The sequence below is a fragment of the Paenibacillus lemnae genome (assembly GCF_012933385.1).
GTDB classification, from domain to species: Bacteria; Bacillota; Bacilli; order Paenibacillales; family Paenibacillaceae; genus Paenibacillus_AQ; species Paenibacillus_AQ lemnae.
The window spans coordinates 461,371-506,585 of record NZ_JABBPN010000003.1 but is presented as its reverse complement, the minus strand read 5'-3'; the positions used below and the strand labels follow the sequence as shown (position 1 = coordinate 506,585).

Annotated in this window: 42 protein-coding genes and 1 rRNA gene (1 of these 43 running past the window's edge); all 43 read right to left on the bottom strand. The window is 49.8% G+C overall.

Features of this window, described 5'->3' with window-relative positions; all coding sequences use genetic code 11:
* Nucleotides 1-362: ribosomal RNA gene (locus HII30_RS05950) — 16S ribosomal RNA — on the bottom strand; the annotation flags it as partial.
* Nucleotides 363-776: 414 nt separating this feature from the next.
* Nucleotides 777-2,354: a LysM peptidoglycan-binding domain-containing protein gene (locus HII30_RS05945; protein ID WP_169504064.1), complete on the bottom strand. Its 1,578-nt coding sequence runs from the start codon at nucleotides 2,352-2,354 to the stop codon at nucleotides 777-779.
* 148 nt (nucleotides 2,355-2,502) lie between these two features.
* Nucleotides 2,503-3,390 (bottom strand): prephenate dehydratase, encoded by an 888-nt coding sequence (gene pheA, locus HII30_RS05940; protein ID WP_169504063.1) that lies wholly within the window; start codon nucleotides 3,388-3,390, stop codon nucleotides 2,503-2,505.
* Nucleotides 3,387-4,355: a homoserine kinase gene (thrB, locus tag HII30_RS05935; protein WP_169504062.1), complete on the bottom strand. Its 969-nt coding sequence runs from the start codon at nucleotides 4,353-4,355 to the stop codon at nucleotides 3,387-3,389. Before thrB ends, pheA begins: the two co-directional genes overlap by 4 nt.
* Nucleotides 4,352-5,425 carry a threonine synthase gene (gene thrC, locus HII30_RS05930; protein WP_169504061.1) on the bottom strand — a complete coding sequence of 358 codons (1,074 nt, stop codon included), beginning with the start codon at nucleotides 5,423-5,425 and terminating at the stop codon, nucleotides 4,352-4,354. Before thrC ends, thrB begins: the two co-directional genes overlap by 4 nt.
* 55 nt (nucleotides 5,426-5,480) lie before the next feature.
* Complete coding sequence (locus HII30_RS05925) at nucleotides 5,481-6,767, bottom strand: homoserine dehydrogenase (protein WP_169504060.1); 1,287 nt, start codon at nucleotides 6,765-6,767, stop codon at nucleotides 5,481-5,483.
* Nucleotides 6,768-6,824: 57 nt separating this feature from the next.
* Nucleotides 6,825-7,262, bottom strand: coding sequence for an ACT domain-containing protein (locus HII30_RS05920; RefSeq protein ID WP_169504059.1), 438 nt, complete (start codon nucleotides 7,260-7,262; stop codon nucleotides 6,825-6,827).
* 179 nt (nucleotides 7,263-7,441) lie between these two features.
* Nucleotides 7,442-8,752 carry a GTPase ObgE gene (obgE, locus tag HII30_RS05915; RefSeq protein ID WP_169504058.1) on the bottom strand — a complete coding sequence of 437 codons (1,311 nt, stop codon included), beginning with the start codon at nucleotides 8,750-8,752 and terminating at the stop codon, nucleotides 7,442-7,444.
* A gap of 19 nt (nucleotides 8,753-8,771) precedes the next feature.
* Complete coding sequence (locus tag HII30_RS05910) at nucleotides 8,772-9,527, bottom strand: Spo0B domain-containing protein (RefSeq protein ID WP_169504057.1); 756 nt, start codon at nucleotides 9,525-9,527, stop codon at nucleotides 8,772-8,774.
* Nucleotides 9,528-9,693: 166 nt separating this feature from the next.
* Nucleotides 9,694-10,005 carry a 50S ribosomal protein L27 gene (rpmA, locus tag HII30_RS05905; protein ID WP_169504056.1) on the bottom strand — a complete coding sequence of 104 codons (312 nt, stop codon included), beginning with the start codon at nucleotides 10,003-10,005 and terminating at the stop codon, nucleotides 9,694-9,696.
* Nucleotides 10,006-10,011: 6 nt separating this feature from the next.
* Nucleotides 10,012-10,356: a ribosomal-processing cysteine protease Prp gene (locus HII30_RS05900; protein ID WP_169504055.1), complete on the bottom strand. Its 345-nt coding sequence runs from the start codon at nucleotides 10,354-10,356 to the stop codon at nucleotides 10,012-10,014.
* 13 nt (nucleotides 10,357-10,369) lie between these two features.
* On the bottom strand, nucleotides 10,370-10,681 hold the full coding sequence (rplU, locus tag HII30_RS05895) for a 50S ribosomal protein L21 (protein WP_169504054.1): 312 nt from the start codon (nucleotides 10,679-10,681) through the stop codon (nucleotides 10,370-10,372).
* Between the two features lie 181 nt (nucleotides 10,682-10,862).
* Nucleotides 10,863-12,089, bottom strand: coding sequence for an Rne/Rng family ribonuclease (locus HII30_RS05890; protein ID WP_169504053.1), 1,227 nt, complete (start codon nucleotides 12,087-12,089; stop codon nucleotides 10,863-10,865).
* A 64-nt stretch (nucleotides 12,090-12,153) separates the two neighbouring features.
* Nucleotides 12,154-13,017: a M50 family metallopeptidase gene (locus HII30_RS05885; RefSeq protein ID WP_169504052.1), complete on the bottom strand. Its 864-nt coding sequence runs from the start codon at nucleotides 13,015-13,017 to the stop codon at nucleotides 12,154-12,156.
* Nucleotides 13,014-13,898 carry a M23 family metallopeptidase gene (locus tag HII30_RS05880; protein WP_169504051.1) on the bottom strand — a complete coding sequence of 295 codons (885 nt, stop codon included), beginning with the start codon at nucleotides 13,896-13,898 and terminating at the stop codon, nucleotides 13,014-13,016. The genes HII30_RS05885 and HII30_RS05880 overlap by 4 nt, the downstream gene beginning before the upstream one ends.
* A 192-nt stretch (nucleotides 13,899-14,090) precedes the next feature.
* Complete coding sequence (gene minD, locus HII30_RS05875; RefSeq protein ID WP_169504050.1) at nucleotides 14,091-14,885, bottom strand: septum site-determining protein MinD; 795 nt, start codon at nucleotides 14,883-14,885, stop codon at nucleotides 14,091-14,093.
* 3 nt (nucleotides 14,886-14,888) lie between these two features.
* Complete coding sequence (minC, locus tag HII30_RS05870) at nucleotides 14,889-15,551, bottom strand: septum site-determining protein MinC (protein WP_169504049.1); 663 nt, start codon at nucleotides 15,549-15,551, stop codon at nucleotides 14,889-14,891.
* Between the two features lie 84 nt (nucleotides 15,552-15,635).
* On the bottom strand, nucleotides 15,636-16,163 hold the full coding sequence (mreD, locus tag HII30_RS05865) for a rod shape-determining protein MreD (protein ID WP_169504048.1): 528 nt from the start codon (nucleotides 16,161-16,163) through the stop codon (nucleotides 15,636-15,638).
* Complete coding sequence (mreC, locus tag HII30_RS05860) at nucleotides 16,160-16,987, bottom strand: rod shape-determining protein MreC (protein ID WP_169504047.1); 828 nt, start codon at nucleotides 16,985-16,987, stop codon at nucleotides 16,160-16,162. Before mreC ends, mreD begins: the two co-directional genes overlap by 4 nt.
* Before the next feature lie 102 nt (nucleotides 16,988-17,089).
* Entirely contained in the window at nucleotides 17,090-18,124 is a 1,035-nt protein-coding gene (locus HII30_RS05855; RefSeq protein ID WP_169504046.1) for a rod shape-determining protein, read from the bottom strand.
* 39 nt (nucleotides 18,125-18,163) lie between these two features.
* Nucleotides 18,164-18,853 carry a RadC family protein gene (gene radC / locus HII30_RS05850; protein ID WP_169504045.1) on the bottom strand — a complete coding sequence of 230 codons (690 nt, stop codon included), beginning with the start codon at nucleotides 18,851-18,853 and terminating at the stop codon, nucleotides 18,164-18,166.
* Nucleotides 18,854-18,913: 60 nt separating this feature from the next.
* Nucleotides 18,914-19,528 (bottom strand): Maf family nucleotide pyrophosphatase, encoded by a 615-nt coding sequence (locus tag HII30_RS05845; protein ID WP_169504044.1) that lies wholly within the window; start codon nucleotides 19,526-19,528, stop codon nucleotides 18,914-18,916.
* A gap of 17 nt (nucleotides 19,529-19,545) precedes the next feature.
* Nucleotides 19,546-19,788 (bottom strand): DUF4321 domain-containing protein, encoded by a 243-nt coding sequence (locus HII30_RS05840; protein ID WP_169504043.1) that lies wholly within the window; start codon nucleotides 19,786-19,788, stop codon nucleotides 19,546-19,548.
* Nucleotides 19,789-19,926: 138 nt separating this feature from the next.
* Entirely contained in the window at nucleotides 19,927-21,030 is a 1,104-nt protein-coding gene (locus HII30_RS21915) for an SPOR domain-containing protein (RefSeq protein WP_169504042.1), read from the bottom strand.
* Between the two features lie 160 nt (nucleotides 21,031-21,190).
* Nucleotides 21,191-22,561: a UDP-N-acetylmuramate--L-alanine ligase gene (gene murC, locus HII30_RS05830; protein ID WP_169504041.1), complete on the bottom strand. Its 1,371-nt coding sequence runs from the start codon at nucleotides 22,559-22,561 to the stop codon at nucleotides 21,191-21,193.
* 6 nt (nucleotides 22,562-22,567) lie between these two features.
* On the bottom strand, nucleotides 22,568-23,944 hold the full coding sequence (locus HII30_RS05825; protein ID WP_246246125.1) for a bifunctional folylpolyglutamate synthase/dihydrofolate synthase: 1,377 nt from the start codon (nucleotides 23,942-23,944) through the stop codon (nucleotides 22,568-22,570).
* A 4-nt stretch (nucleotides 23,945-23,948) separates the two neighbouring features.
* Nucleotides 23,949-26,615 carry a valine--tRNA ligase gene (locus HII30_RS05820; protein ID WP_169504118.1) on the bottom strand — a complete coding sequence of 889 codons (2,667 nt, stop codon included), beginning with the start codon at nucleotides 26,613-26,615 and terminating at the stop codon, nucleotides 23,949-23,951.
* A gap of 554 nt (nucleotides 26,616-27,169) precedes the next feature.
* Nucleotides 27,170-28,408, bottom strand: a complete 1,239-nt coding sequence (locus tag HII30_RS05815) for a LysM peptidoglycan-binding domain-containing protein (protein WP_169504039.1) — start codon at nucleotides 28,406-28,408, stop codon at nucleotides 27,170-27,172.
* Nucleotides 28,409-28,587: 179 nt separating this feature from the next.
* Nucleotides 28,588-29,502, bottom strand: coding sequence for an RluA family pseudouridine synthase (locus tag HII30_RS05810; RefSeq protein ID WP_169504038.1), 915 nt, complete (start codon nucleotides 29,500-29,502; stop codon nucleotides 28,588-28,590).
* Nucleotides 29,499-30,794 (bottom strand): glutamate-1-semialdehyde 2,1-aminomutase, encoded by a 1,296-nt coding sequence (gene hemL, locus HII30_RS05805; protein ID WP_169504037.1) that lies wholly within the window; start codon nucleotides 30,792-30,794, stop codon nucleotides 29,499-29,501. Before hemL ends, HII30_RS05810 begins: the two co-directional genes overlap by 4 nt.
* Before the next feature lie 36 nt (nucleotides 30,795-30,830).
* Nucleotides 30,831-31,832, bottom strand: coding sequence for a porphobilinogen synthase (gene hemB, locus HII30_RS05800; RefSeq protein ID WP_169504036.1), 1,002 nt, complete (start codon nucleotides 31,830-31,832; stop codon nucleotides 30,831-30,833).
* A gap of 36 nt (nucleotides 31,833-31,868) precedes the next feature.
* The gene (gene cobA / locus HII30_RS05795; protein ID WP_169504035.1) at nucleotides 31,869-33,425 is read right to left on the bottom strand and encodes a uroporphyrinogen-III C-methyltransferase; all 1,557 of its coding nucleotides are present in this window, start codon (nucleotides 33,423-33,425) and stop codon (nucleotides 31,869-31,871) included.
* 4 nt (nucleotides 33,426-33,429) lie between these two features.
* Nucleotides 33,430-34,386, bottom strand: a complete 957-nt coding sequence (gene hemC, locus HII30_RS05790) for a hydroxymethylbilane synthase (RefSeq protein ID WP_169504034.1) — start codon at nucleotides 34,384-34,386, stop codon at nucleotides 33,430-33,432.
* Between the two features lie 2 nt (nucleotides 34,387-34,388).
* Nucleotides 34,389-35,036 carry a precorrin-2 dehydrogenase/sirohydrochlorin ferrochelatase family protein gene (locus HII30_RS05785; RefSeq protein WP_169504033.1) on the bottom strand — a complete coding sequence of 216 codons (648 nt, stop codon included), beginning with the start codon at nucleotides 35,034-35,036 and terminating at the stop codon, nucleotides 34,389-34,391.
* A gap of 6 nt (nucleotides 35,037-35,042) precedes the next feature.
* Nucleotides 35,043-35,876: a cytochrome c biogenesis protein CcsA gene (ccsA, locus tag HII30_RS05780; RefSeq protein ID WP_169504032.1), complete on the bottom strand. Its 834-nt coding sequence runs from the start codon at nucleotides 35,874-35,876 to the stop codon at nucleotides 35,043-35,045.
* Between the two features lie 14 nt (nucleotides 35,877-35,890).
* Entirely contained in the window at nucleotides 35,891-37,300 is a 1,410-nt protein-coding gene (gene hemA, locus HII30_RS05775; protein WP_169504031.1) for a glutamyl-tRNA reductase, read from the bottom strand.
* A gap of 279 nt (nucleotides 37,301-37,579) precedes the next feature.
* Nucleotides 37,580-37,978, bottom strand: coding sequence for an adenosylmethionine decarboxylase (speD, locus tag HII30_RS05770; protein WP_169504030.1), 399 nt, complete (start codon nucleotides 37,976-37,978; stop codon nucleotides 37,580-37,582).
* 312 nt (nucleotides 37,979-38,290) lie between these two features.
* Nucleotides 38,291-38,878, bottom strand: a complete 588-nt coding sequence (locus HII30_RS05765) for a non-ribosomal peptide synthetase module (protein ID WP_169504029.1) — start codon at nucleotides 38,876-38,878, stop codon at nucleotides 38,291-38,293.
* 199 nt (nucleotides 38,879-39,077) lie between these two features.
* Entirely contained in the window at nucleotides 39,078-39,668 is a 591-nt protein-coding gene (gene yihA / locus HII30_RS05760; RefSeq protein ID WP_169504028.1) for a ribosome biogenesis GTP-binding protein YihA/YsxC, read from the bottom strand.
* An 18-nt stretch (nucleotides 39,669-39,686) separates the two neighbouring features.
* A complete protein-coding gene (lon, locus tag HII30_RS05755; RefSeq protein WP_169504027.1) occupies nucleotides 39,687-42,023 on the bottom strand; it encodes an endopeptidase La in 2,337 nt (778 codons plus the stop codon).
* Between the two features lie 84 nt (nucleotides 42,024-42,107).
* Nucleotides 42,108-43,835, bottom strand: coding sequence for an ATP-dependent protease LonB (gene lonB, locus HII30_RS05750; RefSeq protein WP_169504026.1), 1,728 nt, complete (start codon nucleotides 43,833-43,835; stop codon nucleotides 42,108-42,110).
* Nucleotides 43,836-43,988: 153 nt separating this feature from the next.
* On the bottom strand, nucleotides 43,989-45,098 hold the full coding sequence (gene ispG / locus HII30_RS05745; RefSeq protein WP_169504025.1) for a flavodoxin-dependent (E)-4-hydroxy-3-methylbut-2-enyl-diphosphate synthase: 1,110 nt from the start codon (nucleotides 45,096-45,098) through the stop codon (nucleotides 43,989-43,991).
* 114 nt (nucleotides 45,099-45,212) lie between these two features.
* Nucleotides 45,213-45,215: the 3' portion of an ATP-dependent protease ATP-binding subunit ClpX gene (gene clpX, locus HII30_RS05740; RefSeq protein WP_169504024.1), read on the bottom strand. It continues 1,263 nt past the right edge of the window; 3 of the gene's 1,266 nt are visible here — the last part of the coding sequence; its start codon lies off the right edge, out of view; the stop codon is at nucleotides 45,213-45,215.

The window sequence follows — 45,215 nt, the reverse complement described above, 5'->3', positions numbered from 1 at the left end:
GCCTCCCGTAGGAGTCTGGGCCGTGTCTCAGTCCCAGTGTGGCCGTTCACCCTCTCAGGTCGGCTACGCATCGTCGCCTTGGTGAGCCGTTACCTCACCAACTAGCTAATGCGCCGCAGGCCCATCCTCAAATGACAGATTGCTCCGCCTTTCATAATCCCCTCAGGTGAAGGAATCAATTATCCGGTATTAGCTACCGTTTCCGGTAGTTATCCCAGTCTTGAGGGCAGGTTGCCTACGTGTTACTCACCCGTCCGCCGCTAAGCATCAGGAGTGCAAGCACTCCGTCAGCTCCGCTCGACTTGCATGTATTAGGCACGCCGCCAGCGTTCGTCCTGAGCCAGGATCAAACTCTCCATATAGGATTTATCGAGCGAACACTTTCCCAAATGACTCCGAGAAAATATCCGACCGATGAGTTTAAAAGCTCATTTCAAAACTGACGAGATTATATAATCTCATGTTTGATCTTGCTAAAAGCAAGATCGGTTTAACTCACTCGTTGTTCAGTTTTCAAAGATCAACTTCTTTAATGTCGCCTCGCGTTCTCTCGCTTCAGCAACTTTTATATCTTATCATGTTCCATCTTCATTTGCAAGCTTTTTATTTCATAAGTTTTAATCCTTGCAAACTTTACGATCGATTATTGATAATACTGCTTATCTCGACCGGATTTATAATATATCACAGGCTTCCAACTTGTTTCAACACATAAAATATACCAATTCAAAAAGGCAGGCGATAGCCGCCTGCCTTTCCTGTCTATCTTTCTGCTTCTAGTTTTTAATCCATGGGTTTTTGCGCTGACGTACGCCGGAAGGCTTACTATTACGAGTAGGTTTCGATTTATTACGTCCCGCACTCTGTCTCGAAACTTTGGCTGTAGATTTAACCGCTTTTGATTCCTGTATGGATTGCTCTTCATCGTCAGCATTCACTTCCGGGCTGATCTGAAACTCAGGGAATGTACTTACTGATTGATTGAACTGGACGTTTTCATCCTGACGACCATGGCATCCACAGTTTTTTTGAGGATATACGCCAGCTTCTCCGCTTGATGCATACTGGCCGCTTGCATGAATCCCTGAAGACATTCCTGCCCCAGAACTCTGCATCATTGGCATCCCGTACGGTGACCAAGACTGAACAGGTTGTGAAGCAGTCCCCATCACCATACCTTGCTGTGGTGCGTACATTTGATGAAAGTGAGCCGGATTGGATTGGGTGATCGGTTGGTTTCCGAACTGCGGTCCATAAGGAACGGCCATCGGCATGATCCCATGACATCCGCAAGGGACAGGCTGCATGGCATCATATACCGGATATTGGCCAGTTCCTGCATAGACACCGTGGGAATATTCTCCCGAAGAGTGATGATCCGTCAGCCCAGGATAATATGATCCTGGTGAACTCTGAGCTTCCATTGGCAGCCCATAAGTATGCGGCATATGATTCATTTGCATGGAAGCCTGCCCTGGGCCCCATCCTTGATGATATGACAATGGTGAACTTTCATGACAGCCGCATGGTGCACCAGACATAGCAAACTGATGAGACATTTGTTCATACATTGGATGGACGTAATGATGCATAGGTGTAGCGTACAATTCCGGACACTCCGGGATCGGTTCACAGAACTGTGGATGCATCATTGGTTGTGTTTCAGTGCACGGCGGTTCCGCTACATAATGAACGATAGGCTCACATTCTTTTTCGATGACGATCGTTTTCTCAATCACTTCCGGTTTAGATGGCATCATAATAACTTCCGGGGTCACATTGATCTCAGGTTTTACTACAATCTCGGGAACCACAGTAATCTCAGGCGAAAATTCAATTTCCATTTCCTGTTCTTCCATTTTCGAAGCCTCGGGCATTTTCGGCGGGGTTGGGAGCACTGGAGCTGTCATCACTTCTTTAGGACCTGTATATGTTTTACTCCCCGGAGTCGTTTTGCCTGCTGCTCCCGTACTCGTTCCTGGGCTGGATGCCTCTGTTGTACCTGACGAGTTGGAGGAATTGGAAGAAGGAATGTTAACAACCTCCCCTACCAAAAGCGCATTGGGATTTTTAAGCTGAGGGTTAGCATCAATCATCTGCTTTAAAGATACTCCCCACGCTTTGGACAGCTTCCAGAGGGAGTCCCCCTGCTTGACTGTATGCTTGTGGATGATTGGAGCCGTCTCGCCGGGAACAGGTATTGGCTCTGTCGGGACCTTGATCTTGGCACCCACTTCAAGCTGATTGGGATCTACCAACTGAGGATTGGCGTCAATGATCTTTTCTAACGAAACGCCGTACTTTTTTGACAATTCATATAGGGTGTCGCCCTGTTTGACGATGTGTATCTTCACGCTGTTAAAACCTCCTACACTCTCTTCTAGGCCACCGTTAGGTTATCGCCCGCATTCGATACTACATCCTATGCAGAATATGGGCGATTGACATCTAAAAGACAAAAAAAATCCCTCCACCTAAAGCGAAGGGATTATATCAGAGGTTTTATTTGACCTGTGATTTCTCTTTTTCATAAGCAAACCCCGGATAAGAGCCCAGGATTCGAACCTGACAGCCAAGCGCCTCAATCTCTCCTACAGCGGCTGTCAACAGAACCGAATCTGCAGATTCCAGCACATCAATATAGAAGTAGTAGTTCCCCAGCTTCTTTTTCGTAGGCCTGGATTCAATGCGGGACAGATTCAGTCTGCGCCACGCAAAAGCGGACAGTACCTGGTGCAGCGCTCCAGGTACATCCTCCGGCAGTGTAACCAGTACGCTGGTTTTTGTATGCTCCGGCGTACGCGGCAGCGCCAGGGGTTCTCTGCCAATCAGTACAAACCTCGTGTAGTTATTGTCATGGTCTGTAATGGAAGAAGACAATATATCCAGCCCATGGGTGGTCGACCCCAAGGTTGTTCCTATAGCTGCCCAGCCTTTACCGGGATTGTCTTTGACAATCTTGACGCCCTCCGAGGTACTGCCTACGGGCTCCAATTCCGCCACTGGAACATACCGGGCGAGGAATTGCCGGCATTGAGCGGTGGCAACAGCGTGAGAGTATATCCGGGTAATTTTATCAAAGGCAAAGCTGCCGTCCGGCTTCAGAAATTCCGACCGATTTCCAATTAAATTCTGGATGGAGGGGTAGACCCATTCCACCTGCATCGGAACATCAATTTCATTCACCAGCCAATCCATATGAAGACTGACAGATCCTTCGATGGTATTCTCAATCGGGATGACACCATAATCACTGTTTCCATCCACCGTTGACATGAACACATCGGAAATCAACTTATGGTGTACAAGTTCAACCGTTTCTCCATTTAGCAGATACAGAAGCGCTTCATGGGATACCGATCCTGAAGGCAGCAGTGATATCCGTTTCATATTCTGACTTCACCTCTAATCATGTCCATAAGGGAGGTGCTCCGGTCATAGTCCAGGACACATACACCTTCTTGATCCGGGCTCAACAGCATCACCGATGCTGTAATCCCGTGCTGGCCCATCGTATCTAAAAGGTACGTTTTCAAATGTTCTGTCTGTTGTTCTCCCCGTTTCACAAAAGCAATGAGCGTAGGACCCGCTCCGCTTAATGCGATTCCAAGGGCTCCCCGATCAGGAGCTTCCTTCAGTATTTGCGTCATCCCTGGTACAAGCTCCGCCCGGTAAGGCTGATGAATCCGGTCGTTCATGGCCGAACGAATCAGATCCAGACGCCCTGTAGATAATGCGGCCGTCAGAAGAGAAGAACGGCTAATATTAAACACCGCATCCGATAAGGGAACTTGTGCAGGAAGAGCTCCTCTTGCTTTGGATGTGGAAAGCTGAAAATCAGGGATTAAAACAAGGGTTTCCAGTTCCGCAGGCGGGTCAATACGTACATAATCCGCATGTTTTCCGTCCCAGGCTGCAGCAATGAAGCCGCCAAACAAGGAAGCACCAACATTATCAGGGTGTTTCTCAAGGCCCGCAGCCATGTCGAACAGCTTGCTGGAAGGCAGTGGAGAACCGATCAGCGCATTAGCTGCTGCAAGAGCGCCGACTATAGCAGAAGCACTGCTACCAAGTCCACGTGTCAGAGGAATTTCCGAATACATACCAACATGCAGTTCCGGTACCGAAACGCCAGCCTCCTCGAACACCATCTGGGCCACCTTATAGATCAGATTCTCCTTATTCCGGGGAATCCCGTCCATCTCACTTCCATGCAGTTCAAAAACACTTTGGTCACTTTGACGCAGCTCGATCCAGGCGTACAGTGAGAGTGCCATGCCCAAGGTGTCAAAGCCGGGTCCCAAATTTGCTGTACTGGCCGGGACCCTGATTCGTACGCCTTCCTTCAAGCTCATACTTGTGCAGCTCCTTCAAGCTGTGCGATGGCATCCATGACAGCAGATTCACTGTCAGATACCACCAGCGGCTCTGCGTTTACCGTTTTGATCGCAATGTTAGGATCCTTTAAACCATGACCAGTCAGTACGCAAACAACCGATTCTCCGCCTTTAAAGTAACCTTCCCGCTTCATTTTATACACACCGGCAATCGATGCTGCGGATCCAGGCTCGGCAAAAATCCCTTCCCGTGATGCGATCGTACGATAAGCTTCTAAAATCTCATCATCGGTCACATAATTAATTTGTCCCTTGGATTCTTCAGCCGCCGCAACCGCCGTCTTCCAGCTGGCCGGATTACCGATACGAATAGCCGTAGCCACCGTTTCCGGATTAGCAATTGGCTCGCCTTTAACGATCGCCATGGCCCCCTCTGCCTCGAAACCGAGCATGGTCGGCAATGAGCTGGATTTACCGGCTGCATGATATTCTTTAAAGCCTTTCCAGTACGCAGTGATGTTGCCTGCATTACCTACAGGAATCGCCAATACGTCCGGAGCTTTACCCAATTGATCAACCACTTCAAACGCGGCTGTCTTTTGACCTTCAATCCGGTAAGGGTTCACGGAGTTGACCAATGTGATCGGATGCTTGGCGGTAATTTCACGGACGATTTCCAGAGCACGGTCAAAGTTACCATCGATCGCGATGACTTTAGCACCATATATAATAGCCTGCGCCAGTTTACCCAGTGCAATATTGTTATTCGGAATCAGCACGATGCAGTTCAAGCCGCCGCGAGCAGCATAAGCTGCAGCCGCTGCAGATGTATTGCCTGTAGAGGCGCACATAATCGTCTTGCTTCCTTCTTCCATCGCTTTGGCTACCGCCATGACCATGCCGCGGTCCTTAAAGGAACCGGTAGGATTCAAGCCTTCAAACTTAAAATGAAGGTCGATGCCCAGATCCTTGGACAGGTTCTCAGCACGAATCAGCGGTGTATTGCCCTCTTTCAGCGTGAGCAAAGGGGTATTGTCATTGACAGGCAGGTATTCTCTATAAGTTTGCAGTAATCCTTCGTAAGGCATAGTTAAACGCTCCTCTTTTGTTATAAAAATGAATAAGATTACAGTCCGGCAGGAACTACCCTTCTACACGGTACACACTTTTAATACCGCGAATCACTTCCAGGCCTTCAAAATGATCCAGTACTTTATCCATACTCGACTTGCTTGCATTATGTGTAACAATAATGATCTCTGCTTCCGGCGTCGACGCATTCGGCTGCTGTACCACCGATTCCAGGCTTACACCGTATTCAGCGAATACCTGAGTGATTTGCGCCAGTACCCCTGCCTTGTCATCAACATGAAGAAGGATAAAGTTTTTAGATAAAATCTGATCATCGCTCTTCAGTTTCTTTTCTTTATAAGGCGCAATCGTCTGCAGTCCGTTAACCCCGAGCTTCAAGTTCTTGATTACAGCCACAAGGTCAGCAACGATCGAAGTGGCGGTCGGCATTTCACCTGCACCCGGTCCGTAGAACATGGTCTCGCCTACGGCTTCACCATATACATAAACGGCATTGAACACACCATTCACGGCAGCCATCGGATGACTGGTACGAACCATGGTTGGCTGGACACTGATGCTTACCTGGTCCTGCTCCCGGTCAGCGATACCGAGCAGCTTCATCTCATAGCCCAGACGCTTGGCATACTGGATGTCTTCCTTGCTAACCTGTGAAATACCTTTCACCGTTACGTCCTGAAGCTCAACATTCGTACGGAAGCCCAAAGTTCCCATGATAGCCATTTTACGCGCTGCGTCGAGACCTTCCACATCGGAAGTCGGGTCTGCTTCTGCATAACCAAGAGCCTGTGCTTCTGCCAGGACATCCTCATAAGAAGCGCCTTCCTGGCTCATTTTGGTCAAAATATAATTGGTTGTGCCGTTGACGATCCCCATAATTTTTGTAATCCGGTCGGAGGAAAAGCCCTCGATCAGTGTCCGGATAATCGGAATCCCGCCAGCTACACTGGCCTCATAAAAAACATCACACTGTTTCTCATGCGCTTTCGCCAATATTTCAGCACCATGCAGTGCCATAAGATCTTTATTCGCGGTCACAATATGTTTCCCGAGTTCCAGAGCTTCCAGCATATACGCTTTAGTCTGCTCGATTCCGCCCATAACTTCTACAATGACGTCGATTTCAGGGTCACGAATCACTTCCCAAGGGTCTGTCGTCAATTTGCTGGAATCGACAGCCACACTGCGATCTTTGTCCGTATTTTTCACAGCGATTTTCTCGATGATGATGGGAGAACCCACCTGGCTGCTCAAATCCTCTTGATGACCTTCAACAATACGTACCACACCTGTACCTACAGTACCTAATCCTAACAATCCCACTTTAACCGGCTTCATCTGCACAACCCCTCCTGTATTACACTTATCTTTCTTTATCCTCTTATCGGCCGTATCTCAGCCTTGTCCAATCATCTGGACCTTTCTCACGCCTGCAATCCGGCGCATGCCGACAAGCAGATCATCCAGCTCTTCATTTAATCTTGATACTTCAACGGAAATGACGACATTGGCTATACCCTGCAGGGGGATGCTCTGATGAATTGTCAACACATTGCCTCCCTCACCCGCAACAAGTCCAAGCACGCCAGACAACATACCGGAACGATGTTCCATATCGATAGAAATGGTGACAATCTCGTCCCGATCCAGCTGGTTGATCGGATGGATGCCATCCTTGTATTTGTAGAAGGCGCTCCGGCTTAGTCCTACCTGCTCTACGGCATCATGTACGGTTTTCACTTCACCAGCAGCCAGCAGTTTTTTTACCTGCATCGTCTTGACAACGGCTTCCGGTAAAATATCCTCACGGACTAAATAATAACGCTCCTTCACAAAACGTCCTCTCCTCAAAGACTACTGTTTTCGTATAGTGGACATTATAAGGGATAACGGTCATAAGAGCAATACATATGGGACTATTTTATACCACTATACCTTAAAGAGGCCAAAAGTTCAGGGAATAACCATAAAAAAAGCCGGTTCCTCATCAGAGAATCCGGCGGTTCATCGTTTTAATAGTAGCTGCTGCCTTCCACAAACTCGAATTCGAAATCGGCAATACGCACAATGGTTCCGTCAACCGCCCCGCGGCGGCGGAGCTCCTCATCAATTCCCATATGGCGCATGGTTCGTGCGAGCTTCAGGATGGCATCATGGGAATTCATCTGCATCCGTTTCAGCATACGCTCAATCCGCTCACTATGAACCACGTAGGCTTCATTATCACGGGTAATTGTGAAGGTATTGTCGTCTTTCTTATCAAACTTGTACACTTTACGCTCAGCCACTTCAGGCACATCCTCTACAGCCACTTCATCTGGAATGGCATCCAGCAGAGCTGCCGCACGATACAGTAATTCCTGAATCCCCTGACGGGTCAAGGATGAGATCGGCATAATTTCCAGATCCGGATGAACCTCCCGAACCTGCTCCCGGAAAATCTCCAGATGATCTGCAGAGTCCGGCATATCCATTTTGTTAGCTGCTACAATCTGGGGTCTTTCGGCAAGCACCGGATTGTACAGTCTGAGCTCATCATTGATCTTCTGCCAGTCTTCAAAAGGATCTCTTCCTTCAGAACCCGACATATCCACAACATGAATAATGACGCGTGTCCGTTCTACATGACGCAGGAATTCATGCCCCAGTCCAACGCCTTCATGAGCACCTTCGATCAGACCCGGCAAATCCGCCATGACAAAACTACGATCATCACTGACTTCAACCACGCCCAAATTCGGAGTAATCGTCGTAAAATGATATGCCCCGATCTTCGGCTGGGCACCCGACACGACAGACAGCAGTGTGGATTTGCCGACACTCGGAAATCCGACCAAGCCTACATCTGCCATAACCTTCAATTCCAGAGTCACGTACCGCTCTTCGCCCTCTTCTCCGTTCTCAGCCAGTTCCGGAGCCGGGTTGTTTGGAGTGGCGAAACGAATGTTACCTCGCCCCCCACGGCCTCCGCGTGCTACAATGACCTGCTGGCCATGGCGGGTCAAATCTGCGATGACCTCGCCTGTATCATCGTCCACCAGTACCGTACCGGGAGGAATGCGCACCACCATATTTTCTGCATTCGCCCCGTGCTGGCTTTTATTCCGTCCCTTGTCTCCCCGTTTGGCTTTGAAATGCCGTTGGTAACGGAAATCCATCAGTGTTCTCAAACCTTCATCGACCCGAAAAATCACGTCGCCGCCTTTTCCGCCGTCTCCTCCGGCCGGGCCGCCATTGGGCACATACTTCTCTCGTCTGAATGAGATCAGACCGTCTCCGCCGTCCCCGCCTCTTACAAATACTTTTGCTTTATCTACGAACATGAGATTGATTTCACCTTCCTCAAGTCACATACGGTACACACAGACGGTACGTCATATGGCCCGTATCCACCTGCTCCACCCGCATTACTGTATTATTCACTGCTTCATGTAACTGCTGTTCCAGCGTCAGCCGGTCTCCGAACTCCCCTTCACCCTCAAACTCAGCGATGCATCCGTCTTCCTGCTCCCAGAACGTCAGAATTAACTGCTTCTCTTCTTCAGGAGAAGATGACATACCTGCCTGCTGATACCTATCCACCACTGTAATGACGGCTTCCGTCAGCGCCTGCTGGGTTTCGACCGGGAGCTTTTCATTGAGATGCACCTGATCTACAACCTCAACTTCAAGCGGCAGCGCCGGGTTATAACTGCGGTATGCATGCAGATAAAATACGAGTGAAGGAATGCCCAGTTTGGATACCTTGCTGTCCTGAAGCATCCGTTCTTTTATTCTTTCCACACACAGTACGGATTTATCATGTTTACCTAATTGAATATATCCATACATAATTTGGAGCTCATTCATCCAGTCATGCCGGTGATGATTTAATGTCTGAATGGCTCTATCTTTCACGGCTTCTTCCAGCCTTACAAGCTCCGATGCCATGTGCTGCTGCTCCCTGCGCCGGGACATCCAAAAAGCTATAACTGAAGCGGCCGCCGACCACATCACTACCGCTGCAGCAGAGCCAAGCGAAGGATGCCAGTACATTAACGCAGCAGGCAGCAGTGTCGTCAGACCTGTCCCGGCTGCAATCCATCTCCAGGAATTCATGACTTCTCCCCGTTCCTCTACTGGTTACTTTCACCAATTCCCAGTATACCATAGACTTTATTGGGGATTCATCACGTAATGTAAATAACAATAGACCCTATTCAAAAAAAGAAGTCTCCGGCATAGTGCCGGAGACTTCTTTAACTGTAAGCCAGTCCTGAGACGATTAAGCCTCAACCGCAGCCGCTACAGGAGCGACCTCAACCGGGTAGACGCTCACTTTCTTGCGATCACGACCCCAACGTTCGAATTTCACAACGCCATCGACTTTCGCAAACAGTGTATCGTCTTTACCGATGCCCACGTTTGTGCCTGGGTGAATTTTCGTTCCGCGCTGGCGAACCAAGATGCTTCCGCCGGAAACAGCTTGACCGTCCGCACGCTTCGTACCAAGACGCTTCGAGCGGCTGTCCCGTCCGTTCTTTGTGGAACCTACACCTTTTTTCGATGCGAATAACTGAAGATCCAATTTCAACATATCAGCCTACCTCCTTCTTTTAATGATACTTTCTTGTATTTGAATATACTCACGGTATGAATCTGCAATTCCTTGCAACATCAGCACCATAGATTCGAGAAGCAGCTGGACCTGATCTGATACTGCTTCATTCATGTTATGCGGCAGCACCGCACTTAGAAATCCACCTTTCATCTCAGCATCCATGACCGTATCCGTTAGTGCTTCAATGGAGTTCACTGTACCTACAGTCACACTGGATACTCCCGCACACACGATATCTTGCCCAGGATCAGCATAACCTGCATGTCCCTTGACTTCAAAGCCATGAATGTTTCCATTCTCCTTGCGATGAACCTGTACAGTAATCAATTACCGCACCTTCTTACGCCTGGATTTTCTCGATCGTTACTTTAGTGTAAGGTTGACGATGACCTTGCTTCTTATGGTAGTTCTTCTTCGGCTTGTATTTGTATACAACGATCTTGCGACCTTTACCGTGCTTCTCTACCTTTGCAGTTACGGATGCTCCGGATACAACCGGTGTACCCGCTACCAGACCATCCCCATTGGATACGGCCAGTACACGGTCGAAAGTCACGCTTTCGCCGTCACCTGCAGTCAGTTTCTCGATGAACAGCACATCGCCCTCTTGGACTTTGTATTGTTTACCACCAGTTTCGATAATAGCGTACATTTGCTTGCACCTCCTCATGTCTCAGACTCGCCTGATTCAGGTGTCCGATCAATATCATTGACCGTCCTTGTCGACCTGACCGGAGCGGTTACAGCATGTGCAGCAAATCTTCGCTGGACACATACCTGATGATCTTAACATAAATGAATCCCATGGTCAACAATTATCCTTCTAAATCACGCTAAAGGATTCCAGTGCCGCCGCATGTCCTGCATGTTCTTTGAAAAGGGTCGGCCAGGCTTTCCCTCGCCTGTTTTCGCGTCATCTCCAGCAATCCCAGCTTGGTCCAGCCGAGAACGACACATTTTGTCCGGTCTTTGCTTATTCCTTCTTCCATCGCCTGGAGCACCTGAGCACGGCTGTTTTCTTCGATCATATCAATAAAATCTACGATGATGATACCGCCAATGTCTCTCAGACGCAGCAGCCTGGCAATTTCTCTGGCGGCACTTATATTAGTCCGGGTTACGGTTTCCTCCAGATTGCTGCCTCCGGTATATTTTGCCGTGTTTACATCAATGACAGTTAGGGCTTCCGTCTGATCCAGCACGATGGTCCCCCCGTCAGGCAATGCCACCTGCCTTGAAAATGCGGCTTTCAGCTGTTCTTTTACACCAAATGCCTGAAAAATCGGCTCACTGCTTCCATATATCCTTGCACATGGCCTGCTGCCTGGAACAAGCATCTCCAGATAATCGTTTATGGCTTGCGCCTCTGAAGCCCGGTCCACCACCAGCTCGTCACGTCCCGGATCAAATGCATCCCGGATGAACCGCTGTACAATCCCCGACTCTCTATGAAGCAGAGAGGGAGCCTGATGTTTGCGGGCTTGTTCACCAATTCGGTTCCACAACTTGCGCAGCCACTCTAGATCGCCTCTAATCGCTTCCGATGTCTCGTTTTCTGTTACAGTACGCATGATGATTCCCTCATTACCCTGTTTCAAAGACTCTCCGAGCACCTTAAGACGGGTTCTTTCTGCTTCCCGGGAAATTTTCTTCGATACCGCCACATAACCGGACTCCGGCATATACACCATAAATCGGCCCGGCAGAGAATAATGAGTCGTTACCCGCGCACCCTTGCCACCTCTGGATTCTTTGACGACTTGAACGACCATCTCCTGTCCTGTAGAGAGGAGCTCAGAGATGGGGGGCTTATTCTTCGGCTGCTTCTCCAAATGAGGGTGCAGTATATCATCCACATATAAAAAAGCATTTTTGCGCAATCCAATATCGACAAATGCTGCCTGCATTCCCGGAACAACATTAACAATCCGGCCCTTGTAAAAACTGCCGGCTACGCTCTGCTCAGGGCTTCGTTCTGATGCATATTCAACGAGTATGCCGTCTTCCATAAGGGCAAGCTGGAGAATTTCAGGCTCACTGTGAATGATCATTTGCTTCATGGCTTCACCTCTTTATAGAAGACTGCTGTTTATATCACCCTATCATACACCACACTGCAGCAGACTATCTCTTGAGCGGAGGATTTTTGGTTGAAAAATAGGAAGCGATCACCTGCTGTTCCGGCAAAACCGCCAACAGACCTCCGCTTCGGCTCATGACATAGATCAGATGATATTTCTCTCTTTTGAATAAACGCAAAATGTCATCCAAAGGTTTCGATGAATCCGCAACGATTGGCTGAGCTGCTCCGGATTCCTGCTCCTGGTCCTCATAACTCCGGTTACGATTCACCAAAAATCTCAAAAAGCGATACGGAATATTCCGGTAGTCTTCGAAATTGGAGTAAACGAGAAATAATCCGATCAGGATCAGGTTTAGCTGCACGCCCTTCCCATGTATCAAAGGCAGCAGAGCATAAACCAGCATGATCACACTGCAGGCTAGACCTGCCCTCGAAGTCCAAATGAGCGTGGAATGATATGGCGCAAACAAACTGATAGCTGCCTGAAGCAGCTTCCCTCCGTCCAGCGGGAGAATCGGAAGAAGATTGAATAATGCGATGATAATATTGCTTTGTATAATATAACCCAGAAACTGGGCATCTCCCCACCCCATACTTTGACAGAGCATGCCGGCTCCAATCATAACGGCATTTTGAAGCGGACCAGCCAGAGCGATCACCATTTCCCGGTATGCATTCATTCGACCATTGTCTTCAATGACAGCGACGCCCCCGAACGGAAGCATCTGGATCGACCGAACCTTGAATCCCATGGCCGCCGCAGCGCCCGCGTGTCCTAATTCATGAATAAATACAATGGTAAACAAGGTCAGCAGCTCCAGGAAATTGCCGGTGACCACGGAAGCCAGCATAATGATGACAAAGAGAGGGTGCAGCGATAATACCGTCCCCCTGATGGTAATCAAAACGAGATCACTTCTGCCGGGTCCATGGGGCGGTCTCCTTCTTTCAGCATAAAGTACAGTACCGGCTGCTGCTCAGATCCTGAGACCGATGGCAGTATTCCTACCACTTCCCCTCCCTGTACCCAGCTGCTCACTTTAAGAGACGTTTCCCCCAATCCGCTGTAGAGCGCAGTCTTTCCGTTGGTATGCTGGATTTGAACAGCCAGCGTACCGTCGCTTAATGTACTCACCTGGAGCACACGACCGGAATCCACGCTTTTCACTTCCCTGGCGTATAAAGAACCCTCGGCGGGAACGAGTTTCACGCCATTCATATCCACAGCAAACGGCTGCACCATGCTTCCGTTTAATGGAGGAATCAATGAGATTCCACCATTGACCTTGGTCGACTCCGGGTTGTCTTGTCCGAAAATCGGAATGAATGACGGTGCTCCGCCAAAATGATCCTCATACCAGACCTGTGCCGCTTGAAAATCCATCTCCCGGCTTAGTCCATCAAGGACGAACATCTGGACACGAAATGCCCATGGTTCCTCCAACTTAAACACCCCCCAGACGGCACCAAACAATATACCGCTGACCAAACAGCGCTTCAGCATGCTTCCTATGAATGACGTTTTAGGCGGTTTAGGGTGATCTGTCGGACTGTCATACCAGCTTCTATATCCCTGTTTCCATAATATTTCAGGATCCCGTTCCTCGGGCGGTTTCATTTGAGATTCTGGCAAGGCAGCAGCAGCCGGCTGGTGTGCAGGCCCTTTATTGCTGCCTGGAACAGTCTCAGGCCATGATAATTCCGAAACTTCTTCGCGGTTTTTGTCATCCAATAACTCCTTGATCCGTGCCTGCCTTCTATGTCTTACCGAAGATCGAATATCCATTCAAACTCTCCCCCTTGGGGCTTGTTTTACTCTATCTTATGAAACGTGAAAAGAGGTTTAGAACAAGCCATCGAGGAAAGGACATATGAGAGAACCCCTATCTGGATGAAGCTGCTTGAAACGGGAGTTGGAAAATACAAAAAACCGGTGAGGCATTCCCTCACCGGCGAAACTCTATAATTATAATGATGCCTAACCCATGCCGAAAAATTTCTTGAAACGTGTAAACATCCCTTTTTTCTGATGAATCTGCATCAGGGGAACCGTATCACCCAAAATTCGTCTGGCGATGTTCCGGTAAGCAATGGCTGCCTGGGAATTAGGATTCATCACCGTAGGCTCACCGCTGTTGGCCGCCTTGATGACCATCTCATCATCCGGTACGATACCAATCAAATCAATGTTAAGCACCTGGAGAATATCCTCAATCTCCAGCATGTCTCCCGATTTCACCATATTGGGCCGGATCCGGTTCACCACAAGCTTCGGTGATTCCACTTCAGAGTTCTCCAACAGCCCGATAATCCGGTCTGCGTCGCGTACAGCTGCATTCTCGGGGGTAGTGACCACAATTGCCTTATCTGCTCCGGCAATTGCATTCTTGAAGCCCTGTTCAATACCGGCAGGACAATCGATAATGACATATTCGTATTCCTTTTTCAGTTCCAGGACAATATCCTTCACCTGCTCCGGTGAAACGGCATTCTTATCCTTGGTCTGGGCAGCAGGCAGCATGTACAGCTCATCAAAGCGCTTGTCCTTGATCAATGCCTGATTCAGACGGCATCGTCCCTCCGCTACGTCGCAGAGATCATAAATGATCCGGTTTTCCAAACCCATCACGACATCCAGATTCCGCAGTCCGATATCCGTGTCCACCAGACAAACCTTTTTGCCCAAAAGCGCCAGGGCCGTTCCAATGTTTGCCGAGGTCGTCGTTTTGCCGACTCCGCCTTTGCCTGATGTTACGACAATTGCCTCTCCCATGTTCTACACCCCTTTAAACACATTAAAATCCCGGCCCAAACGAGCGATGTTGCTGATTTTGTCAATCTTCATGACACCATCCTGCAAATAAGCATATTCCATCACAGTCTCGCGGGTTTCCCACTCATCCGGCGGTCTGCTGATCAGTTCCGAGATCCGAAGCTGTGTGGGCGCAAGATACGATGCCGCAATAATGGCTTCCTCGTTGCCTTCCACACCAGCATGTGCCGTTCCCCGCAGGGCCCCCAATATATAAATATCCCCGGTAGCCGTGATCGTCCCACCGGGATTGACATCCCCCATAAACAATAAATCCCCCTCATGGTGCAAAACCTGTCCAGACCGAACCATTCCTGTCATGACCACAGGTCCAGTCAAAGGCTCTGCCTCCGGTCCAATCGGCGGCGACTCTACGGTGCGGATAAGAAGATTGCCTTTTTTCTTTAATATATCAAGAATGGTCTGCTTCTCGTCATCATTAATACTGCGTGTGCCCAGCTTCACATCGACATGAATAATAGGCCCGGTCAGTATATTCTGGTGACTGTGTTCAAGCTTGTATCGAAGCTCAGTGAGCAGCTCCTCGAAATCACATTGATCATCAAGCAGGAATACCAGGCCATCTTTGATGCCCTTAATCGTCACATGATTGGATTTTACAGCCATATGCCTGTCCCTCCCATCTAAATACATTTCGCGGTCAGACCCTTTAGTTCCTGCTGGTCTAGTTAAAATGTCGGATCTGCGTTATTAGGAAGCCTTGCTTCTTCTGGGATCTTTCGCAATCAAGTCCAGCTGTTTGCGAACAGGCACATAAATGAGCAGGGCAAACGCAAAATGAATCAGAAGATCGGGCAGCATTTGATTCAGCAAAGCCCAATTGTAGGAGTCCGGGTTAATTCTGAACAGCTTGTATACACCAAATAGCATACTGTCAAATAGAAGACTTCCCAAAATGACAGCAGTCATCATCACAGGCAGCGGAGCTCTTGGTGTTTTGAAAATCAGGCCGATAATATAGGCCGAGACCCCCATGGCAAAAGAGTATGTACCGATCATTTCACCATAATATACCACATCATGCAGCAGGCCAAAAATCAAACCCAGCACCAAACCGGTATGACGGTGATAATAGATCGTTGCAAACAGGATCGCCACAAACAGCAGATTCGGCGAGACCTTGCCTTGGAGCGACGGCGGGGTCAGCCAAAACCCAATGGTCCCCTGCAGGATAAACAAAACAAACAGCAGCAGAATCATAACATGCTGGCGTTTCATTCCTGCGGCTCCTCTGGCGTAAACACCACAAGCAGCGTCTTCCATTCCTGGAAGCTGGCAGCAGGATCGATCGTAGCCGTTCGGGTCAAGCCGAATTCGCCATCCTCGACCTTATCCACCTTACCAATGATCATGCCGCGCGGAATTACGCCGCCGCTGCCGGATGATACGATAAGATCGCCGTCTTTGACAGGGTCATCTTCAGGAATCCGGGTCATTTTGAGCATTTTTGTTTGTTTGTCATAGCTTTCAATGATGCCAAACGTATCCTTGTTTGATACGGTCGCAGCAATCTGCTGGCGCTTGGCATCCTGTGGATCCAGCGTCGTCAGCAGCTTCACCGTTGAGGTGAAGTTACCGACCTGGCTGATCACGCCCACCATACCTTCTACAGAAGTGACCGACATATTGGCCCGTACGCCGTCCTTGGAGCCCAAATCGATCACCAGTGTGTGGTTGTTCGGATCCTGATTCACGCTGAGTACATTGGCTGGACGGAAATCATAATCATATTTGCCTTTTTGAGCCTCTGTAAATTTTAAAAGATTCATATAGGTCTCGTTCTCGGTTTTGATACTGTGATACTCTGCACTCTCTCTGGCATATTGGGCGACCGCCTTCTTCAGGCGCTCATTCTCCGCATAGACTTCTTTCATGCTGCGCACATCTTCAAAGAAGCCCGCTATGTAAGAAGCGGGCTTGTAGAATACGCCTTGCACAAAGCCTACCGAATCCCTTACGAACTTCTCAGGCCAGGTCAGCCCCACCCGAGGTCCAAGTGTAAATCCCATGAGTGCTATAAACGTGACAAGTCCGATCAGCATAATAAACAGACGTTTGTTGCCTAGCAGCTTAAACAGTTCTTAACACCCTCTAACGTTACTGTTATCGATCCCGTCTATCAGATCAGCACCTCGAATTCCAGCCTAGCGTTTGGAACGAATGGCAGAGCTGCTGCGGGTCTTGAACAGGTGAATATTATCGAGCGCTTTACCCGTGCCAATCGCTACACAGTCCAGCGGGTTCTCCGCTACAATGACCGGCATTCCGGTTTCTTCAGCGAGCAGCTTGTCCAGATTGCGGAGGAGAGCTCCACCGCCGGTCAGCACGATGCCGCGGTCCATGATATCCGCAGCCAGTTCCGGAGGACATTTCTCCAGCGTTACCTTGACTGCTTCTACAATCGCATTGATCGTATCGGCCAGTGCCTCACTGATCTCGTCTGAAGTGATGGATATTGTCTTCGGCAGTCCTGTTACCAGATCACGTCCGCGAATTTCCATCGTTTCCACCGTCTCAAGCGGCATAGCAGAGCCAACTTCCATCTTGAGCTGCTCGGCTGTACGCTCACCGATCATCAGATTATACTGGCGTTTAATATACGAGATGATAGAATCATCCATTTCATCACCAGCAACACGGACAGAACGGCTTGTAACAATACCGCCCAGAGAAATGACAGCGACTTCCGTGGTACCTCCACCAATATCGACAACCATGCTGCCGGTCGGCTCCCATACAGGAAGATCAGCTCCAATAGCCGCTGCAAAAGGCTCCTCGATCGTGTAAGCCTCGCGGGCTCCTGCCTGCTTTGTTGCATCTTCCACTGCACGCTGCTCCACTGCCGTAATACCGGAGGGAACGCATACCATGACGTTCGGATGGCGCGGGAATATCGAGCGCTGCTTCTGCGCTTGGCGAATAAAATATTTAATCATCGTTGCTGTAGTATCAAAATCGGCAATAACGCCGTCCTTCATCGGACGGATCGCACGGATGTTACCGGGTGTGCGTCCAATCATTTTTTTGGCAGATTCACCCACTGCCTCAATACTTTTAGTATCTGTACGTAGTGCAACAACGGAAGGCTCTCTGACAACGATGCCTTTTCCCCGGACGTAAACGAGTGTATTCGCCGTCCCCAAGTCTATTCCCAAATCTTTCGTGAAACCACCAAACATGCTGTAATCTCCCTTTCTTCCTCAATCTGAACTATTATATTACATCAAGCCCCGTTCCTTCAAACTGACAAACTGTCCGTCTCCGATGATCACGTGATCCAGTACATCAATACCGATAATGCTGCCTGCTTCCACCAAACGATTGGTCAGCGAAATGTCTTCCGGACTCGGTGTAGGATCTCCACTAGGGTGGTTATGAGCACATATCAGGGATGCACTGCTGCATTTGATTGCAGCTCTAAACACCTCGCGGGGATGCACAATCGCAGCGTTCAAGCTTCCCATTGAAAGCGTCTCTTGGGCAATGACATGATTCTTTGTGTTTAAAAATAGACATACGAAATGCTCTTTCTGAAGATAACGGAGCTGCTCGCTCAGCAGCTCCGCCGCATCATGGGGACTGCGGATGACGACCGGTTCACCGTGTCTCGCTCCCGCCATCCGGCGGCCCAGCTCTATACCTGCCTTCAACTGGACGGCCTTGGCAGTACCAATTCCCTTGATCTGTGTCAACTCACTGATGCTTAAATCAGACAGCTGGCGAATGCTTCCCGCCTGCTTCAGAATCCGCTGTGCCACATGCACCGCAGATTCCTGGCGGGTGCCTGTCCGCAAAATAATCGCCAGCAGCTCGGCGTGGCTTAAAGCGCTCGCCCCATAAGACATCATGCGCTCTCTAGGTCGTTCATCATGGGGGATATCGCGCAGCATAAATGCTTGCGATTCCATCGTTTCCCCTACTTTCCTCAATATCATCCATCACTTGTTACGTCACGATAATTATTCCCGCTACTGACTCGGTCCCAGGACACGAATTCCCAAAACTGACAGCATATCCGCAAGCAGGGAGAGCGGGAGGCCGACAACATTGAAATAGTCGCCTTCAATGCCTTCCACCATCACGGCTCCAAGACCCTGGATTCCGTAAGCTCCCGCTTTATCCATAGGCTCACCTGTTGCGACATAATGCTGAATCTCATCCTTGTTCAGCGGCTTCATCCAAACGGAAGTAACCCGGTGCCGGATATCGCTTGTTCCCGACTCCGTATCTATACAGGCGACACCAGTGTACACCTGATGTTTCTGTCCTTGAAGCCGGTTCAGCATGGTGACGGCTTCTTGTTTATTCCGGGGCTTGCCCAGAATGTCCCCGTCAAGAACAACGACCGTATCGCTGCCCACAATTACCGAGCCCTTGGTGTTATGACCCAGCTCATCGCGGACAGCTTCCGCTTTTCGAAGCGCCAAAGTCTCTACAACCCTGCCGGGCTTCCAATCTGCCGGCGTATCTTCGTCCGCCCCGCTTGGCATCACTTCAAACGGTATGCCCAGCATTCGTATCAATTCCTGCCGCCGCGGTGAAGTCGAGGCCAGCACAATGTGGCGCGTTACCTTCTCAGTCACAGGGATTTCTCCTTAATTTAGAGCCTGCGATACAGCCAGACCGCTGTAATCATGCCTGTCAAGCCGAGCAGGCTTAGTTTGATTTCAATGTTAATGTCATAGTTAATGATATCCAGTTGTGCCTCTGGCGACCACCTGATCATTGTCGAGGCAGTTAAAAAAGATAGAGCTTTGACGGGAAGCAGCACTTTGGCAATCCATGTCCCGGTCAGCCATCCCAGCAGTATGAACAAAAAAAGCACTCCTGCGTTTTTCTTCATCACTCATCTTCCCTCGCCATTTTTTGACACCTACATTATTATAAGGCGTATCGGTAAGCAATACAAACACAAATACAGCAGGGGGAAGTATTTCCAGCTCCACCTGCTGTAAAAAGGCCTTACAGGGTATTCAAGAGATCACAGGCTTTGAATCAGATTCTTTTGACCCATGATATAGTTCATCATCCCTGACTGCACTTCCCACAAATGCCCTTTGGATCGGTTTTTGTTATATTCCGCAAGCGCGGTAACCGCACTGTTCATGCTTTGCTCCATATGTTTGAGTTCCTCTTCCGACTGAGGGCCCAGGCCGCTGTTCAGCAGTTTGAGCGCTTCTGTCCACTGCAGGTGCAAATCTGTCATCTTTTTCATCATTTCAGGATCTACAGTTTCACCCGTGTTCTTACCCAGCATTGAGGCTGACAAGGTACTGAGCTCAGCAGCCAGACTTCCTCCTGTTTCAAAAAAAAGATCCAGCGCGACAGCCTCATTTGCAAAAACAGCAGACTGCGCACCGGGAAAGAGGACTTCTCTCACATATAATTCGATCCCCTCGCCCTTAAGCTGACTGCTGAGCAGCTTGGCTTGCTCCCTGTCCGGAGATACGCCGGCATATACCCGATGTTCCCCGGCTAAATCACCAAATGCCGCCAAACCGGCCTGCTCCAGCTCCGCCTCTGCCTGACTGGCCCCTTCCCCTGTGCTGAACACACCGTACTGCAGCATATAGAATGTCTTCTCCGGAATGTTTACGACCGCTGTAACGCCTGCCTCCACTGGTACAGAAAGATCTCCTTGTCCCTCTGCCGCTCCTAACGAAGCTTTCTCCAGAATTCTGCTTGGCGTTCCTGTTTGAGGGATCGTGACAGGGCTCTCATCTCCTCCAAACATCCGAATGACGACAGAACCGAACAACAGCCCTGTCAGCACGGCTGCTGTGATTGATCCTGCCAGCTTCCAAAATGGTGTACCAGGACTTCTCGACCGGTAATAGCCGCCCTGCGGCTCCCCATCATACAGGCTTATGCTGTTATCATGCTCCATCACGAAATCACTGTTCCGTGGTTCACGGTATACTTCATCTCGAATATGCAGGGGGATCACTTCCAGCGGCAGTTCTTTCATCACTTCCCGCTCCAGCTCCTGCACCGCCTCTTGCGTCAGCTCATGTATCGGTTCCTGTATTGGCGGTTCATTGTGCAGACGAATGGTCATCCGTGCTTTGTTCATGGTCCAGTTCACCTCACTGATCTCCTCTTTGTACTACCCATACCTATGAAAAAGCTGAACAAGTTATGCCCTGAGTAGGCAAAACACAAAATAGCCGTACCTCCGTCATCAGGGGGTACGGCTATTTGAATGATCACTGCGTAAGCAGCAAGCTGTATGCAGTTTCAGCCATTTATGACTTGATGGCTTCTGCCAGGGCGGCTCCGACTTTCCAGATATCTCCTGCACCCATCGTCAGCACAAGATCCCCTGGTGCAACACGCTCTTTCAGATCCTTGAGCACATCTTCCTTGGTCGGCAAATATCTGGCACCTGCGTTGCTGTTCTGGATGATCAAATCAACCAGTTTGGCAGAACTGATGCCTTCGATCTGCTTTTCTCCAGCGGGGGCATAGATGTCGGTAATTATGACCTCATCCGCTTCGCTGAATGCCCTGCTGAACGCATCCAGCAGAAAGAAGGTCCGGGAATAACGCTGCGGCTGAAAAACAGCCACAATACGTTTTCCCGTTGCCTTTGCAGCGCTGATCGTCACTTCAATCTCTGTCGGATGATGCGCATAGTCATCAATAACCAGAATATCATTGGTTTCACCAAGCACCTGGAAACGGCGTTTCGCACCGTTAAATTTGAAGATCGCTTTCGTGATGTCCTCAAATGGAACGCCTGCTTTCATACAGGCAATAACCGTTGCCATCGCGTTATACACATTATGTTTGCCAGGAACCGAAAGATTTACAGTGCCCATCACTTCATTCCGGTGGACCATGGTGAACGAAACCTGACGGTCACCCAGTATGAGATCACGGGCCGAATATTCGGCATCCTGATGAATACCGTATGTGGTCACCTGATTGTTCAGTTCCGGTAGAATGGCCTGGATATTTTCATCATCGGCACACACTACCGCCAGTCCATCCGCACGGATCTGGCTCAGAAACTGCACATAGGCCGCTTTAAGCGCGTTAAAGTCTCCATCATAGTTCTCCAAATGATCGGCCTCAATGTTGAGAACAACGCCGAGCCAAGGGTGATACTGCAGAAATGAACCATCACTCTCGTCCGCCTCTGCCACCACATAATCTCCCTGTCCTGCTTTGGCGTTCGTTCCGACATTCATAATTTCACCTCCGATGATGAAGGTCGGGTCGACCCCGCACTCCTCCAGCACCAGTGCGATCATGGATGATGTTGTGGTTTTGCCATGAGCACCCGCAACAGCAATTCCCTTGCGTTCATTGAGCAGCCTGGCAAGCATTTGGGCACGATGAAGAACAGGAATATTCTGTGCTTCTGCCGCCACGCGTTCTACGTTGTCTTTGGAAAGTGCTGTGGAATATACGACCAGGTCCGCTCCCTTAATCTGTTCCGCCGTATGGCCTAAATATATATGTGCGCCTTTGGCCGCAAGTTTCTCTGTCAGTTCCTGGGAGGCTACATCAGAACCCGTAACCTTGTATCCCATTTCCAGCATCACACGTGCTATGGCGCTCATACCGTAGCCGCCAATTCCTATAAAATGAACATGTTCGGATGTATTCAACAATTTTCACCAACCTTTTTCAGCATCGGAAAGGCCAAGGAGGTCTGAACGCACATCGGCAATCAGATATAACGTGCCTGATACGACCCCAAGATCCTCCGCTTCCGTCCGTGACTTCAATATTTCAAGTGCTTTTTTCCAGTCTGGTTCATAGATGATTTGAAGTGACTGTTTGGCGTAGGGCTCCCTTAACCGTTCCGCTATATCCGCTAAGGCATTGGCGTCCATTTTTCTCCGAAAGTCCGGCTCGGTAATGATCAGCGTATCCACTATAGGCAGTATATGCTTGAGGTAGTCATCATGATGCTTATTTGCCAGCATTCCCATCATCAAGTTCAGCTTCCGGTACGTATACGTTCTTGTCAGGCTGTTAGCGAGCGATTCTGCACCTTCAGGATTATGCGCTCCGTCGAGGATCAGCCTCGGCGAAGAGCTCACCTGTTCCAATCGCCCAGCCCACCTTGTGTTCTTAAATCCTTTCAGCAGTGCCTCAGGTTCAATAATGAACGCCAAGTAATGGCGAAGAACCTCCACTGCCATCATAGCACATGCTGCATTCGCGCATTGATGTTCCCCCTGCATGCCGATTTCAATGTCCAGTTCCCGGAACGGCCCGGCAAATCGAAAGGTTTGACTGTTCTCGTCGCCGGACAGGTGTTCATAACGGAACTGATCTCCCATCTCATACAGGGTAGAGCGTTTGGACGCTGCCGTATGACGGATAATGTCCAGCGCTTCCGGCTGGGACACGGCTGTCACCACAGGCACCGCAGGCTTGATAATGCCGGCTTTCTCGGCGGCGATTTCCTGAATCGTATCTCCCAGAATATCCGTGTGATCCATGCCGACATTCGTAATAATGGAAATGATCGGATTCACAATGTTCGTTACATCCATTCTGCCTCCAAGACCCGTTTCCCAAACCACCACATCGGCTACAGCTTCATGGGCAAAGAACAACACGGCAAGCGCAGTAGACACCTCAAACATTGTTGGAGATCCCAGCTCGCTGCCTGCTATTTCCTGTACCAGCGGATACAGCTGATTAGCAAGCTTGAGCAGCACTTCCTCTTCAATGTCTTCACCCTTGAACTGAAACCGGTTGGTAAATTTCGTAATGTATGGTGAAGTAAATGTACCAACCTCATAACCGCTCTGCAGCAAAACCTCGGTCAAAAACGCACAGGTAGAGCCTTTTCCATTCGTCCCCGCTACATGGATGAATTTCAGGCGCCGGTGCGGGTTGCCAAGACGATCCAGCAGCTGCTGGATCCGCTCAAGTCCCGGTCTGATTCCAAATGGAATCAGACCGTTAATCCAATCTACAGCTTCCGAATAATGGATTAGAGGTGCCGTTTGGCTGGACCCTGTCATGTTACTCATCATATCAGCCTCTCAGCTCAGCGATGCGGGCAATGACTTTATCACGCTTGTCGCTGTAATCGGCCTGTTTCGCTTTTTCTTCCTCAATCACTTTCGCCGGAGCTTTGGCCACAAAGCCCTGATTACTCAGCTTCTTATCAACACGCTCCACTTCGCTGTTCAAATGCTGAAGTTCTTTTTCCAAACGTGTGATCTCCTGATCAATATCAATCAGTCCTGCCAGTGGAAGATACAGCTCCGCGCCTGTTACAATGGCTGTCATAGCTTTGTCCGGGGTCTGCAGATCCAGTCCCGCTTCATATTGAGATGTATTACAGAAACGCTGAATGTAGATCTCATTGCGCTGGACAATACCTTGAACCTGCTCGTCAGAAGGTTTGAGCATAAGCTCGATCTTCTTGCTCATCGGCACATTCACCTCGGCACGAATGTTACGCACAGCCCGGATTACATCCATCAGCATTTCCATTTCAGCTACAGCATCGGCATTCTCCAAAGCGGCATCATATTCCGGCCAGGATGCCAGCATAACGGTTTCCCCTTCATGCGGCAGATGCTGCCAGATCTCTTCGGATATGAAAGGCATAAACGGATGGATCAGGCGCATGGTGCGGTCCAGAACGTAGACCAAGACAGACTGCGTGTTCTTCTTGGCGGCTTCATCTTCACCATAAAGAGAGAGTTTCGCGAATTCGATATACCAGTCACACAGGTCATCCCAGATGAAATTGTAAAGCAGACGACCGGTCTCTCCAAATTCATAGCCATCAATTAGACGCGTGATGTCGAGGGAAGTTTCGTTCAGGCGGTGCAGGATCCAACGATCAGCCGTCCCAAGATCCCCGCTGATGTCGATATCGCTGTATTTCACGCCTTCCAGGTTCATTAAAGCAAACCGCGATGCGTTCCAGATTTTATTGGCAAAGTTGCGGGCCTGCTCCACTTTCTCCCAGCGGAAACGTAGATCCTGCCCTGGCGTGCTGCCCGTAGAGATCATGTAGCGCATAGCGTCGGTACCGTACTGCTCGATAACATCCAGCGGATCGACACCATTTCCGAGCGATTTGGACATTTTCTTGCCGTCCGCATCACGCACGAGTCCGTGCATAAGCACATCTTGAAACGGCTTTTCGCCTGTAAACTCCAGTGCCGTGAAGATCATGCGGGCCACCCAGAAATAAATGATGTCATAGCCGGTGACCAGCACATTCGTCGGGTAAAACCTTTTGAAATCGTCGCTGTCTTCCGGCCATCCCAGTGTCGAGAACGGCCACAATGCAGAGCTGAACCAGGTATCCAGAACGTCTTCATCCTGTTTGAGCTGCTCGTTTCCGCACTTCGCACAGGCTGTAATGTCCTGCTGGGACACATGGATTTCTCCGCACGATTCACAGTACCAGGCTGGAATGCGGTGACCCCACCACAGCTGCCGTGAAATACACCAGTCGCGTACGTTTTCAATCCAGTGCAGGTATGTTTTCTCAAACCGGTCCGGGACAAAGTTGACGCCGTCTCCAGATTTCTGTGCGTCGATGGCAGCATCTGCCAAAGGCTTCATTTTAACAAACCACTGTGTAGACAAATAAGGTTCTACTACAGCACCGCTGCGTTCGCTGTGGCCTACTTGATGGACATGATCTTCGATCGTAATCAGCACACCGGATTCTTTCAGGTCACTGACAATCTGTTTCCGGCATTCACTGCGGTCCAGTCCTTCATACTTACCGGCATAACTGTTCATCGTTCCTGATTCATCCATGACGGTGATCTGAGGAAGATCATGACGCAGTCCCATTTCAAAATCGTTCGGGTCATGCGCTGGTGTGATTTTAACCGCACCACTGCCGAAATCTTTCTCTACATATTCGTCAGCTATAACCGGAATTTCACGATTCACAACCGGAAGTACCAGGGTTTTGCCGATCATGTCCTTGTAGCGCTCATCTTCCGGGTGTACGGCAACCGCGGTATCGCCAAGCATCGTTTCCGGGCGGGTTGTAGCTACTGTGATACTGCCGCTTCCGTCTTTCAACGGATACTTGAGATGGTACAAATGCCCGTTAACCTCTTTATACTCCACTTCAATATCAGACAATGCGGTACGAGCTGCAGGATCCCAGTTAATGATCCGTTTGCCGCGGTAAATCAGTCCTTTGTCATACAACTTGACGAACACTTCGCGTACAGCCTTGGACAACCCTTCGTCGAGCGTAAACCGTTCTCTGGAATAGTCGAGAGACAGCCCCATTTTGGCCCATTGTTCCCGGATTGTATTGGCATACTGGTCCTTCCACTCCCATACCTTCTCCAGAAACTTCTCGCGCCCGAGATCATAACGTGTCACTCCCTGCTCGCGCAGCTTCTGCTCTACCTTGGTCTGTGTCGCAATCCCCGCATGGTCAGATCCAGGGAGCCACAATGCATCATAGCCCTGCATGCGCTTTACTCGAATTAGAATATCCTGAAGCGTGAAGTCAAGGGTGTGACCGATGTGCAGCATGCCGGTGACGTTAGGCGGGGGAATTACAATCGTGTATGGCTCCGCGTCAGGTCGCTTCCCTGCATTGAAAAAGCCACCATCTTTCCAGTAGCTGTACCATTTCTGTTCTGCAGATTTTGGATCATACGTAGTTGGCATTTGTGACGTATTCGTCGTTTCTTTAGGTTCCATCATCTCTTACCTCCGTTACTTAGTAAGCATTTCCAAGCCAATGAGTTTTAGCCGTTATTAGGTAATCAGCGCATCATCGGCAATAAAAAAAGCCCTTCGCCCTCAAAGGACGAAAGACTTCGGTTCTCTCGCGGTACCACCTTTGTTTCGCAATAGATGATCATCAAAAGGCAGTGAAAAATGCCTGCATGCTGGTTTTACGGATCATGGCTATCGCGACACTCTGCACGGATAACGGCCGCGGCCGGCATACTCTAACTTACTCCGTCGACATCTGGAGAAATAAGCTCAAGCAAGCAACTCACGGGCGACTTTGGGTAAGCTGGTTCCTGTGGAATCTCTCAGCGCTGCAATTCCACTCTCTTTAGGCCATGTCTTCCTACTCTTCCCGTTCCTCGTTGATAGTTGTCATGTATTCTGTATTAACTAGAAACACTATAACCTTTTTTATGCTTTATAGTCAATGTTTCAAGCAGAAAGAAGCTGTCCTCAGCAGATCACCTGCCATAGAACAGCTTCACATCATAACCTTATGAATGCCGCGTGATCAATCTTCAGGGAATATACAGAATCTGTCCTTCCTCTACCCCCTGTTCAGATAAGCGATTGTACAGCAGCAGTTCCCGCGGACTCAATTGATACCTTTCCGCAATCACTTCGAGTGTCTCTTCCCGCTGCACGATACATAACCGTACTTTCCGGAACGGAGTATCCTCCTGCCGGCTTCCTAAAAACAAAGACTTCCACTGCACATCGTCTGCAGCCTGAGTCTCCAGTTCATGCGGAGCAGCCTCCTCCTCCGGAGCCGCGCTTGACTCCACTTCCTGGATGGACCGGCTGGAATGGAGCAAGGAGGAAAATCCGACTCCCGAAGGTTGATCTGCCGTGCTGTTTTTGGTTGAAAAAGCTACCTTTAGCCCCGGTTTCGCAGCAGCCTCCGTCAACTCCGAATGCTCTGTTGCTGCCGTCTCCACAGACTCTTCCTCATCCTCACCCAACAGCGCTTGTTCTGTCAGCAATTCCTCTTGAACTTCAGCATGGACAGCATCCGTTGTCTTTTCCTGCTCTTCCCTAATTTCATCGAAATCCGAAGCCCTCTGCCAGCCCTGTGCAGTCTCTTCTCCCCGTTCAAAGTTCCAGACACTTGGTTTGGAAAAGTCCGGAGCATGCTCCGGCTCTGTCATCTCGATCCGGTCTTGGGGCTCATGAAAGTCTCGAATGTAATCCGCACCGTTCTCGATGAAGGCTGGAGCCGCTTTAAACTCATCATCGTCAGCCGAGACATTAACATCCATGAGCTCCTCAGGCTGTTGTTCTGCATCCTCAATGCGGGTTTCCGATGCAGACTCTGACAATACGTCTGCAGGAGCATGAACGACCGTAAATTCCTCATCTTTCCACATCTCTTGGCCTGCATATCCCTGAGCTCCAGCCTGTATGCCTTTCAACGACAACACACCGGTAATGTTTAAGCTGCGTCTGGACAGCAGATCCACATCAAAATTCTCAATCTCTACAGCAATATCCTCGAGTGCTGTGACCCGGTTCATAGGAACTGTAATCTCCACAGGAATCCAGTGCTCCAGCGGCTCGGATTCCTGATCTATGGTGTCGCCTTTATACAGTCCTGCTAACAGCAGATGGCCACGCAGCGCCGCCTGCTCCCCCTGATGAATCACCTTGATGTGCGGAATAAGCTCAGCCTCTTCCAGCTCTTCAATTCCCGGCAGATCTTCCGCTAAAATGATGCGCTCGTAAATATCAAACCGCAATCCGTAGGACTGGTCGAACACGGGAACGTCCTCCTTTTTGGCATATACTATCCGCGGCAGTTCCCGCGGCATGAGCCCGTTATGGTCACTCAACCTATCTATATGCCGAAAATGATCGGGCATGCCATTTTTGAATAGAAGGTGGAAGCTTCTCTGTTGATTCAATCAGGTGACAACAAAAAAAGACCGCCGTGGCGGTCCTATGTCAGAAGCGGCTTGCTCTGCACTTTCTCTTTCAACTCCAGCAGATCCTGCGGCCAAGGCGCTTCAACGTTGATTTCCTCACCGGTGAGCGGATGGCGGAAAACCAATCGGGCGCCATGCAGGGCCTGCTGCTGAAAAGCGACGGCATAGCCGCCGTAGAGAGAATCTCCCAGAATGGCATGACCCAAATGACTTAAATGAACCCGGATCTGATGGGTACGGCCGGTCTCCAGGCTCAGGTACAGCAGGCTAGCCTCTTTGTACACTTCCATCGAGAGTATTCGCGTCACAGCATGCTGGCCGCTCAGTGAAACTCTGCGCCGCTGACCATGATGCCGGTCCCTGCCAATCGGCAGATCGATCACCTTTAAATTACGGGCGACACGTCCCTGAACAATCGCCGCGTATATACGTACAATCTGTTTATGCCGCATTGCCTCGTCCAGTTTCAACTGGGCATATTCATTCTTGGCGTACAGCACAGGCCCGGTTGTATCTTTATCCAGCCTGTGAACATGACGCACCGCTGACTGGACACCGGTAGATTCATAATAGGCTGCCACCGCATGATTCAGCGTAAGCTCATTACTATGGTCATCGGGATGAACCGCCATTCCTGGAGGCTTATTCACTACAAGACAAAAATCATCCTCGTACAGCACTTCCAGGTCACTCCACCGGGGTTCAATTCCAGCTTCCACCGAAGGAAAAATACCGAGGCGAAGCCGGTCTGCCTTCCATTGCACCGCTTTATGATGCCTGAGCTTCCGAACATACTTTTCAGGCATTCCGAGCGAATCCACCAGCCATTGGTATACAGCCTCATCCCGGTCAGGCAGCGATAAAAGCGCCTTTCCCGGCATCAGCTCCAGCCATTCTCCCCGCCGGGTCCAGTTGCCCTGATAACTCACAGGCTTTTCAGCGCGCGGTAATTGGCTTCAATTGTCTCATCGATATCTGCTGCCGTATGTGCGGCTGAGATAAACATTCCCTCGAATTGAGAAGGCGGAACGCTGATCCCTTCCTGAACCATAGCGGCAAAATAACGGCGGAACAGATCCAGGTCACTGGTTTTTGCCGTGTCAAAGTTTACAACCTGCTGATCGGTAAAGAATGGACAGACCATGGAACCAACCCGATTAATGGACAGCGGTATACCAAACTCCCGTGCATTCTTCGCAAACCCTTGTTCGAGCTGGGCGCCGCGCTCTTCCAGCTGGGCATAGACCTCAGGGGTCAGCAGCTTCAGTGTCGTATACCCTGCTGCCATTGCCAGCGGGTTGCCGCTGAGGGTACCGGCTTGATAAATAGGACCGGATGGGGCGACTTGATCCATAATATCACGTCTTCCGCCGTAGGCACCGACAGGCAGACCGCCGCCGATCACTTTGCCAAGACAAGTCAAATCAGGAGTCACGCCGTACCGGCCTTGGGCACAGTGTAGATCCACGCGGAAGCCTGTCATCACTTCGTCGAAAATCAACAGGCTGCCGTAATCGGAAGTAACCTTGCGCAGTCCTTCCAAAAAGCCCTCATGTGGAGGCACAACCCCCATATTTCCGGCTACCGGTTCCACAATAATGGCTGCAATCTCTTCACCAAACCGTTCAAAAGCCAGCTGGATGGACTCCAGATCGTTATAAGGGACTGCAATTGTATTACTTGCAACAGCTTCCGGTACGCCCGGACTGTCAGGCAGACCCAAGGTCGCTATGCCGGACCCGGCCTTGATTAACAAGCTGTCCGCATGTCCATGATACGAACCTTCGAACTTAATGATCTTGCTCCGGCCTGTATAACCTCTGGCCAGCCGGATCGCACTCATGGTCGCCTCTGTGCCGGAATTGACCATCCGCACCACCTCAATGGACGGAACCCGCTGGCATACCAGCTTGGCCATATCCGTCTCCAGCAGCGTCGGAGCGCCAAAGCTCGTTCCTTTTACCGCCGTTTCGCGAAGCGCGTTTACAACGTCGGGATGGGCATGTCCCATAATCAGCGGTCCCCAGGATCCTACATAATCCATGAAGGAATTCCCGTCAATATCAAATACACGACTGCCTTCTCCCCGGTCCATGTAGATCGGCGTCAGCCCAACGGACTTGAAGGCCCGTACCGGACTGTTAACTCCGCCCGGGATAACCTGTTTTGCTTCCTCAAAGGCCGCACGTGAAGCTTCTTCTTTTCGTAAGTTTTGGCTCATTCTCGACACTCCTATCTGTCCAATGACAGTTGCTGTTTAACGGTCCTTGATCCAGCCTGCTGCATCTTTAGCAAAATACGTAATGATCATATCCGAACCTGCACGCTTCATGCCGGTCAGCATTTCCATGACGATGGCTTTCTCGTTGATCCATCCCTGCATGGCAGCCGCCTTGACCATGGAATATTCACCGCTCACATTGTAAGTGACGAGCGGAAGATCGAATTGGTCGCGCAGCAGACGTACGATATCCAGATAAGCAAGAGCCGGCTTCACCATAAGCATGTCTGCACCTTCCAGCACATCGCTCTCGGCTTCCCGCAGCGCCTCTCGCACATTGGCAGGGTCCATCTGGTATGTTTTGCGGTCACCGAACTGCGGTGCAGAATCAGCCGCATCGCGGAACGGGCCATAAAATGCGGAAGCATATTTTACAGAGTAAGACATAATCGGAATATGTTCAAAACCCTCGTCATCCAGCGCAGAGCGGATGGCCTGCACAAAACCGTCCATCATATTGGAGGGTGCAATGATATCAGCACCGGCTTTTGCCTGGGAAACTGCAGTACGGGCAAGCAGCTCCAAAGATTCGTCATTCATCACATCGCCGCAGGTATGACCGTCACGCTCAAAGGTATGCACCATACCGCAATGACCATGGTCGGTAAACTCACAGAGACAAGTATCTGCAATAACCATAAGATCAGGGTACCACGATTTGATGAGTCTGGTCGCTTCCTGCACAATACCGTTATCTGCAAATCCAGAGGAGCCGATGCCATCCTTGCTTTCCGGAATGCCAAACAGCAGAACTGCCGGGATTCGCAGCGAAACAATCTCATCAATCTCGGGTTTCAAGGTATCCAGCGAAAACTGGAACACTCCCGGCATGGAAGTGATCTCATTCTTCACCCCGCTGCCATAGCTGATAAATACCGGCTGAATCAGATCTTCTATGTTCAGCACCGTCTCCCGGACCATACTGCGCATGGCAGCAGTCCGGCGCAGACGGCGGTGTCTTACGATTGGAAAACTCATGTTATCCCCTCCATGTTGTATTGTTCATTGGCTGTGTCAATCACGAAACCGTCTCGGCTCGTCCTTATTCCACTCACAAAGTGCCTCCACCAGACTGTACATGGTGGCTTCTTTTGCAAGTACGGATACCTGAAGGCCTGCTTGACGAGCCGTCTCGGCAGTTACGGGTCCAATGCAGGCCGCAGCTGCGTGCTGCAGCAGCTGAACCGGATCTCTGTCCCCCATTCGTTGGATCAGGGCAAGCAGATTCGTTACTGTAGAAGAACTGGTAAAGGTCACAGCATGTATGCCGCCTTCGTTCAGCAGTCTCAGGAGTTCGTCATCCTGCTCCACGGGCAGGATTGTTTCATAAGTTACAAGGTCCGTAACATGAAGCCCCATCGTGCTCAGCTGTCCAGGAAGCCAGTCTCTGGCCAGGTCTCCTCTGGGAAGCAGAACAGACTGGCCTTGTGTCAACTCGCTGCCGAATGCTTCTATCAGACCTTCAGCTTGAAAATGGCTTTCAAGAATTTCAGCAGAAATGCCCCGTTCCCGCAGCGCGGCTCCGGTTGCCGGACCCACCGCCGCAATCCTGGCTTTTGCCAAAGAACGGATGTCGTGCCCGAATGTATTCAGATGACGGAAAAAGAAGTCCACACCGTTAACGCTTGTAAAAAACACCCAGTCATACCGTTCCAGACGTTCCATGGTCTGCCGGATTTCAGCAAGCCTGGCATCCGAAGACGGCATGACGGTTTCAATGACAGGAAACTCGTAAGGCTCACCGCCCAGTTCCTCAATCTGCTTCACCAAGGCGCTTTCCTGGCTTCGAGATCGTGTGACCAGAATTCTTTTGCCAAAGAGCGGGAGCTGCTCTGACCATTTCAGATGCTTGCGCTGCAGGACCACCTCACCGACGACGATGACAGCCGGCGGCTGAAAGCCCGCTGCTGTGACTTTACTCTCGATATCCTGCAGCGTTCCGGTAATCGTATCCTGCTCAGCCCTTGTACCCCATCGAATCAGCGCAACCGGGGTTTCCGGTGATCTTCCGTGATCAATCAGCTGACGGCTGATGTAACCGATCTTGGCTACACCCATCATAAAAATGAGTGTCCCCGTAGCATGGGTTACTTTATCCCACTGAATCATCCGATCCAGCTTGTCCGGACTTTCGTGTCCGGTAATGATGGATAAAGAAGAAGCCAAATCCCGGTGTGTTACCGGAATGCCGGCATAAGCGGGAACGCTGATCGATGACGTGATCCCAGGGACAATCTCAAAGGAGATGCCATTCTGGTATAGCAACTCCGCTTCCTCGCCTACCCTTCCAAATATGGTGGGATCTCCACCTTTTAACCGCACCACGGTCTTCCCCTCAAGAGCGAGATCTACAAGGAGACGGTTGATTTCTTCCTGCTTCATGGTGTGCCTGTCCGGAAGCTTCCCGACATAGATCTTCTGGGCTCCAGGCTTTAGCCATCTCAGCAGCCGGGGTGAAGCCAGCCGATCATAAACGACAGCATCTGCCTTCTCCAGACAGTCTCTGCCTTTAATCGTAATCAAACGTGCGTCGCCAGGACCCGCTCCCACCAGATAAACCTTGCCCGCCATCCTATCATCCCCTAACTTGTGACAATATCTCCTCGGCACCTCCGGCTTTTAGCTTTTCAGCTACGGCAATGCCCAGAGATTCCGGCTCGGTTCCCTCAGAAGACTCCTTTAAAATCACATCTCCTTCAGGAGAACCTACCATTCCGGTTAATTGTATAATGTTTTGCCCGGTCTGAGAATAGCCGGCAGGTTCATGTTTCAGAACGGCATGGGCTCCAATTGGCACCTGACAGCCACCGTTGAGCTCATACAAGTATTTGCGCTCTGCTGCAACGGTGAGCGCTGTTTCGGTGTCATTGTACAGCGAGAGCAGATGCAGCAGATCAGCATCCTCTTGTCGGCATTCAATACCCAGAGCGCCCTGCCCTACGGCTGGCAGACATATCTCTGTCGGCAAATATGCCGTAATTTTGTCTTCCCAGCCCATACGCTGCAGACCCGCAGTCGCCAGAATTATGGCATCGTATTCACCGCTTTCCAGCTTGCGCAGACGAGAGTCGATATTGCCACGAATCCATTCAATATGCAGATCCGGCCGGTATGCTTTAAGCTGGCTCGAGCGGCGCAGGCTGCTTGTACCGACCTTCGCTCCCTGCGGCAGTTCGTCCAGGCTGCCCGCGATCAACGAGATCAGACAATCTCTGGGATCCTTGCGTTTTGGCACCGCACCCGTCGTAAGGCCTTCCGGAAGAACAGATGGCATGTCCTTCATGCTGTGTACGGCCATATCAATGCCGCCATCAAGCAGAGCCTGTTCGATCTCTTTGACAAACAGCCCCTTACCCCCTACCTTGGACAAGGTGACATCCAGGATACGGTCTCCTTTGGTTACAATCTTCTTAACTTCGAACCTGTAGTTCAGTCCGTGTTCTTCAGCCAGCCGGGTCAAATCATCAATCACTTGCCCGGTCTGGGTCAGCGCCAGTGCGCTTTGTCTGCTTCCTACCACAATTGTCCGCATGCCTAATCCTCCTGATTGTAAGTAATCCATTCATCTATTTGATCCATGCTCCATGGCGTAAAAACACCTTGTTCCATATCACGCAAAAAATCCTGCTCATATAATTTGCGTAACAAGCGATGACGGGTCGATGGTGTCTCAATCTTATCCTTGATGATCGTCCTCATCTGAGACATAAACTCCAGATAGGCATCAAAGGTTTCTCCAAACTCTTCTGAAAGCCTTCTGCATACATGAAGCGACGCCAAAGGTCCCGCATCCGCGGTCGAAACCGCAAGGGTAAGCCGTCCGCGCCTCAGCACAGCAGGGCTGATAAAGTCTCCGCTCTCACCGCGATGAGCTACATTTACCATAATCCCCAAACGGCGCGCCTCGGAGGCAATCTCCTCGTTGATGTCTTCCTGCCCGGTAGCTGCATACACCAAAAAGGCTCCCTGAAGGTCGCCTTCTCTGTATAATCTGGATGTCCAGGCTACATCTCCGGAAGCCGCCATGGCTGAAAGTCCCGGAGTGAGCTGGGGACTAATAATATGTACGGAGGCTCCGGCCTGATGAAGGCTGCCTGCCTTACGCTCAGCCACCGAACCACCGCCGAATATAATACAGCGCTGTCCTTCGCAATTCAGCATAACAGGGACATATCGAACCATGTTACATCACACTCCCGACCAACCATGAAATCCGGACCAGGCATTCAGCAGAAAATTCAATACTATAAATGCCAGACCGATCAAAGCCCACCTGGCTGTTTCCAGTCCAGACCGCTGCTGTATAGTTCGTCTGACAAAGTAGTTCAAATATACACAAAGCACAATAAAGGTGGTAATGACCTTCAGATCTCCAAGAAGAAGTACCTGACCCTCCCGAATCAAGGAAACTACAGCGATGCTCAAAGACAGGACAAGCAGTACGATTCCAAACAGAATGGCAGCATAAGAGTATTTATCCAGCATCTCCAGACTCGGCAGTCGTCGGATTAAATCATTCCATTTCTTATGTTTGAGACGACTGTGCAGAAACAAATACATGCCTGCAAATACCGCTCCGACCATTAATGAGGTGAAACTGATGCTGGCCAGTGTAATATGCAGCACAAGCAGCCCTTTGGCGGTATACCACATCCCCCACATCTCCAGCGGCTTAAACTCGGTCGTCAGCAGCATGCGGTTCAGAACGGTCACACTAAAACCTGCTACACTGAGCAGGGCAGGAGCAAGATCCGCCCTTTTGATAAAAGATAGTACCAGTGAAGTGATACTCAGGCTGAGTGAACAGAACAGTAAAAAGTCAAATGTGGTTAACACCGGGAGCGCAGAGGCGCCAAACAGCCTCATACTCACCACTATAATCTGTCCTAAGGCCGCAACGACAAGAAGCCCTGCGCCTGTCCGCTTCGCTGTCCGACTGCGGTAAACGCAATCCGAAATGTAAAACAGTAGGCTCAGGGCATAGATATAAATGCCGATATCATAAATTAAATTCAGCGGCATGATTACTCACCGCCTTACAGCGCGGCAGGAGCAAATGAGGCTTGAACCGTTTTCCGCTCCTTGGGCTGCTGATCTTCAGGTGCAGGCACGCTTTCTGTTCCCAGGACTGCTGGTTTGTTCTGTACTCTGCGCTGCGATCCCTGTTCACTTTCCTGTACCATTTCCTCCAAAGCAAAAATTTGGGTGAAATAATCCAGTGCTTCTGCTGACTGCTTGCCGCCTGTCATTTCCTTGATCCGGTTAATCGGATCATGCATCATCTGGTTAACGATGCTCTTGGTCAGACGGCGGATCACTTTACGCTGACGCTCGTCAAGTTCCGGCAGTTTGTTGAACATGCTTTCGAGCGTTTCCTCGTAAATAACACTGGACTTGTCTTGAAGTGCACGAATTGCCGGTCTTACACCGAGCGTTCTGAGCCAGTTATGGAAATGATCCATTTCCTCTTCGATCATCTTCTCGATCTTGGCCGCCTCTGCCCGGCGCATCTCCATATTGCTCTCAACAATACCTTCCAGGTCATCAATGTCATACAAGAACACGTTCTGAACCTCACCTACAGCGGGGTCAATATCACGAGGTACAGCGATATCAATCATAAAGAGAGGTCTGGATTGACGTTTCAGCATACTTTCCTTAACCATGGTGGGACGAAGCACATAATCATTGGCTCCGGTCGAACTGATGACAATATCCACATCATCCAGCCGCTTCATGGCCTCGGTAATGGTGCAGGGTGTACCTTTGAACTTTCCAGCCAGCTCTTCCGCACGGGCGAGCGTCCGGTTGGCTACAATGACCTCAGCTGCTCCGTTCGCATACAGATGTTTGACCGTGAGCTCACTCATTTTGCCGGCGCCCAGGATCATCACTTTCTTGTTATGGAACACTCCGAAAATACGTTTTCCCAGCTCAACCGCAGCATAGCTTACTGAAACTGCACTTTCTCCGATCGAGGTTTCCGAGTGAGCACGCTTCCCTAGCGTAACGGCTTGTTTGAACAGCATGTTAAACCAAGTTCCGGTTGCCTTTTCTTCTTGTGATTTCAGAAAGGCATTACGCACCTGACCTAGAATCTGTGTTTCTCCGATGACCATGGAGTCCAGTCCGCAGGTCACTTTGAACAAATGGGAAATCGCCTGCTCATCTTCGTATATATATAAATGTTTTGTAAAGTCTTCGCGTTTGATTCCGAACCATTGCTCCATAAAGCTGCGGATAAAATATCCGCACATATGAAGACGGTCGACCACTACATAAATCTCGGTACGGTTGCAGGTAGCGACAATGACGCCCTCCAGTACGCTCTTGGTCGACTTCAGCAGTGAAAGCGCCTCGGAAAGATCCTGCTCCGAAAAGGTAAACCGCTCTCTCACCGCGACAGGCGCTGTGCGATAGTTCAATCCAACAACGACGATGTGCATTTCATGTTCACCTGCCTAAAGGTTATTAAAAATGTCTGATGATATCCGGTAACTATGAAATAATTATATCATAGGTTGTCGAACGGACCTGTCCCTTTTATGAAATGTTCATGAACTCCCCATATTCTTCATGAGGAATCTTCACACACACTGATCCTTTATATTGTGTTATTTATCAAATAGATCTATACAAAGATCAGTAGGAGCATACAGTCCCTTATAAAATAAATAACCATGGAGGATTCCATGGTTATCAGTATACACATGCGGTACGGTGATTTACACCAATTCAACCTGCTTCATCTCGGGTGTTTCAACAGTCAATTCGCCCAAACCGCGGACAAGCTTCTTCGCATAACACTTTTCAGGCTTCAAAGCGGATACCAGGTAATCAATTGCCAATTGCGGATCTACAGTCTCTCCGCAGGTATAACAGTCAATTGCAGCAAAACCTCTCTCAGGGTAAGTGTGAATAGAGAGATGGCTTTCCGACAACAGCACAAGCACCGTTGCACCTTGTGGTTCAAATTGCTTGGACTGGACGGACATTACCGTTGCTCCGCAGGCTTCAGCAGCTTCCACCATCTGAGTCTGCAAGTATTCAGCATTGTTCAGTAGTTCGAAGTCGACTCCCCAAGTATCAACAGCAACGTGTCTTCCGAAAGTTGAGTATTCCATCTTCCGGTTTCCCCCTTCCTAGGAATAAAATGTTTGAAAAATTTCATCCGCTAGGACCTACGTCATTCACTTCCCGAGGGAATAATCTCTCGCAACATTACATGTCCTGAGTGAATCCTGGTTCCTATATTCTTTTCAACGAGATTAAAAATAACATCTATGACGGCGAATTGCAATACATTTTTGAAAATTATAGCGATAAATATTTTACAGATCAGCATATGAGGCAGCCAGGCATGCTGATACACCGATTCACAAAAAAATTATCCAAACAAAAAAGCCTTCCGGAATCCGGAAGACCTGAAATGGTGCTTAAGCTTCTAATATGAATAAACGCTGGTTATAATTCCGCAGCTGTTCGTCGATGCATTGAATTTCGGAAAGCGATGACGTCAGCAGGCGCTGATCCAAAAGATCATTAATGCGTCCCTGAATACATTCGATTTCCCTTTCTGTTGCGTGATTGTCAAACAAACGCTGCAGTTCCCCTACTGTATCCTTATGCTGATACACCAGGCTGCAGTCCCCGTCAGTCAGCTGGGCAATACGCTGTACTGTGCCGTCAAAATAGTCATAGCTCATGGTAAACCCTCGATAAATCCGATTCACCCTGCCGCTGCCTTTAAATGCAGCAAACAGTTTGCGCACCGCATTCGTAAGCCCAGGGGTCACCAGTCGGCACGACAACGCACAGATGTACAGGCCATTTTTGCGTTCAAAGGGCAAATGAACTTCTTCACCGCTTTCATCTTCGAGCATAAATTCATGCCCTCCGCCATCAACCACTTTCACCCGTATATTAAACTGGGCTGCTGTGGTGCCGTGGAGAAATTGATCCATTTGAACATCCGTCATTTGCATGGTGGCGTTAACGTATTCTGTGGCTATCTTATGAGCCATAAAAATCTCCTCAATTCTTTTAACAATCCTTACGTCCATTATACAGCAGACGCCAAAGGTTTTCTTGTCATCCAATTGAGATTAAACAGCATATTTCATAAAAAACCGCTTTTAGCTTCCATCTTCACAAGAATTTCAATGAGATTCTCATCATCCCATCACAAATTCACCGTTTCCCTGCGGTATGTGATAAAAAGATTCAGGTTTCATGAGTATATGACTGAATAATGCTCCACAACTCATCTTTACCCATCCCGGTCTCGGATGAAAACATCACAAGCTGATGCTCTTGACGAAAATTCAGCGTTTCCTTAACAACCTTTATATGCTTCTGCCATCGGCTTCGCGGAATTTTATCCGCCTTGGTCGCAACGACACAGATTGGCCGGTTATAATGCTGCAGCCACTCATACATGCTGATATCATCTTTTGATGGCGGGTGCCGCAAATCTACCACGAGCAGCACGAGCTTGAGTCCCACGCGTTCCAGCATGTACCTCTCAATCATCGCTCCCCACTCAGCCCGCTGGGTCTTGGACACCTTGGCATAACCGTAACCAGGAACATCGACAAAATAGATTTCGTCATTAATACGATAATAATTCAAATGCTGGGTTTTCCCGGGCGTCGAGCTTGTCCGGGCTAGGTTTTTCCGTGCAATTAATCGGTTGATCAGCGAGGATTTCCCAACATTGGAACGCCCTGCCAGAGCAATCTCCGGCAAGGCGTCATCAGGATATTGTTCAGGACGTACGGCGCTGATTACAAATTCGGCTTGATTCACTTTCATGATGGCAGCAATTCCTCTCTAATGTACTCCAGCCTGTTCAACTAAAGCATGCTGGAGTACCTGGTCCATATGGGAGACCGGTATAAATTCAACATCATTCTTTACACTGTCCGGAATATCGCGTAAATCCCGCTCATTGTCTTTCGGGAGCAGAATTTTTTTGTAGCCGGCACGATGGGCAGCGAGGGATTTCTCCTTCAAACCGCCGATCGGCAGTACGCGTCCACGCAGCGTAATCTCACCTGTCATGGCAACTTCCCGTGCAACATGACGTTTCGTCAGGGCTGAGATCAGTGCAGTTGCAATGGTTATGCCTGCAGAAGGGCCGTCTTTCGGAATGGCACCTTCGGGAACGTGAATATGAACATCCAGCTTCTCATGAAAATCGTTCTGGATACCCAGCACTTCCGCCTTGGACCGGGTGTAGCTGAATGCCGCCTGAGCGGACTCTTTCATAACATCCCCCAGTTTGCCGGTCAATGTCAGCTTCCCGGATCCGGGTACTACGGTGACTTCAACCGTCAGCGTATCTCCGCCGACTTCCGTCCACGCAAGTCCTGTCACGCTGCCGATCTGATCTTCAAGCTCGGCCATTCCATATCGGAATTTTGGAACACCCAGATAGTCTTTCACATCTTCTTCTGCGATTGTAATCACATTCAATTCATCGGTTACGATTTGTTTGGCCGATTTCCGGCACAGTGCAGCGATCTGCTGCTCCAGATTCCGCACACCGGATTCGCGGGTATACTCACGAATCACTCTAAGCAGGGCAGGCTCCTCCAGCTCGAGCTGTTCCGGTTCAAGACCATGATCCCGCTTCTGCTTGGGCAGCAGATAGCGTGCGGCGATCTGAAGCTTCTCCAGCTCCGTATAACCCGGAATATACAGCACTTCCATCCGGTCCAGCAGAGGACGCGGAATATTGTGCAGCGCATTCGCTGTCGTTACAAACATCACTTGAGAGAGATCGAACGGAACCTCAATGAAATGATCACTAAACGTATTGTTTTGTTCAGGATCCAGTACCTCCAGCAGTGCAGAAGCCGGATCACCTCTGAAATCACTGGCCATCTTGTCGATTTCATCCAGGAGAAAGACCGGGTTGCGTGAGCCTGCCGTTTTCATCCCCTGTACAATTCGGCCCGGCATCGCGCCTACGTACGTACGGCGGTGACCGCGAATCTCAGCTTCATCCCGTACGCCGCCGAGGGAAATCCGGACAAACTTACGTTCCAGTGAACGTGCGATCGAGCGGGCGAGCGAGGTTTTACCAACGCCTGGAGGCCCGACAAGACAAAGGATGGGGCCTTTCAGTTTTTTGACAAGCTTCTGAACGGCCAGATACTCCAGCACGCGCTCTTTCGGTTTATCCAGACCGTAATGATCCTCATCCAGAATCTGTTCGGCCTTCTTGATATCCAGGTCATCTTCCGTTTCCACCGTCCACGGAAGTGTGAGCAGCCAATCCACATAGTTACGGATGACTCCGCCTTCTGCCGAACTGGCCGGCATTTTCTCCAGGCGGTCGATCTCTTTTTCCACCTTTTCACGTACAGGCTCCGGTAATTCAAGATCCTGAAGCTGCGTGCGCAGCTCTTCCACTTCGCCGGCACGGCCTTCTTTATCACCCAGCTCTTTCTGAATCGCCTTCATCTGCTCCCGAAGGTAGTACTCCTTCTGGGTCTTCTCCATCTGCTTCTTCACACGCTGGTTAATTTTCCGTTCGAGCTCCAGCACTTCGCGTTCATTGTTCAGGATATCCAGCAGTTTCTCTAAACGTTTATGAACATCGATGGTTTCGAGGATTTCCTGCTTATCTTTGATTTTCAGGGAAAGATGGCTCGTGATCACATCCGCGAGGCGGCCGGGCTCATCGATATCTGAAACCGCTGCGAGCGTTTCCGGTGTTACTTTCTTGGAGAGGTTTATATAGTTTTCAAACTGCCCAAGAACCGTTCGCATCAGTGCAGCGATCTCGGAATTATCACTCTCTTCTTCTGGCAGCTCGCGGGCAATGACTTCATAAAAATCCTCATTGTCCGTATATTCAATAATCTCCGCACGTTCCATACCTTCTACAAGAACGCGTATGGTACCGTTCGGAAGCTTTAGCATTTGCCTCACATTGGCGACCGTTCCGATTCTAAAAATATCATCTTGTGTAGGCTCTTCAATGTTCACTTCCGATTGAGAACAAAGGAGAATCAGATTATCTTCGACCATCGCCTTTTCTAAAGCCTTCACCGATTTTTCCCTACCGACATCCAGATGGAGCACCATGCTTGGATAGACAAGAAGTCCTCGTAAAGGCAGCAAAGGAAAACGACGACCTTTCGATTTATGGGGTCCCATCGCTTTCACACCTCCAATGGCTCTCAATGTTGACACGAATCCTATTTTATCAAATGTTCGTATAAAAAACCAATACAGCGGCGTCTAACACGTTCCTGCATCGGTAATTTGTCCCGGACGCGGCGGCGTAGCCTGCAGCAGCGCTGCTGAGGCAGACGGAAAAGACTCGGCCTGCGGCATGAGATGAACGTCTGCAGTGACATCCCCCTTAAAGACTTGAGCAAACACTTCATCCACCGACTCTACCGGAATCACGCGCAGGCCATTCAGATCCTGGAACAAGGTCTGCCAGTTATCTTTGGGTATAATCACCGTGGTAGCTCCTGCCTGAAAAGCCGCTTCTACCTTGGCAATCACGCCTCCGATGGGTTTAACTTTTCCATGGATACTGATTTCTCCGGTCATAGCCAGTTTATTATCCACAGGGACACCTTTGATCGCCGATACAATCGCCGTAGCCATTGCAATGCCCGCAGAAGGTCCGTCAATCGGTGTACCGCCGGGAAAATTGATATGCAGATCATAATCCTTCGGCTGAAAGCCCATGAAGCCCAGCACCGTCAATACATTCTCCACAGACCCTTTGGCCATACTTTTGCGGCGCAGTTTTCGTGCCCCCCCTCCCAGCTCTTCCTCATCAACCACACCGGTAATGTTATAGGTACCACGGCCTTTTTCCGCACGCACAGCGGACACTTCAATTTCCAGCAAAGCGCCCATATTGGGTCCATAAACTGCCAGACCATTGACAAATCCTACTTGAGGATGCTCCGGAATTTTCCGATCTGGTCTAGGCTGCAGCTGGCTGCTGCTCGCTACCCATTCGACATCAACAGCACTGAGCGTCTCCCTCTTCTCGGTGAGCGCCAGACCGCCGGCCAGTTGAATCATGTTCACAGCCTCACGGCCGTTTGTGCAGTAACGTTTCACAACTTCAACCGCTTCCGGTGAAGGCTGGAGCCCAATTTTGTGTATCGCATCCTCCGAAATACGTCCAATCTCCTCTGGCAGTAAAGGCCGGAAAAAGATCTCCATACAGCGGGAACGCAGGGCAGGGGCAATTTCATCAGGGGAGCGGGTCGTTGCTCCAACCAGGCGAAAGTCCGCAGGAAGTCCATTTTGAAAAATATCGTGAATGTATGCTGGCGTGTTGGCATCCTCTGAATTATAGTAGGCACTTTCCAAAAGCACCTTGCGGTCTTCAAGCACCTTTAACAGTTTATTCATCTGAATGGGGTGCAATTCCCCGATTTCATCCACAAATAAAATTCCGCCATGCGCCTTGGTCACTGCCCCTGGCTTTGGCTGCGGAATACCCGCCACACCCATCGCTCCCGCGCCTTGATATATCGGATCATGTACCGAACCTATTAATGGATCCGCAATGCCTCTTTCATCAAACCGGGCAGTTGTTGCATCAATCTCGGTAAACTTGGCGTCATATTTAAAAGGAGATTCCGGGTTTTTCTTGGCTTCTTCCAGCACAACTCTTGCCGCAGCCGTCTTACCCACCCCAGGTGGTCCGTATACAATAACGTGCTGGGGATTACTGCTGCACAGTGCTGCTTTCAGTGCACGCAGACCGTCTTTCTGGCCTACAATATCCCCCATACTCTGAGGCCGGGTCTTCTCCGCCAGTGGTTTCGTCAGTGTGATCGAACGCAGTTTGCGCAGCTTATCCAGCTCTTTGCGAGATTCACGGTCTACCGCCGTTTTGCTCGTCTTTTGTCCTCTGAGGAGATTCCAAAAATAAACGCCGATAATGACGGCAAAAAACAATTGAACCAGCATGATAATCACATTGAAATTCATGAGTAATTCCTCCCGTTTCACCAATATTTCTGATATACAGCTTTTAATACATGCTAGTATTGCCTGTTTATTCAGAAGGTAAAAGGAAACGCGAAAAAAAAGCCGCTGAACGGAGATCCCCCGTATCAACGACTTTTCGAAAACTCATGTACATTACACACCTAATTTATGCTTCCGTCCCGGGATTTCACCCGTTTCCTCATAGACTTTCACAATGTGGTCAATCTCTTTTTTGAGTTCGTCCACCATAATCTCTTCAGGCACTTTCCGGATCATTTCCCCATACCGGAACAGCAGCCCTTCACCACGGGCCCCGGCTATGCCAATATCCGCTTCCCGGGCTTCACCAGGTCCATTCACGGCGCATCCGAGCACCGATACTTTGATAGGAACCTTCAATTTGGAGATGTACTCCTCGACCTCACCTGCAATAGCAAACAGATCAATATCCAGGCGACCACAGGTCGGGCAGGATATGAGCGTCGGTGCATCCGAGATTAAACCAAAGGTTTTCAGGAGCTCCCGGCCCACTTTGATTTCTTCTACAGGATCAGCACTCAGGGAAATCCGCACGGTGCTTCCAATTCCCATGGACAGCAGCGCTCCCAGTCCTGCCGCGCTTTTAATCGTGCCCGAGAACAGCGTACCTGCCTCCGTAATACCAAGGTGCAGCGGATAAGGAATAACTTCCGCAGCTTTAGTATATGCAGCGATAGCCATCGGAACATCGGAAGCTTTAAGCGATACGATAATATCGTGAAAATCAAGCTCTTCCAGAATGCCGATATGATACAGCGCACTCTCCACCATAGCCTCCGGGGTAGGATAACCGTATTTCTCCAGAAGGTGGTTCTCCAGAGAGCCTGCATTCACACCGATCCGAATCGGAATCCCTTTCGCTTTGCAAGCCTTGACAACTTCCTCTACTTTAGAACGTTTGCCGATATTTCCTGGATTGATACGGACCTTATCAATGCCGTTCTCAATAGCGGCCAGCGCCAGCTTGTAGTTGAAGTGAATATCTGCAACCAGTGGAATATGAATCCGCTTCTTGATTTCCTTGATGGCATCAGCTGCTTCTTCATTATTGACTGTGACTCTCACAATTTGGCATCCGGCTTCTTCCAAGCGCAGTATTTCAGCAACTGTCGCTTCTACATCTGCTGTTTTGGTCGTGCACATGCTTTGGATGATGACTTCATTGCTGCCGCCAATTGTGAGATTCCCCACTTTTACGGGCCGTGTGTCCTGTCTCAAAAACATGGATCAATCTCTCCCATATAACGCCAAAGCTCCACTTCGCTAACGGAAGCCTTAAAGGTACCGGTAACGGAGTGGAGAAATGGTCGCCAAAATTTATTTCAGAGGGCTGCCGGTTCA

Bases quoted from the DNA above. Each gene is read 5' to 3' on its own strand.
- pheA (WP_169504063.1), bottom strand. From the start codon at position 3,390: ATGAAACGGATATCACTGCTGCCTTCAGGATCGGTATCCCATGAAGCG.
- thrB (WP_169504062.1), bottom strand. From the start codon at position 4,355: ATGAGCTTGAAGGAAGGCGTACGAATCAGGGTCCCGGCCAGTACAGCA.
- thrC (WP_169504061.1), bottom strand. From the start codon at position 5,425: ATGCCTTACGAAGGATTACTGCAAACTTATAGAGAATACCTGCCTGTC.
- HII30_RS05925 (WP_169504060.1), bottom strand. From the start codon at position 6,767: ATGAAGCCGGTTAAAGTGGGATTGTTAGGATTAGGTACTGTAGGTACA.
- obgE (WP_169504058.1), bottom strand. From the start codon at position 8,752: ATGTTCGTAGATAAAGCAAAAGTATTTGTAAGAGGCGGGGACGGCGGA.
- HII30_RS05910 (WP_169504057.1), bottom strand. From the start codon at position 9,527: ATGAATTCCTGGAGATGGATTGCAGCCGGGACAGGTCTGACGACACTG.
- rpmA (WP_169504056.1), bottom strand. From the start codon at position 10,005: ATGTTGAAATTGGATCTTCAGTTATTCGCATCGAAAAAAGGTGTAGGT.
- rplU (WP_169504054.1), bottom strand. From the start codon at position 10,681: ATGTACGCTATTATCGAAACTGGTGGTAAACAATACAAAGTCCAAGAG.
- HII30_RS05890 (WP_169504053.1), bottom strand. From the start codon at position 12,089: ATGAAGCAAATGATCATTCACAGTGAGCCTGAAATTCTCCAGCTTGCC.
- HII30_RS05880 (WP_169504051.1), bottom strand. From the start codon at position 13,898: ATGGATATTCGATCTTCGGTAAGACATAGAAGGCAGGCACGGATCAAG.
- minD (WP_169504050.1), bottom strand. From the start codon at position 14,885: ATGGGAGAGGCAATTGTCGTAACATCAGGCAAAGGCGGAGTCGGCAAA.
- minC (WP_169504049.1), bottom strand. From the start codon at position 15,551: ATGGCTGTAAAATCCAATCATGTGACGATTAAGGGCATCAAAGATGGC.
- mreD (WP_169504048.1), bottom strand. From the start codon at position 16,163: ATGAAACGCCAGCATGTTATGATTCTGCTGCTGTTTGTTTTGTTTATC.
- mreC (WP_169504047.1), bottom strand. From the start codon at position 16,987: ATGCTGATCGGACTTGTCACGTTTATAGCACTCATGGGATTTACACTT.
- HII30_RS05855 (WP_169504046.1), bottom strand. From the start codon at position 18,124: ATGTTTGGTGGTTTCACGAAAGATTTGGGAATAGACTTGGGGACGGCG.
- radC (WP_169504045.1), bottom strand. From the start codon at position 18,853: ATGGAATCGCAAGCATTTATGCTGCGCGATATCCCCCATGATGAACGA.
- HII30_RS05840 (WP_169504043.1), bottom strand. From the start codon at position 19,788: ATGAAGAAAAACGCAGGAGTGCTTTTTTTGTTCATACTGCTGGGATGG.
- HII30_RS05825 (WP_246246125.1), bottom strand. From the start codon at position 23,944: ATGAGTAACATGACAGGGTCCAGCCAAACGGCACCTCTAATCCATTAT.
- HII30_RS05820 (WP_169504118.1), bottom strand. From the start codon at position 26,615: ATGGAACCTAAAGAAACGACGAATACGTCACAAATGCCAACTACGTAT.
- hemL (WP_169504037.1), bottom strand. From the start codon at position 30,794: ATGAGCCAAAACTTACGAAAAGAAGAAGCTTCACGTGCGGCCTTTGAG.
- hemB (WP_169504036.1), bottom strand. From the start codon at position 31,832: ATGAGTTTTCCAATCGTAAGACACCGCCGTCTGCGCCGGACTGCTGCC.
- cobA (WP_169504035.1), bottom strand. From the start codon at position 33,425: ATGGCGGGCAAGGTTTATCTGGTGGGAGCGGGTCCTGGCGACGCACGT.
- hemC (WP_169504034.1), bottom strand. From the start codon at position 34,386: ATGCGGACAATTGTGGTAGGAAGCAGACAAAGCGCACTGGCGCTGACC.
- HII30_RS05785 (WP_169504033.1), bottom strand. From the start codon at position 35,036: ATGGTTCGATATGTCCCTGTTATGCTGAATTGCGAAGGACAGCGCTGT.
- ccsA (WP_169504032.1), bottom strand. From the start codon at position 35,876: ATGCCGCTGAATTTAATTTATGATATCGGCATTTATATCTATGCCCTG.
- hemA (WP_169504031.1), bottom strand. From the start codon at position 37,300: ATGCACATCGTCGTTGTTGGATTGAACTATCGCACAGCGCCTGTCGCG.
- speD (WP_169504030.1), bottom strand. From the start codon at position 37,978: ATGGAATACTCAACTTTCGGAAGACACGTTGCTGTTGATACTTGGGGA.
- HII30_RS05765 (WP_169504029.1), bottom strand. From the start codon at position 38,878: ATGGCTCATAAGATAGCCACAGAATACGTTAACGCCACCATGCAAATG.
- yihA (WP_169504028.1), bottom strand. From the start codon at position 39,668: ATGAAAGTGAATCAAGCCGAATTTGTAATCAGCGCCGTACGTCCTGAA.
- lon (WP_169504027.1), bottom strand. From the start codon at position 42,023: ATGGGACCCCATAAATCGAAAGGTCGTCGTTTTCCTTTGCTGCCTTTA.
- lonB (WP_169504026.1), bottom strand. From the start codon at position 43,835: ATGAATTTCAATGTGATTATCATGCTGGTTCAATTGTTTTTTGCCGTC.
- ispG (WP_169504025.1), bottom strand. From the start codon at position 45,098: ATGTTTTTGAGACAGGACACACGGCCCGTAAAAGTGGGGAATCTCACA.